We start from the raw sequence: 57671 nt of genomic DNA on the forward strand, positions 1-57671 counted from the left end.
CGACATGCTGGCCATGGCCGAGGTGCCGGACGTGCACATGGACCTCGGCCATGTCGGCATCTACCGTGGCCTGGCCCGCGCCGCCGGCCTGTCCGGCGAGGCCGAGCAGGCCCTGTTCGACGCCTTGCAGCGCAAGGCGGTGGATGAAGTCGCCGCGCTCACCGACGGCCTGCCGGCCGAGCTCGCCGGCATGCTTCGCGCCCTGGCCGAGCTGTGCGGCAGCCGCGAGGTGCTGGAGCAGGCCGCCGCAGTGCTGGCCGATGCGCCGGCGGTGGTGAAGGCCGCCCTGGCGGATCTGGTCGTCATCGCCGACTCCCTGGCGCAACGCTTCCCGCAGCTGCCGTTGTACTTCGACCTCGGCGAGCTGCGTGGCTACCACTATCACACGGGGGTGGTGTTCGCCGCCTTCGTGCCCGGCGTCGGCGAGTCCATCGCCCAGGGTGGTCGCTACGACCACATCGGCGCCGACTTCGGCCGTGCGCGGCCGGCCACCGGCTTCTCCACCGACCTGAAGACCCTGGTGACCCTGGGCCAGGTGCGGCTGGACGCGCCGGTGCAAGGCATCTGGGCGCCGGCCGAAGGGGCCGGCCTCTGGCAGGCGGTGCAGCAGCTGCGCCGCGACGGGCGGCGCGTGGTTCAGGCGCTGCCCGGGCAGGATGCGGCTTCGGCGCGCGAGGCGGGTTGCGATGCGCAACTGCAGCTGCGCGAAGGCAATTGGCAGGTGGTGCCCTTCTGACCCGTGATCGACGGGCACCGCGAGTTTCCGCCGGCCGAGGCCGGCACCGAATATCCACGATGGGGACAAGTGTTATGGGTAAGAATGTCGTAGTCCTGGGCACCCAATGGGGTGATGAGGGCAAAGGCAAGATCGTCGACTTGCTCACCGACCAGGCTGCTGCCGTGGTTCGTTACCAGGGCGGCCACAACGCCGGCCACACCCTGGTGATCGACGGCGAGAAGACCGTGCTGCACCTGATTCCGTCGGGCATCCTGCGCGAAGGCGTGCAGTGCCTGATCGGCAACGGCGTGGTGCTGGCGCCCGACGCGCTGATGCGCGAGATCGCCAAGCTGGAGGAGAAGGGCGTACCGGTGCGCGAGCGCCTGCGCATCAGCCCGTCCTGCCCGCTGATCCTGTCCTTCCACGTCGCCCTCGACCAGGCGCGCGAGAAGGCCCGCGGCGACGCCAAGATCGGCACCACCGGCCGTGGCATCGGCCCGGCCTACGAAGACAAGGTCGCCCGTCGCGGCCTGCGCGTGGCCGACCTGTTCCACCGCGAGCGCTTCGCCGCCAAGCTGGGCGAACTGCTGGACTACCACAACTTCGTCCTGCAGAACTACTACAAGGAGCCGGCGGTCGACTTCCAGAAGACCCTCGACGAGTGCATGGGCTACGCCGAGCAGCTCAAGCCGCTGCTGGCCGACGTCACCAGCACCCTGCACGACCTGCGTCGCGCCAGCCAGAACATTATGTTCGAAGGCGCCCAGGGCTCGCTGCTGGACATCGACCACGGCACCTACCCGTTCGTCACCAGCTCCAACACCACTGCCGGCGGCACCGCCACCGGCTCCGGTTTCGGCCCGCTGTTCCTGGACTACATCCTCGGCATCACCAAGGCCTACACCACCCGCGTCGGTTCCGGCCCGTTCCCGACCGAGCTGTTCGACGAAGTGGGCGCCTACCTGGCGAAGAAAGGCCACGAGTTCGGCGCCACCACCGGCCGTGCCCGCCGTTGCGGCTGGTTCGACGCCGTGATCCTGCGCCGCGCCATCGAGATCAACAGCCTGTCCGGCCTGTGCCTGACCAAGCTGGACGTCCTCGACGGCCTGCAGACCGTGCGCATCTGCACCGGCTACAAGAACGCCGCTGGCGAACTGCTGACCGACGCGCCGACCGACGCCGATAGCTACATCGGCCTGCAGCCGGTGTACGAAGACCTGCCGGGCTGGAGCGAATCCACCGTCGGCGCCAAGACCCTGGAAGCCCTGCCGGCCAACGCCCGCGCCTACATCAAGCGCATCGAGGAGCTGGTCGGTGCGCCCATCGACATCATCTCCACCGGCCCGGACCGCAACGAGACCATCGTCCTGCGCCATCCGTTCGGCTGATCCGTCGCGGCGCTAGCCGCTGCGAAGGGTGTGAAAAGCCGCTTCTCCTGATGGGGAAGCGGCTTTTTCGTTTGGGACGCTCTTCGTGGGGGCGAGCTTGCTCGCGAACTGTGCCAGCCGGTGGCGTAGGAGTCCTGGGTTGGCTCCGTACCCTCTCCCCAGCCCTCGGCTGCGCGCCCCGCCCTGAAGGGAGAGGGGGCTTGTCCGTGCCGAGAGGAGGAATGGTTTCAGTTGGTAATCACTGTGCTAGCCGGCTAACGCCGAAATACCCAAGCGCTCCGAACGGTCCCCTCTCCCTTCAGGGAGAGGGTTAGGGAGAGGGTGTTCTTGGAGACATCTCCGGCCAATGGCCACCCTCAACGGCACGCCCCTTGCTGGCAAATGGCATCGGCGCATCCCGCGCCAGTATTCCGTTACCCGAGGAGGCACTCCGTGTCCGCCGTCCTTTCGCTGTTGCGCAGCCGCCTGCTGCGCCCCGTGTTCATCGCCCTGGGCCTGGCGCTGCTGGCGCAGTTGCTGATCGCCCTGTGGCTCACCCGCAGTACCGTGGACCAACTGGTGGCCGACCTGGGCGAACGCCTGGGCGGCCAGTCGCAGCGCCTGGCCGGCGAGCTGGAGCGCGCCGGTGGCGAGCTCAGTTCAGGGCTCACCGAGCTGTCCGCGCGGACCCGCGAGCGCCTTGGCGCCGCTTTGTCGGCACGCCTGGAAGAGGAGCGCGGTGAAACCCGTCAAAGCCTCGAACAGAGCCTGCGGCAGTCCGCCGACCAGCTTGCCCAACTGCTTGCTGCGGTGGCGCCCAAGGCCATGTGGGACAACGACGTACCGACGCTCTCCGAGTACGCCCGGCGCGCCCAGGCCAACCCCAACGTGCTCTTCGTGGTCTACGACGATGCCCAGGGGCAGCACCTGACGCGCTACCTCAACCGCGAGGACCCGCGCATCCAGGCGCTGCTCGCCAAGGGCCAGGCTGAGCGCGCCCTGGACAAGGTGCTGGAAGCGGCCGCCCACGACGACTCGGTGATCCTCTCCAGCGTGCCCATCAGCCCCAATGGCGTGGTGATCGGTACCGTGCGCCTGGGTATTTCCACGGCCGAAGTGGAGAAGCAGGTGCAGGCCCTGGACAAGCGCTTCTCCGCCCTGATCGCCAGTGGCGACCAACTGGTGGCCGACAGCCTGGCCGGCGCCGCCACCGACAGCAACAAGGCGCTGAGCGCCCGTCTGCAGGCGGCGCAACAGGCGGCCGCCGAGATGAGCCAGGGCGCGCAGGGCGCGGTGGAGGCTTCCGCCGGTAGCCTGCGTTGGCATATCGGCCTGGGGCTGCTGCTGGTCGGCCTGGGCGTACTGCTGGTGCTGGCTTTGGTGCTTGGGCGGCGGGTAGTGAACCGCCTGCGTTTGTTGATCGATGCACTCGACGACCTGGCGGCCGGGGAGGGCGACCTGACCCGCCGCGTGCGCCTGGACAGCAATGATGAAGTGGGCGAGATGGCGACCGCGGTGAACCGCTTCGTCGACAAGCTGCAGCCCATCGTCCGCGAGGCGGGGCAGGTGGCGCAGCGCACCGGCAGCGAGATCGCCGCCCTGGCCTCGCGCAGCGCCAGCGCCGAGGCGGCCGCCGATCGCCAGCGCAACGAAGTGGCCGGCAGCCTGGAGGCGCTCGCCGGCATGGCCGCCGAAGCCCAGCTGGAAAGCCAGGCCATGCAGGAGGCGCTGGAGCGCGTGGCGTCCATCCGCAAGGCGGCTGACGACAACGCGGCCATCGCCCGGCGCGTCGGCGGCCTCATCGAAACCCTGGAGTCCCGTGTGCAGAGCGGCGCCGGGGTGATCGAGAAGCTGGCGCAGCAGAGCGAGCAGATCGAAGTGGTGCTCTCGGTGATCCACGGCATCGCGGAACAGACCAACCTGCTGGCGCTCAATGCCGCCATCGAGGCGGCCCGCGCTGGCGAGAGCGGCCGCGGTTTCGCCGTGGTGGCCGACGAGGTGCGGGCGCTGGCGAGCAAGACGCAGCAGTCCACTGGCGACATACAAACGCATATCGATGCCCTGCAGCGCGGTGCGCGCGAGGCGGTGGAAGCCATCGGCCAGGCCCGCGAGCAGGCGGTGCAGGGGTTGGCTGCGCTACACGACAGCGAGCGCCTGCAGCGTGAAGTGCAGCGGGCCGTGGAGGAAGTGCATGGCGCCATCGAGTCGGCGGCCCATGCCGCCGAGCAGCAGGCCGCCGGTGCGGTCGCGGTGCGCGGGCGCGTCGAGGTGATCCACGCCGAGGCGGGACGCGCCGCGGAAGCCGTCGCCGCCACCGCCAGCAGCGGGCGCGTGCTGGACGGCCTGGCGGCGCAGCTGCGCGCCAGCCTGGGGCAGTTCAAGGCATGAGGGGAGGGGCCGGGTGTTTCGTCCGGCCCGCTCCTGCGAACGACGGAAACGAAAAAGCCGAGCAGTGCTCGGCTTTTTCGCTTGAAGATGGTGCCCAGGAGAAGACTCGAACTTCCACGGTGTTGCCACCGCTAGGACCTGAACCTAGTGCGTCTACCAATTCCGCCACCTGGGCATGCTTTTCAGCATGGGGTGCGATGATCGCTCATCGTCTTGCGGTAATGCAACCTTTCGGTCGCTTCGGCGTCTCAATGTCCGGTTATCAGGGTTCCGAACCGCCGCGATACAGCCAGGGGCTCTATCGTGAAATAAGTGGTGCCCAGGAGAAGACTCGAACTTCCACGGTGTTGCCACCGCTAGGACCTGAACCTAGTGCGTCTACCAATTCCGCCACCTGGGCACTGGATGCGATGATTGCTCATCGTTTCCGTGTTACAACGTCGCAGTGACGCTGTGGGCGCGAACTATACGGAGCAGGCTTTGGCTTGTAAACCCCTGATGCGATAAAAAATTTATTCTTGGTCGAAGCTGACCGACGAGCGGATTTCGCGCTTCAATAAGCACATGACGCTTACATTTATATAGACGATAAGGTGATCTCACCCTGATGGCCGATTGGCAAAACCTCGATCCCGAGGCCGCCCGCGAAGCGGAAAAATACGAAAACCCCATCCCCAGTCGCGAACTGATCCTGGCGCACCTCGCCGAACGCGGCGCGCCGGCGACCCGCGCGCAACTACTGGAAGAGCTCGGCCTGTCCGGCGAGGAGCAGGAAGAAGCCCTGCGCCGTCGCCTGCGCGCCATGGAGCGTGACGGCCAGCTCATCTATACCCGCCGCGGCGCCTACGCCCCGGTGGACAAGCTGGACCTGATCCGCGGCCGCATCGCCGGCCACCGCGACGGCTTCGGCTTCCTGATTCCCGACGACGGCAGCGACGACCTGTTCCTCAGCCCGACGCAGATGCGCCTGGTGTTCGACGGCGACCGCGCCCTGGCGCGCGTCTCCGGCTTCGACCGCCGCGGCCGCCGCGAAGGCGCCATCGTCGAAGTCATCGAACGCGCCCATGAGACCCTGGTCGGCCGCTACTTCGAAGAGAGCGGCATCGGCACCGTGGTCGCCGACAACCCGAAGATCCAGCAGGAAGTGCTGATCCCGCCGGGCAAGCACGGCGCGGCCAGGCACAACCAGTTCGTCCAGGTGCGCATCGACCAGTGGCCCAGCGTGCACCGCCAGGCCCAGGGCGAAGTGGTGGAAGTGCTCGGCGACTACATGGCGCCGGGCATGGAGATCGAAGTCGCCCTGCGCAGCTACGACATCCCCCACGTCTGGCCCGAAGGCGTGGAGAAGGAAGCGGCCAAGCTCAAGCCCGAGGTGGCGGACAAGGACAAGGAGAAGCGCGTCGACCTGCGCGCCCTGCCGTTCGTGACCATCGACGGCGAGGACGCCCGCGACTTCGACGACGCCGTCTACGCCGAGAAGCGCAAGGGCGGCGGCTGGAAGCTGTACGTCGCCATCGCCGACGTCTCCCACTACGTGAAGGTGGGCTCGGCGCTGGACGAGGAGGCGGCCAAGCGCGGCAACTCGGTGTACTTCCCTGAGCGCGTCATCCCCATGCTGCCGGAAATCCTCTCCAACGGCCTGTGCTCGCTGAACCCGCTGGTCGACCGCCTGGCCATGGTCTGCGAGATGAACCTGTCCAGGGCCGGCAAGATGACCGGCTACCAGTTCTACGAGGCGGTCATCCACTCCCACGCGCGGCTCACCTACACCAAGGTCAGCCAGTACCTGGAGACCCCCGACAGCCCCGAAGCCAAGCGCCTGGCCGAGCAACTGCCGGGCGTGGTGCCGCACCTGAACACCCTGTATGACCTGTACAAGGTGCTGCTGGCGGCGCGCCACGTGCGTGGCGCCATCGACTTCGAGACCCAGGAGACGCGCATCGTCTTCGGCGCCGACCGCAAGATCTCGGAAATCCGCCCGACCCAGCGCAACGACGCGCACAAGCTGATCGAGGAATGCATGCTGGCGGCCAACGTGGCCACCGCCAGGTTCCTCGAGAAGCTGGAAATCCCCGCGCTGTACCGCGTCCACGACGGCCCGCCGCAGGAGAAGCTGAACAACCTGCGGCAGTTCCTCGGCGAACTGGGCCTGGCCCTCTACCGCGGCAAGGGCGAGCCGACCCCCGGCGACTACCAGGCGCTGCTCGAATCCATCCAGGGCCGCCCGGACTTCCAGCTGATCCAGACGGTGATGCTGCGCTCGCTGAGCCAGGCGGTGTACAGCCCGGAGAACCACGGCCACTTCGGCCTGAACTACGAGGCCTACACCCACTTCACCTCGCCGATCCGCCGCTACCCGGACCTGCTGGTGCACCGCGCCATCCGCAGCGTGATCCGCTCCAAGCGCGAAACCGACCTGGTGCAGCGCGCCGGCGCCACCGCGATGGCCAAGGCGCGCATCTACCCCTATGACGAGCCGCGCCTGGAGCAGCTCGGCGAGCAGTGCTCGATGACCGAGCGGCGCGCCGACGAGGCCACCCGCGACGTCACCAACTGGCTGAAGTGCGAATACATGCGCGACCGCGTCGGCGAGACCTTCGACGGCGTGATCACCGCGGTCACCGGCTTCGGCATCTTCGTCGAGCTGACCGACATCTATGTCGAGGGCCTGGTGCACGTCACCGCGCTGCCCGGCGACTACTACCACTTCGACGCCGTGCACCACCGCCTGGCCGGCGAGCGCACCGGGCGCAGCTTCCGCCTCGGCGACATCACCCAGGTGGTGGTGGCGCGGGTCGACCTGGACGAGCGCAAGATCGACTTCGAGCTGGCCGAAAACGCGCTCAGCGCGCCCATTGGCCGCAAGAAGCGCGGCGACAAGGCCGAGGCGGCCAAGCCTGGCAAGCCTGCCAAGGCGGCCGCCAAGCCGGCCAGGGCCAAGGGCCAGCCGCGCGAGCTGCAGCAGGTGCCGGAGCCGCCGCTGCCCGTGGCGCCGCCGCGCAAGCGCAAGGTCGGTTTGGTCCAGGCGTTGCCCTCGGTGGCGCCGGAGATGCTCGCCAAGGCCGACGAGATGCTCGGCAACACCGATGTGAACAGAAGCCGCGCGCTGAAGCAGGCGCTGCTCGACGAAGCCAAGGTGGGCGGCAAGCGGCCGCCGGCCAAGGCCCAGGGCAAGCCGGCGAAGAACGCCAAGGCCGCCGCGGAGAAACCGCGCAAGCCGTCGAAGCAGAAAGCCAAGGCCGCCAAGCCGAGCAAGCACCGCAAGGGCCCGTCCAAGCCCAAGGCGGAGGGCGCCGCGGCAGGCAAGCCTAAGGCCAAGCCATGAGCCAGTGGGAAAGGGTCTACGGCGTGCACGCCGTGGAGGCGTTGCTGCGCCATCACCCCAAGCGCGTCAAGCAGTTGTGGCTGGCCGAGGGGCGGCACGACCCGCGGGTCCAGGCGCTGGTGGAGCTGGCCGGGCAGACGCGGGTGCCGGTGGGCACCCGTGAGCGCAAGGAACTCGACGAGTGGGCCGAGGGCGTGCACCAGGGCGTGGTCGCCGAGGTCAGCCCGAGCCAAGTGTGGGGCGAGAACATGCTCGAGGAACTGCTCGAGCGCACCCCCGGGCCGGCCTTGCTGCTGGCCCTGGACGGCGTCACCGACCCGCACAACCTCGGCGCCTGCCTGCGCACCGCCGATGCCGCCGGCGCGCTGGCGGTGATAGTGCCGAAGGACAAGTCGGCGACCCTCAACGCCACCGTGCGCAAGGTCGCCTGCGGCGCCGCCGAGGTGATCCCGCTGGTGGCCGTGACCAACCTCGCGCGCACCCTGGAAAAGCTCCAGCAGCGCGGCCTGTGGGTGGTCGGCACGGCCGGCGAGGCGACCCAGACCCTCTACGAGCTGGACCTCACCGGCCCTACCGTGCTGGTCATGGGCGCCGAAGGCAAGGGTATGCGCCGCCTGACCCGCGAACACTGCGACTACCTGGCCAAGCTGCCCATGGGCGGCAGCGTCAGCAGCCTGAACGTGTCGGTGGCCACCGGCGTGTGCCTGTTCGAGATCGTCCGCCAGCGCCAGGCGAAAAAGGCCTAAGAACCCCGTAGGAGCGAGCTTGCTCGCGAACCAAACCCGGCACCGTGCCCGCCCGGTTCGCGAGCAGGCTCGCTCCTGCGAAGAGCCCCAGCGCGGTCTGCAGGACAGTTGGAGCCATAGGAGAAATGCCGTCGTAGGATGGGTTGAGCGAAGCGATACCCATCGCCATGGCCGCATGGGTTTCGCAAGCCCGACCCATCCTGCGAAGAGCCTCTGCCGCCCCTCGCCTGCAATTGCTCAAATATTCATCAATTGCCTTGCGCCGCCTTCCCCCCTTCTCTAGAATGTCGCCCCTTGCCGTCCGGGCAGGCGCTCACGCGCCCACCCGCCGGCAAGTCAAAAAGACATTCACTCCTTGCCTGACCGCATCGTCGGCAGGCTGCAACCCGTAAGGAGCATTTATGCGTCATTACGAAATCGTGTTCCTGGTTCACCCGGACCAGAGCGAACAAGTCGGTGGCATGGTCGAGCGTTACACCAAGGTCATCGAAGAAGACGGCGGCAAGGTTCACCGCCTGGAAGACTGGGGCCGTCGTCAGCTGGCTTACGCCATCAACAACGTGCACAAGGCTCACTACGTTCTGCTGAACGTCGAGTGCAGCGCCAAGGCCCTGGCCGAACTGGAAGACAACTTCCGCTACAACGACGCCGTCATCCGTAACCTGGTGATCCGTCGCGACGAAGCCGTTACCGGCCAGTCCGAAATGCTGAAGGCCGAAGAGAGCCGCAACGAGCGCCGCGAGCGCCGTGAGCGTCCTGACTCCAACGAAAACGAGTCCGCTGACGGCGAAGACAGCCGCGACAGCGCCGACGAGTAATCCCGGACAGTATTGAGGAGCCGATAACATGGCACGTTTCTTCCGTCGTCGTAAGTTCTGCCGTTTCACCGCTGAAGGCGTCAAGGAGATCGATTACAAAGATCTCAACACCCTGAAGGCCTACGTTTCCGAAACCGGCAAGATCGTTCCGAGCCGCATCACCGGCACCAAGGCCAAGTACCAGCGTCAGCTGTCGACCGCCATCAAGCGCGCTCGCTACCTGGCCCTGCTTCCCTACACCGACAGCCACGGCCGTTGATCGGGCAGTCGACGTAGCCTTGATGGATAGATCGCATGCGCGCATTGGCTGAATTCGTCATGCGAGGCCGCATGCAGGCGACCCTGGTGGTCGTCGCAGCCGCGGTACTGCAGCCGTTCTTCTGGCTCGGTGCCGCCGCCGGCAGCCTGGTGCTGCTGCGCCGGGGAACCGGAGATGCCATTGGCATCCTGGCCTGGGCGCTGCTCCCGGCCCTGGCCTGGTGGTACCTGGGCGACCCCACGGTCACCCTGGTGATGCTGGGTTCGGCGGTCCTGGCGCAGGTGTTGCGCACCAGCATGTCCTGGAATCGGGTCATGCTGGCCAGCGTGGTGTTGGGCGTGTTCTACGTGCTGCTGTTGAGCACGGTATCCGCCGGGCTGGTTCAAGGTCTGGCGGAGGCGTTTGGCAAGGTGCTGCCGCAGGTGCTGTCGGAAGCGAAGCTTTCGGCGGACCAGCAGGCCGAGCTGCAAGCGGGGCTGGTGCCGGCCGTTACCGGCCTGCTGGCCGCCTCGCTGCAGGTCATCAGCCTGTTGTGCCTGATGCTGGCGCGCTACTGGCAAGCGGCGTTGTACAACCCGCAAGGGTTCGGCCGCGAGTTCCGCGCGCTGCGCCTGGCGCCGGCGGTGGCCATCGCGCTGCTGCTGGGCGTGCTGGTGGTGCCGCTGCTGGGCCCGCAGTTCGCCGTGGTGGCGCCGTTGTGCGCCGTGCCGCTGCTGTTCGCCGGGCTCGCGCTCGGCCATGGGCTGGTCGCGCTGAAACGCCTGCCGGGGTTCTGGCTGGTGCTGTTGTACGGCCTGGCGCTGATGCTGGGGAATGTGATCTGTCTGGTTGCTGTCGTCGATAGTCTGTTTGATTTTCGTGGTCGCCTGGTACGTCGCCAGGGCTCCACGAACGGTGAAGGTTAAAAGTTAAGAGGTAAGACTCAAATGGAAGTCATCCTGCTGGAAAAGATCGCCAAACTGGGCAACCTGGGCGACAAACTGAACGTCAAGGGCGGCTACGCCCGTAACTACCTGCTGCCGCAGGGCAAGGCCACCGCTGCCACCCCGGCCAACGTCGCTGCTTTCGAAGAGCGCCGCGCCGAGCTGGAAAAGGCTGCCGCCGCGAAGAAGGCTGACGCCGAAGCTCGCGCCGCCCAGCTGGCCGAACTGATCGTCACCATCGGCGCCCACGCCGGCGACGAAGGCAAGCTGTTCGGTTCGATCGGCACCCGCGACATCGCCGAAGCGGTCTCCGCTGCCGGCTACCCGCTGGAAAAGGCCGAAGTGCGCCTGCCCAACGGTGCCCTGCGCACCGTCGGCGAATACGACATCGAAGTGCAACTGCACACCGACGTCGAAGCGACCCTGCACGTGGTCGTCGTCGCCGAGTAAGCGATCCGTCGCTGCGACGCCGTGGACACCTTGCGTGGACGCGGCAGTTCGCTAACATCGGGCACGGTACCGCCTAGCGGTCCGTGCCCTTTGTTTTTCTGCATCCATCCGAGTTTCCTGCGCCGAGCCCATGAACGACATCACCGTCCCCGAGCAATACGACCTGCAAACGGCCACCCTCAAGGTGCCGCCGCATTCGATCGAAGCCGAACAGGCGGTGCTGGGTGGTCTGATGCTCGACAACAACGCCTGGGAGCGCGTGTCGGACGCGGTGTCCGACGGCGACTTCTACCGCCATGACCACCGCCTGATCTTCCGCGCGGTGTACAAGCTCGCCGAAGGCAACCAGCCGATCGACGTGGTGACCCTCTCCGAGCTGCTGGAGCGCGAAGGCCAGCTGTCGCAGGTCGGCGGCCTGGCCTACCTTGCCGAGCTGGCGAAGAACACCCCCTCGGTGGCGAACATCAAGGCCTACGCGCAGATCATCCGCGAGCGCGCCACCCTGCGCCAGCTGATCGGCATCAGCAGCGACATCGCCGACAGCGCCTTCAACCCCGAGGGCCGCAGCGCCAACGAGGTGCTCGACGAGGCCGAGCGGCGCATCTTCGAGATCGCCGAGGCGCGGCCGAAGACCGGCGGCCCGGTGGGCATCGGCGACATCCTGGTGAAGACGATCGACCGGATCGACCACCTGTTCAACACCAACGACGCCTTCACCGGCATCTCCACCGGCTTCACCGACCTCGACGAGAAGACCAGCGGCCTGCAGCCGGCCGACCTGATCATCGTCGCCGGCCGTCCGTCCATGGGCAAGACCACCTTCGCCATGAACCTGGTGGAGAACGCCGTGCTGCGCACCGACAAGGTGGTGCTGGTGTACTCCCTGGAGATGCCCTCGGACTCGATCGTGATGCGTATGCTCTCGTCCCTGGGCCGCATCGACCAGACCAAGGTGCGTTCGGGCAAGCTGGAGGACGACGACTGGCCGCGCCTGACCTCGGCGGTCAACCTGCTCAACGAGCGCAAGCTGTTCATCGACGACACCGCCGGCATCTCGCCCTCGGAAATGCGCGCGCGCACCCGGCGCCTGGCTCGCGAGCACGGCGAGATCGCCCTGATCATGGTGGACTACCTGCAGCTGATGCAGATCCCCGGTTCCTCCGGCGACAACCGCACCAACGAGATCTCCGAGATCTCCCGCTCGCTCAAGGCCCTGGCCAAGGAATTCAACTGCCCGGTGGTGGCGCTGTCGCAGCTCAACCGCTCCCTGGAACAGCGCCCGAACAAGCGCCCGGTGAACTCCGACCTTCGTGAATCCGGGGCGATCGAGCAGGACGCCGACGTGATCATGTTCGTCTACCGCGACGAGGTGTACCACCCGGAAACCGAGTTCAAGGGCGTGGCCGAAATCATCATCGGCAAGCAGCGTAACGGCCCCATCGGCACCGTGCGCCTGGCCTTCCTCGGCCGCTTCACCCGCTTCGAGAACCTCGCCCCGGGCATGTACAACTTCGAAGACGAATAAAGACGAGCAAGGCTGGAGGCTGTACGTAAGAGCTTGATGCGGAGTGGCCGGGGGTTATGCTTTCAGCCTTCAGCCTTCAGCCTTCAGCCTTCAGCCTTCAGCCTTCAGCCTTCAGCCTTCAGCCTTCAGCCTTCAGCCTGGACCCCCATGCGCCCCCTTATCGCCCATATCGACCTCTCCGCCATCCAGCACAACTACGCCCTGGCCAAGCGCTGCGCGCCGGGCCGCGAGGCGTTCGCCGTGGTCAAGGCCAATGCCTACGGGCATGGCGTGCGCGAGGTGGTGACCGCGCTGCGTGACGAGGCCGACGGTTTCGCCGTGGCCTGCCTGGAAGAGGCCGCCGAGGTCCGCGCGCTGCACGGCACCGCGCGCATCCTGCTGCTGGAAGGCTGCTTCGAGCCGAGCGAGTTCCTGGTGGCCTCGCAACTACGCCTGGACATCGCCGTGCAAGGCCCGGAGCAACTGGCGACGCTGTTGGCCAGCAACCTGCCGCAGCCGCTCAATGTCTGGCTCAAGCTGGATTCGGGCATGCATCGCCTGGGCTTCTCCGCCGAGGCCCTGCGCGCGGTCTTCCCGAGTCTGCGCGGCGCCCCGCAGGTCGCCGAGCTGAACCTGATGAGCCACTTCGCCTGCGCCGACGAGCGCGGCCATACGCTCACCGAGGACCAGCTGGAATGCTTCCTCGGCCTGCTCGACCTGGACTTCGACCAGCGCTCGCTGGCCAACTCCGCCGCCGTACTGAGCATCCCGGCGGCGCACATGGACTGGATCCGCCCCGGCATCATGCTCTACGGCGCCTCGCCCTTCGCCGATCTGGGCGCGGCCGAGATGGGCCTGCGCCCGGCCATGAGCCTGCACGCGCAGGTGATGTCCATTCGCGAAGTGGCGGTGGGCGAGAGCGTCGGCTACGGCGCCACCTGGGTGGCCGAACGGCCGTCGCGCATCGGCACCGTCAGTTGTGGCTACGCCGACGGCTACCCACGCCACGCGCCCAGCGGCACGCCAGTGTTGGTCGCCGGCCAGCGCGCGCCGCTGGCCGGCCGGGTGTCCATGGACATGCTGGCGGTGGACCTCACCGACCTGCCCGAAGCCACCGTCGGCGCCCCGGTGGAACTCTGGGGCGCGCAGCTGGCGGTGGACGAAGTGGCCGCCCACGCCGGCACCATCGGCTACGAGCTGCTGACCAAGGTCACCGCGCGGGTGCCGCGGCGCTACCGTTAGTTTCAGCCGCCCATGCGCTCGCGCAACTTGCGCAGCGCCGGCGACTCGCCGCCGGTGGCCTCGATGCAGAATTCGGCGTAGGCCTGTTCCAGTTCGCGGTATTGCTGCAGGCCCTGCTCGGTGAACAGATAGCGCCCGGGAATGTCGCGCCACTGCACCGGCGCATCCAGGCTGCCGGCCTCGGCGCGGCCGAGCAGATCGTCGAGTTCACGCAGCAATTGCCCTGCGGCCGGGTCGCGCGCCAGGTGCTGCTGCAGGTTGGCCCGCAATGCCCGGGCCTTGGCTTTCAGGGTTTCGGTGTGCATCACTTCTCTGCTCATCGTGGGCTGCTGCCTTAGACCAACCGGTCCGAAGTCTTCAGCGTCTCCAGCCAGAAGTCGCCATTGCCAGCGTCCTCCCCGGCCAGCGCGTAGCTGGCCCGGCCGCTGCCCTTGACCTGGTACAGCGCCTGGTCGGCGGCCTTGTACAGCTTGGCGAACTGCAGTGCGTGGCGCGGGTAGATGGCCACGCCGATGCTCGGGGTGATGCTCAGTTCCAGGCGGTCGAAGTGCACCGGCCGCGACAGTTCGCTGAGCAGGCGCACCGCTATCTCCCGGGCGTGGCCTTCGGCGTCGGGGCCGGACACCAGCGCGGCGAACTCGTCGCCGCCCAGGCGCGCCACGCAGTCGCTGGAGCGCACGCACTGGCGCAGGCGGTGGCCGACGTGCTGGAGCATGAAGTCGCCGGCGTCGTGGCCGTGGGTGTCGTTGATCGGCTTGAAGTGGTCGAGGTCGATCAGCATCAGCGCCAGGCTTTCGCCGTTCTGCTGGGCCTGCTGCAGCGCCTGCTCGGCGTGCTCCACCAGGTAGCGGCGGTTGGGCAGCCCGGTGAGGGGATCGTTGTGCGCGGCATGGCGCAGCTGGGCCTCGCGTTCGAGCAGCAGGCGGTTGCTCTGCGTCAGCTCGGCGGTGCGCGCCGCCACGGCCTGTGCCAGGTCGTTCTGCGCGCTCTGCAACAGGGTCATGCGCGCGCTCTTCTCGCGGTTGGCCTGCTCCAGGGCCTGGGCCTTCTCGCGCTTGAGTTCCTGGATGCGCGAGGTCAGGGCGAAGGAGAACAGGATGGACTCCATGGCCACCGACACCGGGAACAGATAGGCGGTGGTCGGCGACGGCTGCACCACGCCCAGAGCGCGCATCACCGAGATGCTCACGCTGGACAGCACCAGGCCGAAGCCCACCAGGTACAGGCGCGCCGGCAGCGAGCCCTGCAGCGAGCGGGTGATGGCCGCGCCGAGCGCCGCCGGGATGCCGACGAAGGTGGTGGTGGCCAGCACCCAGCCGGCCTCGGAGCGGCCGACGAAGACGTTGAGCAGCACCGAGGCGACGTACAGCAGGCAGTTCAGCGTCAGCATGTGGTGCGCCCAGGGCACGTTGCGGCGGGTCTGCAGCAGCGTCTGGGTGAAGCGGGTGACGCACAGGCCCCACAGCGAGGGCAGGGTGATGCGGTTCAGCCACCAGGGCACTGCGTCGCCGGGCCAGAGCAGTTCGAAGGCATGGCCGGTCATGCCCATGCTGAACAGCAGGGCGAAGCCGGTGGTGAGCACGTACCAGAAGTAGGCGCGGTCGCGCAGGCTGACCAGGATGAACAGGTTGTACAGCAGCAGCGCGGCGATCAGCCCGTAGACGCCGCCGAGGAACAGGTTGGTCTCGGCGCGGTGGTCCTGCAGGTCGTCCTGCGACCAGATGCGCAGCGGGAAGGAGTTGCCGGCCGGGTCCAGGCTGCGCAGGTACAGGCGCAGCGGGCCCTCGCCGGCGGGCAGGTGGAACACCGGGCGGCGGTAGCTGCGGTCGCGGCCCTCGGCGAAGGGCACCGCCTCGCCCGAACGCAGCTCGCGGTAGCCGCCCTGGCCGTCGGGCAGGTACAGGCGCAGGTCGAGCAGGTTCACCGCGTCCACCTCCAGCCACCAGCCGCCGGTCGGGGTGGCCTGGCGCTCGAGGTCCAGGCGCAGCCACCAGGGGTTGGGGCTCTGGCCGACGCTGGTGCGGCCCTTGGCGGGCACGAAGGCGGCGTCCTGCTCGCGTGCCTGTTGCAGGTCCAGGCGCGCGCCCGGGTCTTCCAGCAGCATCAGGCCGTCGTTCAGCCAGCGCCCGCTGGCCCGTTCGTCGAGCACCAGGGGCTGGGCCGCGGCGCTGGCGCAACCGAGCAGGAGAAACAACAGACACCACAGATGACGCACGGTTGACACTCCCTGTTTCCGGCCGCTGCGGCCAAGCCTGTTGAGACGGTGGAGCGAGTATAGCCAGTTGCCACTGCGCCGGCTCCGCCAATCGTCCCCGTCCGGCGGTCGCCCGGCGCCGGGAAAAACCCCAGCGTCCCGGTCGGAATTGTTCACTTTTTGTGCTATATTCCGCGCCCGCGATTTCGCGACCCTATTCCTAGAGATGCCCCCGGTGCCCGTGATGCAAGCCGCCAAGCCGCTGTTCGACTATCCCAAGTTCTGGGCCGAGTGTTTCGGCCCGGCGCCGTTCCTGCCGATGAGCCGGGAAGAGATGGATCAACTGGGCTGGGACTCCTGCGACATCATCATCGTCACCGGCGATGCCTACGTCGACCATCCGTCCTTCGGCATGGCCATCATCGGCCGCCTGCTGGAAGCCCAGGGCTTCCGCGTGGGCATCATCGCCCAGCCGGACTGGCAGTCGAAAGACGACTTCATGAAGCTGGGCAAGCCGAACCTGTTCTTCGGCGTGGCCGCCGGCAACATGGATTCGATGATCAACCGCTACACCGCCGACCGGAAGATCCGCTCCGACGACGCCTACACCCCCGGCGGCAACGCCGGCAAGCGCCCGGACCGCGCCAGCATGGTCTACAGCCAGCGCTGCCGCGAGGCGTACAAGGGCGTGCCGATCGTGCTCGGCGGCATCGAGGCCTCGCTGCGCCGCATCGCCCACTACGACTACTGGCAGGACAAGGTCCGCCACTCGATCCTGATGGACGCCAAGGCCGACATCCTGCTGTTCGGCAACGCCGAGCGCGCCGTGGTGGAAGTGGCCCAGCGCCTGTCCGCCGGCGAGCCGATCGAGTCGATCACCGACGTGCGCGGCACCGCCTTCGTCCGCCGCGACACCCCCGAGGGCTGGTTCGAGCTGGACTCCACGCGCATCGACCGCCCGGGCAGGATCGACAAGATCATCAACCCCTACGTCAACACCCAGGACACCGCCGCCTGCGCCATCGAGCAGGACAAGGGCCCGCAGGAAGACCCCAACGAAGCCAAGGTGGTGCAACTGCTGCCCAACCCGAAGCTGACCCGCGAGCGCACCGTCATCCGCCTGCCGTCCTTCGAGAAGGTGAAGAACGACCCGGTGCTGTACGCCCACGCCAACCGCGTGTTGCACCTGGAGACCAACCCCGGCAACGCCCGGGCCATGGTCCAGCGCCACGGCGAGACCGACGTGTGGTTCAACCCGCCGCCCATCCCGCTGAGCACCGAGGAGATGGACTACGTCTTCGGCCTGCCCTACGCCCGCGTGCCGCACCCGGCCTACGGCGGCGAGAAGATCCCGGCCTACGAGATGATCCGTTTCTCGGTGAACATCATGCGTGGCTGCTTCGGCGGCTGCACCTTCTGCTCGATCACCGAGCACGAAGGGCGGATCATCCAGAACCGCTCGGAAGACTCGATCATCCGCGAGATCGAGGAGATCCGCGACAAGGTGCCGGGCTTCACCGGGGTGATCTCCGACCTCGGCGGGCCGACCGCCAACATGTACCGCATCGCCTGCAAGGACCCGCAGATCGAGAAGCACTGCCGCAAGCCGTCGTGCGTGTTCCCGGGCATCTGCGAGAACCTCAACACCGACCACTCCTCGCTGATCCAACTGTACCGCCGCGCCCGCGACCTGCCGGGGGTGAAGAAGATCCTCATCGCCTCGGGCCTGCGCTACGACCTGGCGGTGGAGTCGCCGGAGTACGTCCGCGAGCTGGTGACGCACCACGTCGGCGGCTATCTGAAGATCGCCCCGGAGCACACCGAGCAGGGCCCGCTGTCGAAGATGATGAAGCCGGGCATCGGCAGCTACGACCGCTTCAAGCAGATGTTCGAGAAGTTCTCCAAGGAGGCGGGCAAGGAGCAGTACCTGATCCCGTACTTCATCGCCGCGCACCCGGGCACCACCGACGAGGACATGATGAACCTCGCCCTGTGGCTCAAGCGCAACGGCTTCCGCGCCGACCAGGTGCAGGCCTTCTATCCTTCGCCGATGGCCACCGCCACGGCCATGTACCACTCGGGCAAGAACCCGCTGCGCAAGGTCACCTACAAGAGCGACGCGGTGACCATCGTCAAGGGCGAGCGCCATCGCCGCCTGCACAAGGCCTTCCTGCGCTGGCACGACCCGAACAACTGGCCGATGCTGCGCGAGGCGCTCAAGGACATGGGCCGCGCCGACCTGATCGGCAACGGCAAGCACCAGCTGATCCCCACCCACCAGCCCGACGCCGACGGCAGCTACCAGAGCGCCCGGCGCAAGAACTCCACCCCGGTGGGCAGCAAGAAGGCCGGCAAGCCGCTGCTGACCCAGCACACCGGCCTGCCGCCGCGCGCCAGCGACGGCTCGCGCCCGTGGAACAAGGGCGAGGAGGGCAAGGCCGCGGCCTACGCCAAGGGCAAGAAGCGCACCACCAAGCGCCAGCCGAACATACCGCGCTGAGTGCATGACCGACGACGGGGCCGCAAGGCCCCGTTTTCGTTTCCGGGCCTGCTTTCGTAGGAGCGAGCTTGCTCGCGAACCCGCCGGTGGTACCTGTGCACTGGTTCAACTCCACTCCCTCTCCCTAACCCTCTCCCTGAAGGGAGAGGGGACCGTTCGGAGTGCGCTGATGTTTTGGCGTTAGCCGGCGGTTCCGGCGGTTTCCAGCTGAAACCATTTCCTCTCTCGGCACGGACAAGCCCCCTCTCCCTTCAGGGCGGGGCGCGCAGCCGAGGGCTGGGGAGAGGGTGCGGAGGTCGGTCTGATGCCGGCGTATCCGGGAAACTCTGTTCGCGAGCAAGCTCGCTCCTACAGGAAGGGAACCGCATCTGGTCTATCCACCGAAACATTTTGGTACTATAGTTCCAAAATCATAAAAACAAGACCGGAGACCCCGCCATGCGTCGCGCCGCCCTGTCCCTTCTCAGCCTCGCCGTGCTCCTGGCCGCCTGCGGCGAGCAGGACAAACCCACCGCCGCGGTCAGCGCGGATTTCCAGAAAGACCTGCAGGCCCGGCTGATCAAGGCCAAGCCCGGTGAGGTCATCGCGATCCCCGCCGGCACCTACCACCTCGACCGCGGCCTCAGCCTCAAGGTCGATGGCGTGACCCTCCGCGGCGACGGCATGGACAAGACCATCCTCAGCTTCCGCAACCAGAAGGCCGGCGCCGAAGGCCTGCTGGTGGACGCCTCGGACTTCACCATCGAGAACCTGGCCATCGAGGACAGCAAGGGCGACGCGCTCAAGGTGCTGGGCGGCAAGAACATCGTGATCCGCAACGTGCGCACCGAATGGACCAACGGCCCGGCCACCGAGAACGGCGCCTACGGCCTGTACCCGGTACAGACCGAGAACGTGCTGCTGGAGGGCAACGTGGCCATCGGCGCCTCGGACGCGGGCATCTACGTCGGCCAGTCGCGCAACGTGGTGGTGCGCAACAACCGCGCCGAGCGCAACGTCGCCGGCATCGAGATCGAGAACACCATCGGCGCCGACGTGTACGACAACGTGGCCACCGGCAACACCGGCGGCATCCTCGTCTTCAACATGCCCAACCTGCAGCAGCCGGGGCGCGGCACCCGCGTCTACAACAACGAGGTGCAGGGCAACAACCACGACAACTTCGGCCACAAGGGCACGCCGGTGGCCAGCGTCCCGGCCGGTTCCGGGGTGGTGGTCAACTCCAACGACGACGTGGAAATCTTCGACAACAGGATCGGCGACCACAAGACCGCCAACGTCATCATCAGCAGCTACTACAGCACCAACTACTCGGACAAGGCGACGCAGCCGAACTTCGACCCCTACCCCGAGGGCATCTACATCCACGGCAACACCTTCGGCCCCGGCGGCGACAGCCCCGACCACCTGGAGCTGAAGGCGCTGAAGATCGCCAAGTTCGGCCTCAACGGGCGCCTGCCGGACATCCTCTGGGACGGCTACGTGAACCAGAAGAAACTGGTCGACGGCAAGCTGCCGGAGGAGCTGGCCATCTGCATCGACAACGGCGAGGCCGGCATCGTCAACGTCGACGGCCCCAACGGCTACAAGAACATCAGCACCGACATGAGCGGCCACCGCTGCAAGCTCAAGCCGCTGCCGAAAATCGAACAGGCCGGCCTGGGCGAGAAGGGAGGCAAGGCATGACGCGAGCCGCCCACGCCTGGTTGTCGCTCGCCCTGGCCGTGGCGCTGGCCGGGTGCGGGCAGCAGGCGAAGCCGCGCTACCAGCCCGAGGGCGACGACTACCCGCAGACCTTGAGCGGCTGGGGCATGCTGCACCTGGGCGGCGGCCACCTCGCGCCTGCGCCCGAGGTGCTGCCCTACGACCTCAACACGCCGCTGTTCACCGACTATGCGCACAAGCTGCGCACCGTGTGGATGCCCGAGGGGCAGGCGGCGAAATACGCCGAGGGCCACTTCGACTACCCGCTGGGCACGGTGCTGACCAAGACCTTCTACTACCCCACCGACGGCAAGGGCCAACTGCTGGAGAACTCGCAGGACGACCGCGACCCGCAGCAGGGCCTGGACCTGGCCAGGGTGCGCCTGGTCGAGACCCGCGTGCTGGTGAAGCAGAAGGACGGCTGGACGGCGCTGCCCTACGTGTGGGACGCCGAGCAGAAGGAAGCGCACCTGGAACTGGCCGGCGATAGCCAGGCCCTGGAGCTGCAGGACGCGGCCGGGCAGAAGGTGGCCTTCACCTACATGGTGCCGGACGCCAACCAGTGCTCCGAGTGCCACGCCGAGACCAAGGGCGCCGGCATCGCCCCGCTGGGCCCCAAGGCCCGGCACCTGAACAAGGACTTCGGCTACGCCGAGGGCAGCGACAACCAGCTGCGCCACTGGCAGGCGCGCGGCTTCCTGCAGGGCCTGCCGGAACTGGCGCAGGTGCCGCAGAACGCCCTCTGGGGCCACCCGCGCGCAGGCGAGAGCCTGGAGAAGCAGGCGCGCAGCTATCTGGACGCCAATTGCGGCCACTGCCATAACCCGAAGGGGGCGGCGCGCACCTCGGGGCTGTATATCGATGCCAGTGCCGAGTTGGGCGTGAACTACGGGTTCTGCAAGCAGCCGGTGGCGGCGGGCAATGGCACTGGCGGGCGTCGCGAGGATATCCATCCGGGGCATCCGGAGCTGTCGGTGCTGACCTACCGAGTGGGGAGCGACAAGCCCGGGGAGATGATGCCGGAGCTGGGGCGGGCGTTGGTGCACAAGGAGGGGTTGGAGGTGTTGGAGCGGTGGATTGCGGGGTTGGCGGGGGGGTGTAGTTGACGCTGGAGCTTCCATGCGATGTCGGTGCGTGGGGGGACTCCATTCCCTCTCCCTAACCCTCTCCCTGAAGGGAGAGGGGACCGTTCGGTGTGCTTGGATGTTCTGGAGTCAGCCGGCAATACCGGAAGCTTCCATTTGAAACCTTCTTTGTCTCGGCACGGACAAGCCCCCTCTCCCTTCAGGGCGGGGCGCGCAGCCGAGGGCTGGGGAGAGGGCGCTCTAAAGCCCAACACCAAACCCCCAGGCAATTCCCTCTTCGCGAGCAAGCTCGCTCCTACGAAAGACCACCCCACCGTCTAGGCTATCCCCCACCGGCGCCCTATTTCCGTGCACCCCATGCCCGGCATGCGCCCCCTGGCCCCGCGATGGTGCCCGGCGCCCGTGCGCAGCCTGTTCCACGGCCCCTGGCGGCTGGCACGGGACTTGCGCGGAAGCTGTGTCGCCCAGGCCCGCAGGAGGCCCGCCGTGTCGATCCATGTCGCCTTGCAGCACGTCACCCACTACCGCTACGACCGCGCCGTGAACCTCGGCCCGCAACTGGTGCGCCTGCGCCCGGCGCCGCACAGCCGCACGCGCATCCTCGGCTATTCGCTGAAGGTCGCCCCGGGCAAGCACTTCATCAACTGGCAGCAGGACCCGCAGGGCAACTACCTGGCGCGCCTGGTGTTCCCGGAGAAGACCGAGGAACTGCGGGTGGAGGTGGACCTGGTCGCCGAGATGGCGGTGTTCAACCCCTTCGACTTCTTCCTCGAGCCCTACGCCGAGCAGTTCCCCTTCGCCTACGGCGCCGACGAGCAGCGCGAGCTGGCGCCCTACCTCGCGCGCCAGCCGGCCAGCCCGCGGTTCGCCGAATACCTCGCCGCGGTGCCGCGCGACGCCAGCCCCACCGTGGACTTCCTGGTCGCGCTGAACCAGCGCCTGGCCGGCGACGTGCGCTACCTCATCCGCATGGAACCCGGCGTGCAGACGCCCGAGCAGACCCTGGAGCTGGCCTCCGGCTCCTGCCGCGACTCGGCCTGGCTGCTGGTCCAGCTGGCGCGCCACCTGGGCCTGGCGGCGCGCTTCGTCTCCGGCTACCTGATCCAGCTCAGCGCCGACCAGAAGGCCCTGGACGGCCCCAGCGGCACCGAAGTGGACTTCACCGACCTGCACGCCTGGGCCGAGGTCTACCTGCCCGGCGCCGGCTGGGTGGGGCTGGACCCGACCTCCGGGCTGTTCGCCGGCGAGGGCCACATCCCCCTGGCCTGCAGCCCCGAGCCGTCCTCGGCGGCGCCGATCACCGGCGCGCTGGAGGAATGCGAGGTTCGGTTCAGCCACCAGATGCGCGTGGAGCGCGTCTGGGAAGCGCCGCGGGTGACCAAGCCCTATAGCGAGGAACAGTGGCAGGCGATCCGCGAACTGGGCTCGCGCATCGACGCCGACCTCGCCGAACGGGACGTGCGCCTGACCATGGGCGGCGAGCCGACCTTCATCGCCATCGACTACCCCGACGACCCCGAGTGGAACACCGCCGCCCTGGGCCCGAACAAGCGCCGCCTGGCCGCCGAGCTGTTCCACCGCCTGCGCCGCCACTACGCGCCCAAGGGCCTGGTGCACTTCGGCCAGGGCAAGTGGTACCCCGGCGAGCAACTGCCGCGCTGGTCGCTCAACTGCTTCTGGCGGCGCGACGGCGAGCCGCTGTGGAACAACCCCATGCTCTACGCCGAGGAGGGCCGCAGCTACGGCGCCGACGCCGCCCTGGCCGCGCGCTTCCTGCGCCGCCTCGCCGGGCGCCTGGGCCTGGCCGGCGACACCCTGTTCGCCGCCTACGAAGACTGGTTCTACTACCTCTGGCGCGAGCGCCGGCTACCCAGCAACGTCACCCCGGAAGACCCGCGCCTGGCCGACCCGCTGGAGCGCGAACGCCTGTGCCGGGTGTTCGAGCGCGGCCTGGGCGAGGAGGTCGGCCATGTGCTGCCGCTGGCGCGCAGCGCCGCCGGCGACGCCTGGGAAAGCAGCCGCTGGTTCCTCCGTGGCGAGCACTGCCGGCTGGTCCCCGGCGACTCGGCGCTGGGCTACCGCCTGCCGCTGGACTCGCAGCCCTGGGCCAGCGAGGCCGACTACCCCTACGTCAACCCGGCCGACCCCAGCCAGCCGCGCCCACCGTTGCGCCGCGCCGCGCAACTGCAACAGGTACGCGAGCGCATGCCCGGCGGCCCGGACGCCACGCGCCAGCCGCTGCTGCACCAGTCCGCCGGCTGGATCACCCGCACTGCGCTGTGCGCCGAACCGCGCGAAGGCCGGCTGTACCTGTTCATGCCGCCGCTGGCGGAGCTGGAGGCCTACCTGGAGCTGGTCGCCGCCATCGAGGCCACCGCCGGCGAACTGGGCTGCCCGGTGCTGCTGGAAGGCTACGAGCCGCCGGCCGACCCGCGCCTGAGCAACTTCCGCGTCACCCCCGACCCGGGCGTGATCGAAGTGAACATCCACCCCTCGGCGAACTGGGACGAACTGGTCGAGCGCACCGAATTCCTCTACGAGGCGGCGCGCCAGTCGCGGCTGTCCAGCGAGAAGTTCATGGTCGACGGCCGCCACGTCGGCACCGGCGGCGGCAACCACTTCGTCCTCGGCGGCGCCACCCCGGCGGACTCGCCCTTCCTGCGCCGCCCGGACCTGCTGCGCAGCCTGGTCAGCTACTGGCACAACCACCCCTCGCTGTCCTACCTGTTCTCCGGCCTGTTCATCGGCCCGACCTCCCAGGCGCCGCGGGTGGACGAGGCGCGCAACGACGCGCTCTACGAACTGGAGATCGCCTTCGCGCAGATGCCCGAGCCGGGCGCCGACTGCCCGCCCTGGCTGGTCGACCGCCTGCTGCGCAACCTGCTGGTGGACGTCAGCGGCAACACCCACCGCGCCGAATTCTGCATCGACAAGCTGTACTCGCCGGACAGCGCCAGCGGCCGCCTCGGCCTGCTGGAACTGCGCGCCTTCGAAATGCCGCCCCACGCGCGCATGAGCCTGGCCCAGCAACTGCTGCTGCGGGCCCTGGTGGCGCGCTTCTGGGCCGAGCCCTACACGCCGTCGAAGCTGGTGCGCTGGGGCACCGAGCTGCACGACCGCTTCCTGCTGCCGCACTTCGTCGAGCAGGACTTCGCCGACGTGGTCCACGAACTCAACGTCTTCGGCTACCCGCTGCGCGGCGACTGGTTCGCCCCGCACTTCGAATTCCGCTTCCCGAAATACGGCGACTACGCGGTGAAGGGCATCGACCTGGAACTGCGCCAGGCCCTGGAGCCCTGGCACGTGCTGGGCGAGGAGGGCGCCCCCGGCGGCGCCGTGCGCTACGTGGACTCGTCCCTGGAGCGCGTGCAGCTGAAGCTGGGCGGCATGGCCCCGGACCGCTACGTGGTCACCTGCAACGGCCGCCCGGTGCCGCTGCGGCCCACCGGCCAGGTCGGCGAATACGTCGCCGCGGTGCGCTACCGCGCCTGGCAGCCGGCGTCCTGCCTGCAGCCGACCATCGGCGTACAGGCGCCGCTGGTCTTCGACATCGTCGACACCTGGATGCAGCGCTCCCTCGGCGGTTGCCAGTACCACGTCAGCCACCCTGGCGGGCGCAGCTACGACAGCTTCCCGGTGAACGCCTACGAAGCCGAGAGCCGGCGCCTGGCGCGCTTCTTCCGCCACGGCCACACACCCGGCAAGCTGAACGTGGAGGCGCCGCGCGCCGACGCCGAACTGCCGATGACCCTCGACCTGCGGCGGACATGAGCGCCGCCGCCCGCTAAAGTGAACAGGCCGCCTTGCACGCCGAGTCCCTGATGTCCGAGTTGCTCGCCCACTACCCGCTGTCCGCCACGGCGTACCACGAACTGCTGGACGCCGCGGGCGGCGTGCGCCCGCACTGGCAACGCCTGGTGCAGCGCCTGGAACGCGCCAGCGCCGCGCAGCTGGAGCAGCGCCAGGCCCTGCTGGCGCGGCAGATCCAGGAAAACGGCGTGACCTACAACGTCTACGCCGACCCCAAGGGCGCCGACCGCCCCTGGGAGCTGGACCTGCTGCCCAACCTGCTGTCCGCCGAGGAATGGGCCGGCATCGCCGCCGGCGTGGCGCAGCGCGGGCGGCTGCTCAACGCGGTGCTGGCCGACCTCTATGGCGAGCAGCGCCTGCTCGCCGAGGGCGTGCTGCCCACCGAACTGGTCTACGGCCACCCCAACTTCCTCTGGCCCTGCGGCGGTTTGCCGGTGCCCGGCGGCATCTACCTGCACAGCTATGCCGTGGACCTGGCGCGCGACGCCGATGGCCGCTGGCACGTGCTCGCCGACCGCACCCAGGCGCCCTCCGGCGCCGGCTACGCCCTGGAGAACCGGCAGATCATCTCCCGCGCCCTGCCGGAGCTATACCGCGAACTGCGCGTGCAGTACCTGGCCGGCTACTTCCGCACCCTGCAGGAAACCCTCGCCCACTGCGCCCCGGTCGACGGCGAGACGCCGCTGGTGGTGCTGCTGACCCCGGGGCGCTTCAACGAAACCTACTTCGAGCACCTGTACCTGGCGCGCCAACTGGGCTTCCCGCTGGTGGAAGGCCACGACCTGACGGTGCGCGACGCCACCCTCTACCTGAAGACCCTCGGCGGCCTGAAGCGCGTGCATGCAGTGCTGCGGCGCCTGGACGACGACTTCTGCGACCCGCTGGAACTGCGCACCGACTCCGCCCTCGGCGTGCCCGGCCTGCTCGACGCCGTGCGCCGCGGCCGCGTGCTGGTGGCTAACGCCCTGGGCAGCGGTGTGCTGGAATCGCCGGGGCTGCTGGGCTTCCTGCCGGCGGCCAGCCGCCGGCTGTTCGGCGAAGACCTGCTGCTGCCGGCGGTGCAGACCCACTGGTGCTGCGAACCGGGCGCCCTGGACATGGCGCTGGGCGAGCTGGAGCGCCTGGTCATCAAGCCGGCCTTCCCCTCGCAGAGCTTCGAGCCGCTGTTCGGCCATACGCTGGGCCCGGCGGCCCGCACCGAGCTGTGCCAGCGCCTGCGCGCGCAGCCCCACGCCTACGTGGCGCAGCGCCAGGCGCAGCTGTCCCAGGCGCCGGTGTGGCAGCAGGTCGGGGCGCACGGCGAGCTGCAATCGCGCGCCATCGGCATGCGCGTGTTCGCCGTGGCCGCCAGCGACGGCCGCTACTGGGTGATGCCCGGCGGCCTGACGCGGGTGGCCTCGGCGGCGGACGCCGAAGTGGTCTCCATGCAGCGCGGCGGGGCCAGCAAGGACACCTGGGTGCTGGCCGACCGCCCGGTCCACGGCGAGCCGCTGCGGCCGCGCAACATAGGCGCGCGCGATCTGATCCGGCAGGACCCGTACCTGCCCTCGCGGGTGGTGGAGAACCTCTACTGGTTCGGCCGCTACGCCGAGCGCTGCGACGACAACGCCCGGTTGCTGCGCGTGGTGCTGTCGCGCTACGTCGATGCCGACGGCGACGAGCAGGCCCTGCGCAGCGCGCTGGACCTGGCCGGCGCCATGGGCCTGATCCCCCGGGGCGAGGCGCCGCTGGAGCAACGCCTGCTGGCGGCCCTGCTGGACGAGCACTGGAGCAACAGCCTCTGCGCCAACCTGCGCCGCCTGCACTGGGCCGCCGCCCAGGTGCGCGGGCGGCTGTCGCGGGAGAACTGGCTGGCGCTGATGGAGCTGCAGCGCGACCTGCAGGCACTGGACGCGCGCGACACCGAACTGGGCGACGCCCTGGACTTCCTCAACCGCCTGCTGATGTCCCTGGCCGCGCTGTCCGGCTTCGCCCTCGACGACATGACCCGCGACGACGGCTGGCGCTTCCTGATGATCGGCCGGCGCATCGAGCGCATCCAGTTCTTCGCCGACGCCATCGCCGGCTTCCTAACCGGCGGCGCAGCCTGGGACCCGGGCGCCCTGGAATGGCTGCTGGAGCTGGGCAACAGCACCATCACCTACCGCTCGCGCTACCTCGCCGGGCCGCAGCTGATCCCGGTGCTCGACCTGCTGTTGCTGCACGAGCAGAACCCTCACGCCCTGTACTTCCAACTGCAGGCCCTGGAGCGCTCCCTGGAACGCCTGCACCAGGAATTCGGCATGCCCCGCGAGCAGGAACTGGCGCTGCTCACCACGCGCCTGCTGGCCTTCGACTTCGCCACCCTGGAGAACCCGCTGTTCGGCAGCGCCGGGCAGGACGAAGTGCTCGCCGGCCTGGCGCGCCTGCTGCGCGAACTGGCGCAGGGCGCCGGCCAGGCATCCGACCGCCTCGGCCTGCGCTACTTCGCCCACGTCGACGACGTCAGCCAGCGCACGGTGTCCACCTGATGGCCGAAGCCCAGCTTTCCCCAACGTCCGCGCCGGTGGCGCGCTACCAGGTGTTCCACGACACCCGCTACCGCTATGCCGCGCCGGTGTCGCTGTCGCAGCAACTGCTGCACCTGTGGCCGCGCGACTGCCCGCGGCAGCGCTGCCTGGGCCGCGAACTGCAGATCGAACCCGTGCCCACCCAGCGCAGCGACGGCTTCGACGTGTTCGGCAACCCGCTGACGCGCCTGGCCTTCGAACGGCCCCACGACGAACTGCAGGTGAACGCCCGCCTGCAGATCGAAGTGCTGCCGCGCCCGCCGCTGCACGCCTCGCCGGCCTGGGAACAAGTGGCCGCCGGCCTGGCCTTCAGCGGCCGCGCCCTGTCGGCGCAGGAACTGGAAGCCTGCCGCTTCCGCATGGAATCGCCCTACGTGCGCATCAAGCGCCAGTTCGCCGACTTCGCCGCCGACTGCTTCCCCCCCGGCCGGCCGCTGCTGGAAGGCGCCGCGGCGCTGATGCAGAAAATCTTCGACGAATTCGCCTTCGACGCCGAAGCCACCCAGGTGGCGACGCCCCTGACCGAAGTGCTGGAGCGCCGCCGCGGCGTGTGCCAGGACTTCGCCCACCTGATGCTCGCCTGCCTGCGCTCGCGCGGCCTGGCGGCCCGCTACGTCAGCGGCTACCTGCTGACCCGCCCGCCACCCGGCCAGCCCCGCCTGATCGGCGCCGACGCCTCCCACGCCTGGGTCTCGCTGTACTGCCCGGCCAACGGCTGGGTGGACTTCGATCCCACCAACAACATCCTCCCGGCCCTGGAACACATCACCCTGGCCTGGGGCCGCGACTTCGCCGACGTCTCGCCGCTGCGCGGGGTGATCCTCGGCGGCGGTAGCCACGACCCGGAAGTGCGGGTGACGGTGATGCCGCATTGGGAATTGGCGGTGTAGCAGAGCGGCCAAGGCCAGGCTCCGAGGTGCTCTCCGTAGGATCGAGGGGGACGCCTAGTTCTTGCTCGCGAACGGTGCTTGCGGGTGGCTGCTGTGTGTCCGGTTGACTCCGCTCCCTCACCCCAGCCCTCTCCCGGAGGGAGAGGGGGCCGTTCGGCGTGGGCTGGAGTTTCGACGTCAGCCTGTAGGAGCGGGCCCTGCCCGCGAAACGCGCGCAGGGGAATGGCGTGGGTGGGGCAGCGTAGCGGATCTCATCCGCGAATCGCGCCGGTGGTTCCGGCTATCGCGGACAAGGTCCGCTACGATCTTGCGCCCTACGGGCAAGCGCTGTTCGTAGCCAGATGTACCAGGACGACCCCGGATTCCCCACCCGCTCAGGACAGCCCCCTCTCCCGCTTGCGGGAGAGGGTTGGGGTGAGGGTGGTGCAGGAGAAACGCCGTCGTAGGATGGGTTGAGCGAAGCGATACCCATCACCAAGGCCGCATGGGTTTCGCAAGCTCAACCCATCCTACGAAAAGCGCCTCTGCGCAGCCGGCAAGTTAGTTGCTCCTGACAACCCCACCCGCCGGGCAAGCCGCGAACGGCGTGCTAGCTTTTCCCTGGTCATTTCCCAATCAACGGATGGGCCAGGCCATGGGCGACACGAACATCGTCAACGTGGGTACGGAGAAGTTCAACGAAATCTGGTCGCTGGTGCAGCAGTACGCCCTGGCCTTCGGCATCAAGATTCTCGCCGCCATCGCCTTCTGGGTGATCGGCCGCTGGCTGATCGGCCTGGCGGTGGGCATGGTCGAGCGGGCCCTGGCCCGGCAGAGCGTCGACCCGACGCTGCTGCGCTACGTCGGCTCCTTCATCACCGTGACCCTCAACATCGTCCTGGTGATCGGCATTCTCGGCTACTTCGGCGTGCAGACCACCAGCCTGGCGGCGCTGATCGCCGCGGCCGGCGTGGCCATCGGCATGGCCTGGTCGGGGCTGCTGGCAAACCTCGCCGCCGGCGGCTTCATCATCGTCCTGCGGCCGTTCAAGGTCGGCGACTTCATCACCGCCGCCGGCGTCACCGGCACGGTCAAGGAGATCGGCCTGTTCTCCACCGCCATCAACACCCCGGACAATGTGCTGACCCTGGTGGGCAACAACAAGGTCTTCGGCGACACCATCCAGAACTACAGCCACAACCCCTTCCGCCGCGTCGAACTCAAGGCCCAGTTGTCCGGCGCCGCCGACTACGCGGCCGCCACGGCCCTGCTCAAGGAGCGCATCGCGCAGATCCCCAACGTGCTCGACGAGCCACCGGTGGAGGTGGAGATCCTCGAGTTCAACCTGGTCGGCCCGGTGCTGGCGGTGCGCCCGTACTGCCACAACGACAACTACTGGCAGGTCTACTTCGACACCAACCGCACCATCAAGGAAGCCCTGGGCACCGGCTTCCCGGCGCCGATGCCGGCGCAGACCATCATCGTGCAGCAGCAATCCGCCAACTGATCGCCGCGCCACACGCAGGGGCACCGCAAGGGTGCCCCTGGTGCTTCCGAATGCGTTTTCCTACGCCGTTGGGGATGGGCGGTCGTCAATCCTCGACAGCCGGTGAGTGCGCAGGAGCTTTCCTGCCGCCATAGGAAATTTCACCTTCCCGCGAGTGGGGAGGCCCCGCCGAAGCTGGCGATTCATCCTGCATATTCCCCCCGTCGACAAGCGCACCCTGGGTGGACCTCGACCGACGCTTCCCGCGCCGGTTGCCGTCTTCATCGCCCGGGGGCCCGATGCCACGCCATTCCCGTTTCGCCGCTTTCAGCCTGATCGAGCTGCTCGTCACCCTGGCCGTGCTGGCCATCACCCTCGCCATCGCGGTGCCCGGCTTCACCCAACTGGTACGCAGCCAGCAGGTGCAGGGCGCCGCCCAGGAGCTGTATGCGCTGCTGCTCTATACCCGCAGCGAGGCGGCCAGCCGCGGGCGCTCCGTCACACTGAAGCCGGCCCAGGGCAGTACCTGGCGCGGGACTCTGACGGTGACGGCCGGCAGCACCAGCCTGCGGCAGGTGACGCTGCGTGACGCCGTCGTCCTGGCCAGCGCTGCTAACAGCATCGTCTTCCGCGCCGATGGGCGCCTGGGCGGCAACGCGACCTGCATCAGCATCTGCCCGGCCGTGGACGGCGCGACCTGCCAGCGCATCCGCATCCTCGCCAGCGGGCAGATAGCCTTGCCGGCCAGCGGAGGCTGCTCATGAGGGCCGCATGCGCGGGCGTCGGCCTGATCGAGGTGCTGGTGGCGCTGCTGGTGCTGACGGTGGGCGGCCTGGGCATGCTCGCCCTGCAGTCGCAGGCGGTGCAGAACACCCAGGCGGCCATCCTGCAGGGCAACGCGGTGATGCTCGCCCACGACCTGCTGGAGATGATGCGCAGCAACCGCGACGCGGTGCTCGACGCGACGGGGCAGTTGAACGGCGAGTCGAAGTATTTCAAGGCCGAGAAGTCCGCCTTTCCAGCCATACCAGACAACTGCGGGACACGGCAGCGCGGTAGCGGTGGCGACGGCGTCGCGACCGCCGACCTCGGCTGCTGGCGTGGCCGGATCGAGCGCTTGCTGCCGGTGACCGAGGACCTCCTGACGAAGGAATTCGCGGTCTGCCGCAGCGCTTCGGGCGAAGCCTGTTCCGACGCCGGTTCCCTGGTGATGATCCGCGTCGCCTGGGCCGACAAGCGTTCGAAAATGTGCGACGGGGGCGTGTGCAGCTACGTGCTGCGCGCGGAGCTGTGAAATGAGGGCCTCCCATCTGCAGCATGGCCAGCTGGGCCTGTCGCTGGTCGAACTGATGGTGGCGCTGCTGCTCGGCAGCGTGCTGATCATCGGTGTCACCCAGTTGTTCCTCGACCAGAAGCGCCACGCCCAGTTCCAGTTCGGCCAACTGGCCAACCAGGGCAATGCCCGTTTCGCCACCCACGCCATCGAGCGCCTGGCGGCCCGCGCCGGCTACCGGGCCAGGCCCCAGGCGCAAATAGCCGAGGAAGCCTTCCCGGCACGGGGAGCCGTCCATGGCTGTCCGGCTTTCGCCGCCGGGCAGACGCTGGCCCTGGCCCAGGGCAACAGGAGCGCGGCCTTGTGCGTGCGCTACCAGCGTGGCCTGGAGGCGCAAGAGGCGGACTGCAGCGGCGCGTCGCTGCCTTTCTCGACGAAACCGCTCAACGTGGTCGCCCACCTGGCGCTGGACAGCAACGCCGGAAAGCTGACTTGCACTTCCTTCGTCGAAGGGGGAAGCGGCCCCGGTTCCGCCAGCGTGCTGGTCGAGGACATGGTGGATTTCAGCTTCCAGCCGCTGGCCGACAGCACCGAGCAAGTACAGCAGGTCGGCCTGTACCTGCTGTTCGCCGGCAAGGGCGGCCAGGGCGACGGCATCGTCAGCGGGGTGCGCAACGACTGGCAGGCGCTGAGTGGCCGAGCCCCCGCCATCGCCGCCAGCGACACCCGTCCGTTGCAGATCGCCTTCGCCGCCATCGCCCAGAGGAACCTGAAGCCATGAATGTCCGTGCAAGCGCAACGGCCCAGGGCGGCGCCGTGCTCGTCGTGGCGCTGGTCATGCTGCTGCTGATGACCGTGCTGGCCCTGTCCGGCATCTCCGCCAGCCAGTTGGAGTTCCGCCTGGCCGGCAACCGCGCGGAACAGGTGCGCGCCTTCAACGCGGCCGAATCGGCCTTGCGCAACGTCGAGCGGCGCCTGGCGGATATCGCCGGCAGCGACGACCTGCGCGGCGCCAGTTGCGCCGGGCGCCAGGGCCTCTGCGTGCTGCAGGTGGACAGCGTGCGGCGCGTCGACGAGCAGGGCGCCTGGCAGTGGAGCTGGAGCAGCGATCCGGGTGCGTGGTGGGGAAAGGCGCAGAACGCCATCGACTACCGCGGCGCCGACGGCCAGAGCGGCTTCGACCGGACGCTGCGCCAGCACGCCGCCTACTTCGCCAGCGATGGCGACGGCCTGAACCTGGGCAACCTCGACGAGCCGCAGCTGCGCACCGACTACTACTACGCCGACGTCTATGCCGGGAGCGATGACGGGCGCACGCCGGTGCTCCTGCAATCGGTCTTCGCCCGGCGCTACGTGAACTGAGGAAAACCGATGAGCCTTCGCCGCCACTACCCCCGTCTCTTCCTCGGTCTGGCAGCGGCCTGGCTGGCTATGCCGGCGAGCGCCGATAAGCTGCACATCAGCCAGCAGCCGCTGTTCCTCAGCCAGACGGTGGCGCCGAACCTGATCCTGACGATGGACAGTTCCGGCAGCATGCACATGGCTTACGTTCCCGATGCCATCGGTAAGCATGCCGATAGTCGTCGGGCCAAGGCGGCCAGCTACAACCCGATGTACTACAACCCCCAACTGACCTACCGGGTGCCGAAGCAGGTCACCTTCAGCAACGGTCGACTGACGGTGCGCGAATACCCCGTCAGCCAGGGCGGTGGCTTCGATTTCACCCGGGTCAGGCGTAACGGCTTCGATGAAAGACGCGAGACGATCGACCTGGCCAATGAGTACCGGGTGACCTGGCGTTATTCTCCGGATTCGTCGAGCGATCTCGAGCAGACGAAGAATCCCGAAAGGGACTTCAAGCGCAGCGCTTCGCTGTCCACCGGGCAGACCTGGGATGGTGACCTCGCTCCCGGCCTTAGGCTGGAGATCAAGCGCACGGAGTGGTTCGCGTGCGATGGGCATCTCAACGGCAGGTGGGTTCCCTGTAGTTACAATGTGCTCGCAGGCACCTCCACGGTGGACCTTACCCAGCATGGTGTGCCGGCCTACTACTACAGGTTCGACGCGAGCCTGAGCGGCTGCTCGGCGTCCTCGACCGACGACAAGTGCTACAAACTGGTCAAGGTCGGCGCGAACTCCGGCCCGAACGGCGAGGACGAACGGGAGAACTTCGCCATCTGGTACGCCTTCTACCGCAACCGCGCCCTGGCCACCCAGAGCGCCGCCAACCTGGCCTTCAACAGCCTGCCCGAGTCCATCCGGCTGACCTGGCAGGATTTGAACGGCTGCAGCCAGCTCGACGGGCAGTGGGGGTGCAACGGCATCAGCTACAGCGGTGGCAACCCGTTTCGTCCATTCGCCAAGAAGCACCGCGCGGATTTCTTCCACTGGCTGTCGAGCGTCAGGTTCAGCGGCGGTACGCCTCTGCGCCAGGCGCTGGACCGGGCCGGCAAATTCATCGCCGACGAGGACGGCCCAGCCTACGACTTCGAGCCCGGCGGCAAGAAAGAGCCGAAATTCACCTGTCGCCCCAGCTATCACCTGATGATGACCGATGGGCTGTGGAACGGCAGGGCGGGCTCGGTGGGTGGCAACGTCGATGGTAGTGGCAGGACGTTGCCGGACGGCGCTCACTATGCGGCCCGCTCGCCCTTCAAGGACGGGGCGAAGAACACCCTGGCCGACCTGGCCTTCCACTACTGGGCCACCGATGCGCGCACGGACCTTGCCAACGAGCTGAAGCCCTACGTTCCCTTCGCCCAGGCGGATGCCACCCGGCAATACTGGGACCCGCGCAACAACCCGGCGACCTGGCAGCACCTGGTGACTTTCACCATGGGCCTGGGCCTGGGGCACTCGCTGCTCAGCCCGCAATGGTCCGGCGGCACCTTCGAGGGGGCCGGCTACCAGGGCCTGGCCAATGGCAGCATCGCCTGGCCGCCAGCGAGCTCCGATCATGAAAACAACGTCTACGACCTCTGGCACGCGGCGATCAACTCCCGCGGCGAGTTCTTCAGCGCCGAGGACCCGCAGCAGATGGTCGACGCCTTCGCCAGCATCCTCTCGCGCATCGTCAACCGTGCGGCCTCGGCGGCGCGGCCGGCGGTGGCGGCCGGCGAGGTGAAGGACCAGGCGCATGTCTACGTCGCCTCCTTCTCCAGCGAGGACTGGAGCGGCGACCTGGTCAAGTACCTGCAACCGGCGAACGCCGGCCGGCAGCAGCTGTGGAGCGCCAAGGCGCTGCTCGACGCGCGCAAGAACCCGCGGCGGGTACTCATGGGCAAGGGCAAGAGCCTGGTGGACTTCGCCTGGAGCAACCTCGACAGCGGGCAGCGGCGCGTCTTCAACCAGACGCTCTCCGGCGACCAGGACTCCCGCGGCGAAGCACGCGTGCAGTACCTGGCCGGCAAGCGCGACCTCGAAGGGAGCGAGTTCCGCGTGCGCGGCGGGCTGCTCGGCGACATCGTCAACTCGGCGCCGCTGCTGGTGACGGCGCCGTCCCGCCCGGCGCTGCCGCGCGACCGCCTGGAAAGCCCCGACAATGACGGCCTGAGCAGCAGGGACGACGCCTACAGCGAATTCAAGGCGGCGCAGGCCTCGCGGCGCAGCATGATCTACGTCGGCGCCAACGACGGCATGCTGCACGCCTTCGACGCCGAGACCGGCGAAGAGGTCTTCGCCTTCGTGCCCCGTCCCGCCCTGGCCGGCATGTACCGGTTGACCGATCCGCGCTACACCATTGCGGAGCATCGCTACCTGGTGGACGGCCCCCTGGTCGCCGAAGACGTGTTCTTCGACGGCGCCTGGCGCACCGTGCTGGTCGGCGGCCTCGGCGCCGGCGGCCGCGCGCTCTTCGCCCTGGACGTCACCGACCCGCAGCAGCCGAAGCTGCTCTGGGAGATCGAAGGCGGCGCCGGCCCGTTCGCACGCCTCGGCCATACCTTGGCGCGCCCGGTCATCACCCGCCTGCACAGCGGCCAGTGGGCGGTGCTGGCGGCCAACGGCTACGACGGCCTGCAGGACATGGCGGTGCTCTACCTGATCGACATCGCCACCGGCTCGCTGCTGCGCGAACTCAACGTGAGCCGGGGCGGCGATGCCGCCAACGGCCTGTCCAGCCCCCGCGCCGCGGACATGGACGGCGACGGCATCGTCGACCATGCCTACGCCGGCGACCTGCTCGGCAACCTCTGGCGCTTCGACCTCTACAAGGCCACCAGCCAGGGCGGATATGGCGGCCCCGACTCCGCCAGCGCCTCCGACTACCGGGTCGGGCTGGCCGGCCGGCCGCTGTTCCGCGCCCGCCTTGCCCCTCTTGCTCCGAGCAAAGAGGGCGAGGTACAGCCCATCACCGCGGCGCCCTGGCTGGTCCGCCATCCCTCGGGCCAGGGCGTGCTGGCGCTGCTGGGAACCGGCAAGTACTTCGAGGTCCACGACGCCGAGGCCGACACCAGCCGGGCGATGAGCCTCTACGGCATCTGGGACAGGCTGGCCGCGGGAGAGCAGGGCGGCAACGACTCGACGGTGACGCGCAACAGGCTGCAGGCCCAGAAGTTCACCAAGGCCACCGACAGCTACCGAAGCCTCAGCAGCAACCCGCTGGCCTGGGCGCCCGCTGCGCAGAAGCCCGGCTCGGCCGGCAACGGCGTGCATGGCTGGCTGCTGGACCTGCCGAAGACCGGCGAGCAGGTCGTCGCCGACCCGGCCAGCAGCGGCCGGCTGGCCTTGTTCGCCACCCTGACGCCGAACGCCGACCCCTGCCAGGATGGCGTCAGCACCTGGCTGCTGGCGCTCAACCCCCTGACTGGCGGGGCGCCGCTGACGGACGCGCTGGACTACAACAACGACGGCGTGGTCGATGCGCGGGACCGTGTCGAAGGCAACAAGGTCGCCGGTGTGCTGTTGCCCGGCGGCCTGGGCGGGGCGTCCCTCGGCTTCGACCTGTCCAGCGGCCTGGGTGTCGCCCACGGCAGCGAAGGGGCGGTGCGTTTCTACGACGGCATCCGCCCGGGCCGGCAGAGCTGGCGCCAGATGGAGGCATCGGAATGAGCGGGCAGAACGGCTTCAGCCTGCTGGAGCTGATGATCGTCGTGGTCATCGTCGGCATCCTCGCCAGCGTCGCCTATCCCAGCTACGTGGAATACGCGCGGCGCTCCGACCGCGCCGAAGGCCAGGCCCTGCTGATGGAGGCGGCGGCGCGCCAGGAACGATTCTTCGCGCAGAACCGCCGCTATGTGGTGGCCGATGCCGATATCGCCTCTCTCGGCCTGCAGGCGACCTCGCGCAATGGGCGCTACGTCCTGACGCTGTCGGCCGGCGAAGATGGCGATGGCGGCTACCTGCTGGAGGTCGAGCCGCAACGCAACGATCCCCGCTGCGGCACCCTGACGCTCAACGCCCTGGGCCAGCGCAGCCCGGCCACCAGCGAGTGCTGGCGCTAGGTCGGCGCGCGGTCGACCCACTTGGGCGCGGCCAGGGGCTTCCAGGCCTGCAGGGCATCGATCAGTTCGGCCGGGGTGGCGCCGCGCTGCAGCATCTGGCGGTGTTCCGTACGGACGAAGCGTTCCTGCACCAGGTGGTCGAGGAAGCTCAGCAGCGGGTCGTAGAAGCCGTTCACTTCCAGCAGGCCCAGGGGCTTGGCGTGGTAGCCCAGTTGGCCCCAGGTCCAGACCTCGAAGAGTTCCTCCAGGGTGCCCAGGCCGCCGGGCAGGGCGATGAAGGCGTCGCTCAGCTCGGCCATGCGCGCCTTGCGCGCGTGCATGCCGTCGACCACCTCCAGGCGGCTCAGGCCCTTGTGGCCGATTTCCGCCTCCTTCAGGCTCTGCGGGATGATCCCCACCACCTCGCCGCCGGCGGCCAGGGCGGCATCGGCCACCATGCCCATCAGGCCCACGGCGCCGCCGCCATAGACCAGGCGCAGGCCGCGCTCGGCGATGTGCCGGCCGAGGCTCTCGGCTGCTTCGCGGTAAATGGGGCTGGCACCGGGGCTGGCGCCGCAGAATACGCAGATGGAACGCAAGGTCATTGTCTGGAACTCCGTGACCGTCAAAACGGTCGTCAGAGTAACTGCTGCGTGTCCGCGCTCCAAGCCGCCATGGCCGACCTAGCCGCCGCAGGCGCCCTGGGCATAGCACGCGAGGACTTGCTGAAAAATTGTATACATGTTTGTATCCGATTTGTCGTGCATGGCGACGCTCTCCGTCAGGCATCCGTGACGGTCTATGCTGGACGGGGCGCGCTAATTTGCCTCGTTGAAAGTTCGTATCAGCCTGATAGAACTGCATGCTGGCAAGACTATGGCGCCGCCCGCACCGAATTGACCTGGATCAGCAGGCGCCGCCCGACTATCGGGCAGTCTGCCGTTCCGGATTCTCCGCCCAACCTGCCCAGGAGGCTCGTATGTTCCACAAACTCGCTGCTGTCACCCTGCTCGGTCTGTTCAGCGCCCCGCTGCTGGCTGCCGAATGCTCGGTGGACATTCAAGGCAACGACCAGATGCAGTTCAACACCAACGCCATCAGCGTGGACAAGAGCTGCAAGACCTTCACCGTGAACCTGTCCCACCCCGGCGCCCTGCCGAAGAACGTCATGGGCCACAACTGGGTGCTGACCACCGCCGCCGACATGCAGGGCGTGGTCGCCGACGGCATGGCCGCCGGCCTGGACAAGAACTACCTGAAGGACGGCGACACCCGCGTGATCGCCCACACCAAGATCATCGGCTCCGGCGAGAAAGACTCGGTGAGCTTCGACGTCTCCAAGCTGAAGGAAGGCGAGCAGTACATGTTCTTCTGCAGCTTCCCGGGCCACTCGGCAATGATGAAGGGCACCCTCGCTCTGAAGTGAGTTCGTCGCTTCGTACGAAAGCCCGGCTTGCAGCCGGGCTTTTTCGTTTTAACTTATCCTGGTAGGCGACCCGCCGTGCCTGGGTCGCGTCAGGGGGGAAGAACGTGTACCACGGTGAACGATTCAATGCCTGGACCCACCTGCTCGGCGCCGTGGCGGCGCTGGTGGGCGGCACCTGGCTGGTGATCGCCAGCAGCCTGCTCGGCGATGCGCTGAAGATAGTCGGCGTCTCGGTCTACAGCGGCAGCCTGCTGCTGCTCTACAGCGTCTCCACCACCTACCACAGCGTGCGCGGGCGGGCCAAGACGATCCTGCGCAAGCTCGACCACCTGTCGATCTACCTGCTGATCGCCGGCAGCTACACGCCCTTCTGCCTGGTGAGCCTCAAGGGCGCCTGGGGCTGGACGCTGTTCGGCATCGTCTGGAGCCTGGCGGTGCTGGGCATGCTGCAGGAACTCAAGCCGCGCTCCGAGGCGCGGGTGCTGTCCATCGTCATCTACGCGGTGATGGGCTGGATCGTGCTGATTGCCCTGGGCCCGCTGTACCGCGCCCTTGGCCCGGGCGGCCTGGCCTGGCTGGTGGCCGGCGGGGCCAGCTACACCATCGGCATCCTGTTCTTCGCCTACGACGAGCGCTTCCGCCACTGGCACGGCATCTGGCACCTGTTCGTGATCGCCGGCAGCCTGCTGCACTTCATCGCGGTGTGGCAGTACGTGCTGCCAGCGCGGGTGGCATAGAAGCGGAATACCGTGTCCCCCGGCAACCTGTAGGAGCGGGCCCTGCCCGCGAAATCGCGCGCAGGGCGCGCTCCTACATGGAATGGCGCGGGTGGGGCGGCGTAGGAGCGGATCTCATCCGCGAATCGCGCCGGAGGTTCCGGCTATCGCGGACAAGGTCCGCTCCTACGGGAGGAGGAATACCGTGCCTCCCGGCGACCTGTAGCGGGCCCTGCCCGCGAAATCGCGCGCAGGGCGCGCTCCTACATGGAATGGCGCGGGTGGGGCAGCGTAGCGGATCTCATCCGCGAATCGCGCCGGAGGTTCCGGCTAATCGCGGACAAGGTCCGCTCCTACGGGGGGAGGAATATCGTGCCTCCCGGCAACCTGTAGGAGCGGGCCCTGCCCGCGAAATCGCGCGCAGGGCGCGCTCCTACATGGAATGGCGCGGGTGGGCAGCGTAGCGGATCTCATCCGCGAATCGCGCCGGAGGTTCCGGCTAATCGCGGACAAGGTCCGCTCCTACGGGGGGAGGAATACTGTGCCTCCCGGCAACCTGTAGGAGCGGGCCCTGCCCGCGAAATCGCGCGCAGGGCGCGCTCCTACAGGGAATGGCGCAAGGCGCCCTCACGGCGCCTTCGGCAGCTGCCGCTTGTGGTGGGTCTTCTCGTAGGTGCGCTTGATGATCTCGAAGGCCTCCGGGCTGACCGGCTGGCCGTGCAGGAAGGCGTCGATCTCCTGGTAGGTCACGCCGTGGGCGTGTTCGTCCGGCTTGCCCGGGGCCAGGTCTTCGAGGTCGGCGGTGGGCACTTTTTCCACGAGGAATTCCGGGGCGCCCAGGGTGCGGGCGATGGTGCGCACCTGGTGCTTCACCAGGCCGGTCAGCGGGGCGATGTCGCAGGCGCCGTCGCCGAACTTGGTGAAGAAGCCCATCACCGCCTCGGCGGCGTGGTCGGTGCCCACCACCAGGCCCTGGCGGGCGTTGGCGATGGTGTACTGGGCGACCATGCGCATGCGCGCCTTGGTGTTGCCCAGGGCGAAGTCCACGGTGGCGGCGGGCAGGCCGTCGAGGGCGCGGGTCTGCTCGGCCAGGGCCTGGACCGCCGGGCCGATGTTCACCGTGTGGCGCTCGTCCGGGGCGATGCAGTCCACCGCCGCCTGGGCGTCGGACTCGTCGCCCTGCACGTTGTACGGCAGGCGCACGGCGATGAAGCGGTAGTCCGAGTTGCCGGTTTCCTCGCGCAGGCCTTCCACGGCGCGCTGGCAGAGCATGCCGGCGGTGAGGGAGTCGACACCGCCGCTGATGCCCAGCACCAGGGTCCTGGTGCCCGACTCGCGCAGGCAGTCCTGGATGAAGCGGATGCGGCGCTGGATTTCCGCCTGCACGTCGGCCTCGGTGGCGAAGGGCCGCTGCACGTTGAGGTCCTTGGCGATGTCGTCTTGGATGGTTTTCATGGGCTTCTCTGTCCGGTTGTGGACGGGCGCGGCCCGTCGGATGCGGAAAAAATACCAGCACGCGGCGTGCCGGGCGATGCCCGGATGGTCGCGGGCGCTTCAGGGCTGTTGCAGGTGCTCGCCGATCCACTCGACGAAGGCGCGCACCTTGGGCACCGCCGCGGCCTGCTCGGGGTAGGCCAGGTAGTAGGCGCTGCGGCTCTGCAGGCTGTGCGGCCAGGCGACCACCAGCTTGCCTTCGGCCAGTTCCTCCTCCACCAGGAAGCGCGGCAGCAGGGCCACGCCGCAGCCGGCCTGGGCGGCGCGGATGCACATGTAGAAGGTGTCGAAGCGCGGCCCGTGGAAGCTGTGCTCGCTGCGCCGGTCGAGGCTGGCGAACCACTCGTGCCAGGCCTCCGGGCGGGTGGCGTTCTGCAGCAGCACCAGTTCGTCCAGTTGCAGCGGGTCGTCCAGCGGCTGCGCCGGGAGGAGCGCCGGCGAGCACACCGGCAGCATTTCCTCGCCGAACAGGTGCAGGCACTCGGCGCCGGGCAGGGTGCCGGGGCCGAAGAAGAAAGCCACGTCGCAGCGCGAGTGCAGCAGGTCGTCGGGCTCCAGTTCCTGGCGCAGGTCCAGGTGGATGTTCGGGTGGCGATGGCGCCAGCCGTTGAGCAGCGGGATCAGCCAGCGCGCACCGAAAGTGGGCGGGGTGGACACGCGCAGCACCTCGGTCTCGCCGCCGTAGGACAGCAGGTAGCGGGTGGACAGCTCCACCTGGCTGAGGATCTTGCGCACCTCCTGCAGGTACAGCTCGCCCGCCGGGGTCAGCTGCAGGCGCCGGCGCACGCGGCGGAACAGCAGGTGCTGGAGCATCTCCTCCAGCTGCGCCACCTGCTTGCTCACCGCGCTCTGGGTCAGCGCCAGCTCCTCCGAGGCGCGGGTGAAGCTCAGGTGCCGGGCCACGGCCTCGAAGCACTGCAGGGCGGTCATGGAGGGCAGGTGGCGTTTGTTGAGCATCGTCGTGATCGGCTCTGTGAATGCCGGTAGGGCGGCTCCGCCGACGCGCAGCCGCCCCTGGCATGAATTTACGGAATGATGTGCATAGGAAACGTCGTTTGTTGGCCGCCTGCAAGCCGGTTATTACTGCTTGCATTCCAATGGCTTAACCGACTGGCTCAGGAGACGCGATGATTTCCGCACTGCTCGAGAAACTGGGAGTCGATTCCTCCCTCTACTCCAACGGCGACCATGTCATCCACAGCCCCATCGACGGCAGCCGCCTGGGCGCCGTGCGCCTGGAAAGCGCAGCCGAGGTGGAGCAGAAGATCGGCCGCGCGGCCCAGGCCTTCGCCGCCTGGCGCGCGGTGCCGGCGCCGCGCCGCGGCGAGTTGGTGCGGCTGTTCGGCGAGCAGCTGCGCGCGCACAAGGCCGAGCTGGGCGAGCTGGTGTCCTGGGAAGCCGGCAAGATCACCCAGGAAGGCCAGGGCGAAGTGCAGGAGATGATCGACATCTGCGACTTCGCCGTCGGCCTGTCGCGCCAGCTCTACGGCCTGACCATCGCCTCCGAGCGCCCCGGCCACCACATGCGCGAGACCTGGCAGCCGCTGGGCGTGGTCGGCGTCATCAGCGCCTTCAACTTCCCGGTCGCCGTGTGGTCGTGGAACACCGCGCTGGCCCTGGTGTGCGGCAACCCGGTGGTGTGGAAGCCATCGGAGAAGACGCCGCTCACCGCGCTGGCCTGCCAGGCCCTGTTCGACAAGGCCCTGGCGCAGTTCGGCGACGCCCCGGCCTGCCTCAGCCAGGTGCTGATCGGCGACCGCGCCGCCGGCGAGGCCCTGGTGGACGATCCGCGCGTGGCCCTGGTCAGCGCCACCGGCAGCACCCGCATGGGCCGCGAAGTGGGCCCGCGCGTCGCCGCCCGCTTCGGCCGCAGCATCCTCGAACTGGGCGGCAACAACGCCATGATCCTGGCCCCCAGCGCCGACCTGGACATGGCCGTGCGCGCCATCCTGTTCAGCGCCGTGGGCACCGCCGGGCAGCGCTGCACCACGTTGCGTCGGCTGATCGCCCACGAGTCGGTGAAGGACGAGATAGTCGCGCGCCTGAAGGCCGCGTATTCGAAAGTGCGCATCGGCCACCCGCTGCAGGGCAACCTGGTCGGCCCGCTGATCGACGAGCGCAGCTTCCTGGCCATGCAGGGCGCGCTGGAGCAGGCGCGCGGCGAGGGCGGCACGGTGTTCGGCGGCGAGCGCCAGCTGCAAGACCAGTTCCCCGAGGCCTTCTACGTCTCCCCGGCCATCGTCGAGATGCCCGAGCAGAGCGACGTGGTGCGCAGCGAGACCTTCGCCCCGATCCTCTACGTGATCCCCTACAAGGACTTCGACGAGGCGGTGGCGCTGAACAACGCCGTGCCCCAGGGCCTGTCGTCCTGCGTGTTCACCACCGACGTGCGCGAGGCGGAAGCCTTCATGTCGGCGATCGGCAGCGACTGCGGCATCGCCAACGTCAACATCGGCCCCAGCGGCGCGGAAATCGGCGGCGCCTTCGGTGGCGAGAAGGAAACCGGCGGCGGCCGCGAATCCGGCTCCGACGCCTGGAAGGCCTACATGCGCCGGCAGACCAACACCGTGAACTGGTCGCGGGAGTTGCCGTTGGCCCAGGGCATAGTGTTCGATTAGCTGAAAGCTGAAAGCTGAAAGCTGAAAGCTGAAAGCGCAAGACCAGGGTGTGACTTCTAGCTGTGGGTGGGGCGGCAGGCTCTTTCTTGGAGCTTGCCGCTTGCCGCTTGCAGCTCCTTGTACAAGGATCAGCGGATGTCGCTTCGCCAAGAGTGTCTGTGGGAACACCTGACCCCCGAGCGGCCGCAGGCGCCGTCGCTGCTGGGGGAACACGAGGCCGACGTGTGCGTCGTCGGCGCCGGCTTCACCGGGCTCTCCGCGGCCCTGCACCTGCTGGAGGCGGGGCGCAGCGTCTGTGTGCTGGAGGCTCATCGCACCGGCCATGGCGGTGCCGGGCGCAACGTCGGGCTGGTCAATGCCGGCCTGTGGATTCCGCCGGACGAGATCGAGGCGGGCATGGGCCAGGAGGTCGGCTCGCGCCTCAACCGCATGCTCGGCGCGGCGCCCGCGCTGGTCTTCTCGCTGATCGACAAGTACGCCATCGACTGCCAGGCGCGCCGCGAGGGCACCCTGCACATGGCCCACAACCAGCGCGGCCTGGACGACCTGCGCAGCCGCTGCGAGCAATGGCAGCGCCGAGGCGCCCCGGTCGAGCTGCTCACCGGCGCGGCCTGTGCCGAGGCCTGCGGCACTGAAAGAATCGCCGGCGCGCTGCTCGACCGCCGCGCCGGCACCCTCAACCCCATGGCCTACGTCAGCGGCCTGGCCCGCGCCGTGGTCGAGCTGGGCGGCGGGCTGTACCACAACTCGGCGGTGACCGCGCTGGAGCGCGAGGGCGCCGCCTGGCGCGTCATCACCGGCGAGGGCAGCGTGCTGGCGCAGAAGGTGGTGATCGCCTCCAGCGCCTACACCGAGGGCGAGTGGACGCAACTGCGCCGCACCTTCTTCCCCGGTTACTACTACCAGGTCGCCTCGCGCCCGCTGGAGGGCGCCGAGGCCGCGCGCATCCTGCCCGGCGGCCAGGGCTCCTGGGACACCCGCCAGGTGCTCAGCAGCATCCGCCGCGACGCCGACGGCCGCCTGCTGCTCGGCAGCCTGGGCAAGGGCACCGGCAAGCCGGAGTGGTTCATCCGCAGCTGGGCCGACCGCATCCAGCAGCACTACTTCCCGCGGCTGGGCAAGGTGGACTGGGAATTCACCTGGACCGGCTGCATCGACTTCACCCCCGACCACCTGATGCGCCTGTTCGAGCCGGCGCCGGGGCTGCTCGCCATGAGCGGCTACAACGGCCGCGGGGTGACCACCGGCACCGTGGTGGGCAAGGCCTTCGCCGACTTCCTGCTGCGCGGCGAGGCCAGCGCCCTGCCCATGCCCCTGCGGCCGCTGGAGGAGGTTTCCGCGGCGGGCCTGCGCAGCTGCCTGTACGAGGCGGGCTTCTCGCTCTACCACGCCGGGCAGTGCCTGCGCGTGGTGATCTAGCGGCGCGCCCGGGACGGGGGCGCCCGGCCCCGTCCGCCTCGTCTGGCCCCTTCTGCACTTTGGTCTAGCCTTTTTGGTGCGTTACCTCGATGGGCGCGCACCGAGAATGTGCAGTTAGGTGACAGCGATGGTTACCGCTCGGGTTGCGCCCGTTGGCTGCTGGTTGTGCCAGCTCGCGGGATGGACGGTTGCGCCCATCGGATGTTTGGGTTGCACCTTTTGTTTTTGGGGGTTGCACACGCCAAAAGCTGTTTTCTGCCGGCCCTGGCCGGTTCTGCTGTCCGACTTTTCGAATAACAAAAACGGATGGCACGCGGCTTGCTGTTGGCTAATCGCCAACATCTGTTGTTTCGCGCGTCACCACAAAAACCTCAGGAGCAAAACTCCATGTCGCAGAAGATTTTCAGAAAAGGCTTTCTGGCCCTGGCGGTAACCGCCGCGATGGGCATGACTTCTCTCGCCCAGGCTGACGTCGTGATCGGCGTCGCTGGCCCGCACACCGGGGCCAACGCCTCCTTCGGCGAGCAATACTGGCGCGGAGCGACCCAGGCCGCCGAGGACATCAACGCCGCCGGCGGCGTCAACGGCGAGAAGATCAAGCTGGTGAAGGCGGACGACGCCTGCGAACCGAAACAGGCCGTGGCCGTGGCCAACCGCCTGGTCGACGAAGACAAGGCGGTGGCGGTGGTCGGCCACTTCTGCTCCTCCTCCACCATCCCCGCCTCCGAGGTCTACGACGAGGCCGGCATCATCGCCATCACCCCCGGCTCGACCAACCCGCAGGTCACCGAGCGCGGCCTCTCCGGCATGTTCCGCATGTGCGGCCGCGACGACCAGCAGGGCATCGTCGCCGGCGACTATATCGTCGACGTGCTCAAGGCCAAGAAGGTCGCGGTCATCCACGACAAGGACACCTACGGCCAGGGCCTGGCCGACGCCACCCGCGCGCAGCTGAACAAGCGCGGCGTGAAGGAGGTGCTGTACGAAGGCCTGACCCGCGGCGAGAAGGACTTCAACGCCCTGGTCACCAAGATCCGCGCTTCCGGCGCCGAGGTCGTCTACTTCGGCGGCCTGCACCCCGAGGCCGGCCCGCTGGTGCGGCAGATGCGCGAACAGGGCCTGACCGCCAAGTTCATGTCCGACGACGGCATCGTCACCGACGAGCTGGTCACCACCGCCGGCGGCCCGCAGTACGTCAAGGGCGTGCTGATGACCTTCGGCGCCGACCCACGGCTGATCCCCGACGGCAAGGCGGTGGTCGAGAAGTTCCGCGCCGGCGGCTTCGAGCCCGAGGGCTACACCCTCTACGCCTACGCCTCGGTGCAGGCCCTGGCGGCCGGCTTCAACGGCGCCGGCAAGACCGACCCGGCGGCCGCTGCCAAGTGGCTGAAGTCGCACCCGGTACAGACCGTGATGGGCAAGAAGGAGTGGGACCAGAAGGGCGACCTGAAAGTCTCCGACTACGTGGTCTACGAGTGGGACGACAAGGGCAAGTACCACCAGCTGGACGCTTTCAAGAAGTGATCCCGGCCTGACGCGCCGCCTGCCGGCGCCGCCACGAGCGGCGCCGGCATCCCCGCAGGTCGACGTCGCCCGCGGGCGGTCACGAGCCGCATCAGGCGCGCTGCGTCAGCCTTTTCCTGCCCCGCTTGCGTGAGTATCCAATCGTGGACGGCATCTTTCTCCAGCAAATGATCAACGGGCTGACCCTCGGGTCGGTCTACGGCCTGATCGCCATCGGTTACACGATGGTCTACGGCATCATCGGCATGATCAACTTCGCCCACGGCGAGGTTTACATGGTCTCGGCCTACCTTTCCGCCATCGGCCTGGCGCTGCTGGCCTTCTTCGGCCTGCATTCCTTCCCGCTGCTGATCCTCGGCACGCTGATCTTCACCATCCTGGTCACCGGCGTGTACGGCTGGGTGATCGAGCGCATCGCCTACAAGCCGCTGCGCAACTCCACGCGCCTGGCGCCGCTGATCAGCGCCATCGGCATGTCGCTGATCCTGCAGAACTACGTGCAGCTGGCCCAGGGCCCGCGCCAGCAGGGCGTGCCGACGCTGCTCGAAGGCGCCTTCAAGCTGCACATCGGCGACGGCTGGGTGCAGCTGACCTACACCAAGCTGTTCATCCTGCTGGCCTCCTTCGCCGGCATGGCCGTGCTCACCTACGTGATCCAGTACACCAAGCTCGGGCGCATGTGCCGCGCCACCCAGCAGGATCGCAAGATGGCCTCGATCCTGGGCATCAACACCGACCGGGTGATCTCCTACGTGTTCGTCATCGGCGCCGCCATGGCCGCGCTGGCCGGCGTGCTGATCACCATGAACTACGGCACCTTCGACTTCTACGCCGGCTTCATCATCGGCATCAAGGCGTTCACCGCCGCGGTGCTCGGCGGCATCGGCTCGCTGCCCGGGGCCATGCTCGGCGGCCTGATCCTGGGCGTGGCCGAGGCGCAGTTCTCCGGCATGGTCAACACCGACTACAAGGACGTGTTCGCCTTCGGGCTGCTGGTGACCATCCTCATCTTCCGACCGCAAGGACTCCTGGGCCGGCCCCAGGTATCGAAGGTGTGAGCATGGCTACCGCAACCGCTTCCGCCCCGCGCATCGACCTCAAGCAGAGCCTGGTGGACACCGTCCTGGCCGGCCTGGTCGCCCTCATCGTATTCGGCCCTATCGTCGGCATCGTGCTCGACGGCTACAGCTTCAACCTGCAACCGGTGCGCCTGGCCTGGATGGTCGGCGCGGTCATGGCCGGGCGCCTGGTGCTCAGCCTGTTCCTGCAGACCGCCGTCGGCAGCCGCGTGCTCGACCGCTTCGAGGGCTCCGACTCCGGCATCCAGGTGCTGCCGCCGGGCTACAAGACGCGCCTGCGCTGGATCATCCCGCTGCTGGTGGTGGTCGCCGTGGCCTTCCCGTTCTTCGCCACCAAGTACCTGTATGGCGTGATCATCCTCGGGCTGATCTACGTGCTGCTGGGCCTGGGCCTGAACATAGTGGTGGGCCTCGCCGGGCTGCTCGACCTGGGCTACGTGGCCTTCTACGCCATCGGCGCCTACGGCCTGGCGCTGGGCTACCAGTACCTCGGTCTAGGCTTCTGGACCCTGCTGGTGCTGGCGCCGTTGATCGCGGCGATGGCCGGGGCGCTGCTGGGCTTCCCGGTGCTGCGCATGCACGGCGACTACCTGGCCATCGTGACCCTGGGCTTCGGCGAGATCATTCGCCTGGTGCTCAACAACTGGCTGTCCTTCACCGGCGGCCCGAACGGCATGCAGGTGCCGGCGCCGACCTTTTTCGGCCTGGAGTTCGGCAAGCGGGCCAAGGAGGGGGGGATACCCATCAACGAATTCCTTGGCATCCAGTACAGCGCTAACTTCAAGTCCCTGTTCCTCTACATCGTGCTCTGCCTGGTTGTCATCCTGGTGCTATACATCAAGCACCGGCTGACGCGCATGCCGGTCGGACGCGCCTGGGAAGCGCTACGCGAGGACGAGATCGCCTGCCGCTCTCTGGGCCTGAACCACGTGTTGGTGAAGCTCTCGGCGTTCATGCTCGGCGCCTCTACCGCCGGCCTGGCCGGGGTGTTCTTCGCCAGCCAGCAGGGCTTCGTCAATCCCACCTCGTTCAACTTCTTCGAGTCGGCGCTGATCCTCGCCATCGTCGTGCTCGGCGGCATGGGCTCGACCCTCGGGGTGGTGATCGCCGCCTTCGTGCTGACGGTGACGCCGGAACTGCTGCGCAGCTTCGCCGACTACCGCGTGCTGCTGTTCGGCATGCTCATGGTGCTGATGATGATCTGGCGCCCGCGCGGGCTGATCCGCATCAACCGCCGGGGCTTCGCCAAGCGCAAGGGGGTGGCGCCATGAGCGACAAGATTCTCAGCGTCGAGCACCTGATGATGCACTTCGGCGGCATCAAGGCGCTCAACGACGTCAACCTGGACGTGGAGCGCGGCTCCATCACCGCGCTGATCGGCCCCAACGGCGCCGGCAAGACCACCGTGTTCAACTGCCTGACCGGCTTCTACAAGGCCACCGGCGGGAAGATCCTGCTCAACACCCAGGGCACTACCACCGACGTCATCAAGATCCTCGGCCAGCCGTTCCAGGCCGGCGACTTCGTCAACCCGGCGCAGTTCGGCAGCCGCGTGTACTACAAGATGTTCGGCGGTACCCACCTGGTGAACCGCGCGGGGCTGGCGCGCACCTTCCAGAACATCCGCCTGTTCCGCGAAATGTCGGTGGTGGAGAACCTGCTGGTGGCGCAGCACATGTACGTCAACCGCAACCTGGTTTCCGGCATCCTCAACACCCCCGGCTACCGCCGCGCGGAAAGCGACGCGCTGGACCACGCCTTCTACTGGCTGGAAGTGGTCGATCTGGTGGACTGCGCCAACCGCCTGGCCGGCGAGATGTCCTACGGCCAGCAGCGCCGCCTGGAGATCGCCCGGGCCATGTGCACGCGCCCGGAAATCATCTGCCTGGACGAACCGGCCGCCGGCCTCAACCCGGCCGAGACCCAGGCGCTGAGCCGGATCATCCGCTTCCTGCGCGACCACCACGGCATCACCGTGCTGCTCATCGAGCACGACATGGGCATGGTGATGAACATCTCCGACCACATCATCGTGCTCGACCACGGCGACGTGATCGCCCGCGGCCTGCCGGCGGAGATCCGCAGCAACGACAAGGTGATCGCCGCCTACCTGGGCGCAGACGAAGAGGAGGTCGCATGACGGCGCCGATTCTGGAATTCCGTGATGTGGATGTGTTCTACGGGCCGATCCAGGCGCTGAAGAAGGTTTCCCTGACCGTGGGCGAAGGCGAGACGGTGGCGCTGATCGGCGCCAACGGCGCCGGCAAGTCCACCCTGCTGATGTCCATCTTCGGCCAGCCGCGCGCGGCCGCCGGGCAGATTCTCTACCGCGGCCAGGACATCGCCCGGCGCTCGGCGCACTACGTGGCCTCCAACGGCATCGCGCAGTCGCCGGAAGGGCGCCGGGTGTTCCCCGACATGAGCGTGGAGGAGAACCTGCTGATGGGCACCATCCCCATCGGCATGGACCACGCCCAGGAAGACATGCAGCGCATGTTCGAGCTGTTCCCGCGGCTGAAGGAGCGGCGCAACCAGCGCGCCATGACCATGTCCGGCGGCGAGCAGCAGATGCTCGCCATCGCCCGCGCGCTGATGAGCCGGCCCAAGCTGCTGCTGCTCGACGAACCCTCCCTGGGCCTGGCGCCCATCGTGGTCAAGCAGATCTTCCAGACCCTGCGCGAACTGGCGCAGACCGGCATGACGCTGTTCCTCGTCGAGCAGAACGCCAACCACGCCCTCAGGCTCTCCGACCGCGGCTATGTGATGGTCAACGGCGAGATTCGCATGAGCGGCACGGGCGCGGAACTGCTGGGCAACCAGGAGGTGCGCGACGCCTATCTGGGCGGGCACTGACCGCACATCTGCTCTTCGTAGGAGCGAGGGGGACGCCTCGCTCCTACAAGGGCTCGCCTGACTTTATGGGGAGTCTCCATGCACGATGTCCGTTTCCTCACCAACGCCGACGTCGCCGAGCGCCTGGCTTATCCACAACTGATCGAAGCCCTGCGCCAGGGCCTGGCCGACACCTGCGAGGCGCCGGTGCGCGGCTGCCATGCGCTGCCCGATAACGCCACGCTGCTGACCATGCCGGTGTGGCGCCCGGGGCAGGACATCGGCGTCAAGCTGGTCACCGTGTTCCCCGGCAACGGCGCGCGCGGCCTGCCGGCGGTGGCCGCGCTGTTCTGCCTGTTCGACGGCGTCGACGGCCGCCCGCTGGCGCTGCTCGAAGCCTCCGAACTCACCGCCCGGCGCACCGCCTGCACCTCGGCCCTGGCGGCGGACCACCTGGCCCGGCGCGACGCCGAGCGCCTGCTCATCGTCGGCAGCGGCACCCTGGCGCCGCACATGGTGCGCGCCCACGCGGCGGTGCGCGACTACACCGACGTCGCCATCTGGGGCCGGCACCCGTCCAAGGTCGCCGCGCTGGTCGAGCGCCTGGCCGGCGAAGGCTACCCGGTGCGCGCCTGCGAAGACCTCGCCGCAGGCGTGGCCGCGGCCGACACCATCAGCTGCGTGACCACCTCCCGCGAGCCGCTGGTGCGCGGCGAGTGGCTGAGCCCTGGCAGCCACCTCGACCTGGTCGGCGCCTTCCTGCCGAGCATGCGCGAGACCGACAGCGAAGCCGTGCGCCGCGCGCGCATCGTCGTCGACACCCGCGAAGGCGCGCTGGAGGAAGCCGGCGACCTGCTGATCCCCCTGGCCGAGGGCGCCATCGCCGAATCGGCCATCCACACCCAGCTCGGCGACCTGCTGCAGGGCCGCGGGCTGCGCCGTGACGACCAGGAAATCACCCTGTTCAAATCGGTCGGCTACGCCCTGGAAGACCTGATCGCCGCGCGCCTGCTGGTGGAGCAGGGCGGCTAGCGGGTTGTCCACGGAATCTGTTGGGCAAGCTGTGGATAAGCTTGGGAAAGCTGCTCCCGGCCCAGACGCGCCGTGGCTTGCGCAGCGCTGCCTGAATACTGACCAGGGGCATGGCGCAAGCCGCGAAACGCCTGGGCTGCTGCGCCCGTGGCAGGCGCTCGCCAGGCATTGCCGAAAACCGCTGCCGACTGTGGAGCAGCCTGTGGAAAACCTGGGGGAAAACCTCTCCGTCCCGCGTCCCTGGGCGTCTGCCGAACTGTTCGGCCATTGTGGACGGCCGCTGTAGCGCTGGCTGGCGGGGCAGGGCTGCTATCCTGCGAAGTCCGACAGAAAAACCGCCAGCAGAGGAATTGGCCCATGACTCCCACCCTGTTCATTACCGGCGCCACCTCCGGCTTCGGCGAAGCCTGCGCCCGCCGTTTCGCTCGCGACGGCTGGTCGCTGGTGATCACCGGCCGCCGCGAAGACCGCCTGCAGGCCCTGGCCAAGGAGCTGTCCGCCCAGGCCGAAGTGCTGCCTATCACCCTCGACGTGCGCGACCGCGCCGCCGTGGCCCGCGCCGTGGACAACCTGCCGGCCGGCTTCGACAAGCTACGCGCGCTGATCAACAACGCCGGCCTGGCCCTGGGCGCCGACCCGGCGCAGGAGTGCGACCTGGACGACTGGGACACCATGGTCGACACCAACATCAAGGGCCTGATGTACTGCACCCGCCTGCTGCTGCCCCGGCTGATCGCCCACGGCCGCGGCGCCAGCATCCTCAACCTCGGCTCGGTGGCCGGCCAGTGGCCGTACCCCGGCAGCCACGTCTACGGCGCCACCAAGGCCTTCGTCGAACAGTTCTCCCTGAGCCTGCGCTGCGACCTGCAGGGCACCGGCGTACGCGTCAGCAACCTGGAGCCGGGCCTGTGCGAAAGCGAGTTCTCCCTGGTGCGCTTCGGCGGCGACCAGGCGCGCTACGACAAGACCTACGCCGGCACCGAGGCACTGCAGCCCGAAGACATTGCCGAGACCATCCACTGGATCGTCAACCAGCCGCCGCACATCAACATCAACAGCCTGGAGATCATGCCGGTGAGCCAGGCCTGGGCGGGGTTCTCGGTGCATCGCAAGGGGTGAGGAGCGCGGGCTCTTGTAGGAGCGAGGGGGACGCCTGGTTCTTGCTCGCGAACGGAGTATCTCGGCGATTCCTCTGCGTTGGTTTGACTCCGCTCCCTCTCCCTAACCCTCTCCCTGAAGGGAGAGGGGACCGTTCGGAGTGCGCTGATGTTTCGGCGTCGGCCGGCTCGTACCGATTACCCGGCTAACACCAAATTCCTTCTCGGCACGGACAGGCCCCCTCTCCCTTCAGGGAGAGGGCTGGGGAGAGGGGACTGAGTCTGGGGCAAACTGCGAGGCTGCCGGGTAACGCCATTCGCGAGCAAGCTCGCTCCTACGAAAAGCGCCACGCCGCGCTATCATCCCCCGACTCTCCCCGCCACAAGAGCCTCCTCGATGAGCAAACCAGGCCAACGCGTGCTGGCTGAACTGCGCAAGATGATCGCCTCCGGCGAACTGGCCGCCGGCGAGCGCATCGTCGAGATTCCCACCGCGGAGCGCCTGCAGGTTTCGCGCATGCCGGTGCGCATGGCGTTGCGTGTGCTGGAGCAGGAAGGGCTGCTGGTCAAGGCCGGCAACCGTGGCTATACGGTGCGCGAAGTCACCGAGGACGACATCGCCGGCGCCGTGGAGGTACGCGGCGTGCTGGAAGGGCTGGCAGCGCGCCAGGCGGCTGAGCGGGGAATTTCCGAAGAGACGCGGGCGCAGCTCCAGCAGTGCCTGGACGAAGGCGACCGCATTTTCGCAAAGGGCCATGTACTGCCCGAGGACCTGGAGGCCTACCACAGCCTCAACATGCGCTTCCACCAGGCGATCATCGAGGCCAGCGGCAACCGCGCCATCACCGAGGCCCTGGCGCGCAACGACCACCTGCCGTTCGCCTCGGTCAGCTCGCTGGCGGTGGACCGCGACAACCTGCCCCGCGAATACCAGCGCTTCAACTTCGCCCACATGCAGCACCACGCCGCCTACGACGCCCTGGTCAACGGCCAGGGCGCGCGCGCCGAGGCGATCATGCGTGAGCATGCCAACGCTACTTTGCGCTACGCCGAATACTTCCACCCGCCGCGGGAGGGGGTGGCGGTGCTGAAGAAGTCCGTGGCGGGGGAAAAAGACCGGTCGTAGGACCAACCAGCGGTGCCGAGATGCTTTTCGTAGGAGCGAGCTTGCTCGCGAACGGGCTTCACCGTTGTGCCTGGCCGAAGAGCGCCCTCTCCCTAACCCTCTCCCTGAAGGGAGAGGGGACCGTTCGGAGCGCTTGGATGCTCTGGAGTTCGCCGGATGCTGTGGTACCCGGCTGAAACCTTGCCTTTAGCCGGCACGGACAAGCCCCCTCTCCCTTCAGGGAGAGGGCTGGGGAGAGGGGACGGAGTCAAACCGAAACACCCAAGCCGCCTGGAAACTCCCTTCGCGAGCAAGCTCGCTCCTACAGATCCAACACCAACCGCGCACTCCGCGACCGCGAACAGCAAGGCGTGAACTGATCATTGGCAGCCTGCTCGTCCTCGGTCAGGTACTGGTCACGATGCTCCGGCACCCCTTCCAACACCCGCGTCAGGCAGGTGCCGCAGATACCCTGCTCACACGCCACCTGCACCTCCACACCGACACCGCGCAGCGCCTCCACCACGCTCTGCCCATCCTCCACGCGCACCACCTGCCCGCTGCTCGCCAACTGCACCTCGAAGGCTTCGCCGCCCACGTCCGGCTCAGCGCCGAAGTACTCACGGTGCAGGCGCGACTCGTCCCAGCCCAGGGCACGCGCACTGTCCAGCACATGCGCCATGAAGCCCGCCGGGCCGCAGGTGTACAGCTGCGCATCGCCCGCCTGCGCTGCCAGCAGCGCGGCCACGTCCAGGCGCCGCGCCGGCTCGCCGTTGTCGAAGTGGCAATGCACGCGGGTGGCGAAGGCGGACTGCGCCAGGTACTCGACGAAGGCCGCCTGCTGCGCCGAGCGCGCGCAGTAGTGCAGCTCGAAGTCGGCGCCGCTGCGCGAAAGCTGCTCGGCCATGCTCAGCAGCGGGGTGATGCCGATGCCGCCGGCCAGCAGCAGGCGCCTTCCCGGGCCTTCGGCGAGGGGGAAGAGGTTGCGTGGTTCGCCGATGCGCAGCGGCTGCCCGGCCTGCAGTTCGTGCACCGCGCGGGAGCCGCCGCGCGAGTCGGCGCAGCGCAGCACGGCGATGCGGTAGCGGTGGGTTTCCTCCGGCGCGTTGCACAGCGAGTACTGGCGCACCAGCCCGCCCGGCAGGTGCAGGTCGATGTGCGCGCCGGCGCTGAAGGCGGGCAGGGGGCCGGCGTCGGGGCGGGCCAGTTCGAGGCTGAGGATGTCCGGGGTTTCCCGCTGCACGCGGGTGATGACGACGTCTAGCACGGTGGCGGTCTCACGCTTGGCCGGCCTCGCGGGCCGGCGCTGGAAAGGGGGCTCAGGCGCTGGCGATGAGCGCGGCGGCGGGTTGCTGTTGCTCGGCCGCGCAGAGGCGTTCGAGGATGCGCCGCGACTGCACGCCGCCGGCGTCGATGTTCAGCTTCAGCAATTGCCGTTGCGGGTGGCGCAGCAGGTTCTGCTGCTGCTGTTCGAGCATCTCCAGGTCCTCGCCGAAAATCTTCCCCTGGCCCTCGCGGATGGTCGCGGTAAGCGCCGCGTCCTGCGGCTGGAAGTTGCGCGCCATGCCCCAGAAGTACCAGATGGAGGTCTCGCTCTCCGGGGTGATGAAGTCGACCACGATGCTCGCCGCCTTGTGCTGCGCTGGGGCGTGGTAGCCGCCGTGGCCGGCGTGGGCCACGCCCACTTCGATCAGCACGTGGCTGGGCGGGGTGAAGCGGCAGATCTGCCAGCGGTCCACCGGCACGTCGTCGGCCAGGCCGTTGCCGCGCAGGGCCAGGCGCCAGAAGGGCGGGGCCATGACGTTCTGCATATGCCGCTCGGTGATCACTTCCTCGCCTTCCACGCGGGTTTTCGGCGCGGCTTCGTCGATCTCCTTCTGGCCGATGCTGTTGGCGTGCACGTAGGTCTCGTGGGTGAGGTCCATGAGGTTGTCGATCATCAGCCGGTAGTCGCACTGGATGTGGTACAGGCCGCCGCCGTAGGCCCAGTCCGGGTTGTCGGCCCATTCCAGGTGGTGGATCAGCGCCGGGTCGGCCTGCGCGGCGTCGCCCGGCCACACCCAGATGAAGCCGTAGCGCTCTTCCACGGCGAACTTGCGGATCGCCGGGAAGCCGCGCACGCGCTGGCCGGGCATGGACTCGGTGTGGCCTTCGCAGCCCATGGCCAGGCCGTGGTAGCCGCAGATCAGCTTGCCGTCCTCGACGAAGCCCAGCGACAGCGGCGCGCCGCGGTGCGGGCAGAAGTCCTCCAGCGCCGCCACGCGGCCTTCGGGGCCGCGATAGAAGACCATCTTCTCGCCGCAGACCTGCCGGCCCAGGGGCTTCCCGGCGATCTCGTCGGGGGGGCAGGCGACGTACCAGGCGTTCTTCGGGAACATGGGGCGATCCTCATCTTGTGGTTTTTATTGGATCCAATGGTTGGCTTCGAGCGGAAAGCCTGTCAACCGTGGTGGTCGAAAAATAATCAGTTCGATAACCGAACGAATTCCGAATCCAAGCTGAAGGCTCCGTAAAATCTGGATCTTGGCGTCGTAAAGGCTGTGGGATCTGTGGTTTCCGTCAGCCCATTCCGTGATTTTGGGATCCAATGGGGGCTTGTGCTCGGGATCCACCGCTGCCAGGGTGTGCGCCAACCAAGCCTCCACAACAAGAACAAGAGGAACCCGCCATGCCGTGCGCCCATTCCCGAACCTCCGTCTGCCGGAGGTGCGCCCATGAATCGTGACCTGCGCCATGCCCTCGACCAGGGCCCGATGAACCGCTTCCAGTGGACGGCCATCGGCATCTGCATCCTGCTCAACATGATCGACGGCTTCGACGTGCTGGTGATGGCCTTCACCGCCGCCTCGGTCTCCGCCGAGTGGAGCCTGAACGGCGCCCAGGTCGGCCTGCTGCTCAGCGCCGGGCTGTTCGGCATGGCCGCCGGCTCGCTGTTCATCGCCCCGCGCGCCGACCGCTTCGGGCGCCGCCCGCTGATCCTCTTCTGCCTGCTGCTGTGCGGCCTCGGCATGCTGTGCTCGGCCCTGGCCCAGAGCCCGACGCAACTGGCCCTGCTGCGTGGCTTCACCGGCCTTGGCATCGGCGGCATCCTCGCCAGCAGCAACGTGATCGCCGCCGAATATGCCAACCGCCGCTGGCGCCCCCTGGCGGTCAGCCTGCAGTCCACCGGCTATGCCCTGGGCGCCACCTTCGGCGGGCTGCTGGCGGTGTGGCTGATCGGCCACTGGGGTTGGCGCTCGGTGTTCCTGGCCGGCGGCCTGATCTCCCTGGCGGCCATCCCGCTGGTGCTGGCGGGCCTGCCCGAGTCGCTGGACTTCCTCCTCGCCCGCCGTCCGGCCAACGCCCTGGCGCGGGTCAACGGCCTGGCCCGGCGACTGGGCCTGCAGAGCCTGGATGCGCTGCCCGAAGCCCGCTCGCGCGAGGCCTCCGGCGTGGCGATGCTGCAGCTGCTGGCGCCCGCGCTGCGCCGCTCGACGCTGCTGATCTGGCTGCTGTTCTTCCTCGCCATGTTCGGCTTCTACTTCATCATGAGCTGGACGCCCAAGCTGCTCACCGCCGCCGGCCTCACCGCGCAGCAGGGCATCACCGGCGGTGTGCTGCTGAGCATCGGCGGCATCTTCGGCGCCGCCCTGGTCGGCGCGCTCTCGGCGCGCGTGCCGCTGGCGCGGGTGCTGCAGGGCTTCATGCTGGTCACCGCGGCGCTGCTGGTGCTGTTCCTCGGCTCGGCCTCGTCACTGGCCGCCGCGCTTGGCCTGGGGCTGCTCATCGGGCTGTTCGCCAACGGCTGCATCGCCGGGCTCTACGCGCTGTCGCCGCTGATCTACCCGGCCGGCGTGCGCGCCACCGGGGTGGGCTGGGCGATCGGCGTGGGGCGCCTGGGCGCCATTCTCTCGCCCACCGTGGCCGGGCTGCTGCTGGACGACGGCTGGCAACCGCTGCACCTGTACGGCGTGTTCGCCGTGGTCTTCGTCGCCGCCGCCATGGTGCTGCTGGGCCTGCGCCCGGCGGCGCCGGCCGGCGAGCCGCTGGCCGCGCACTGAGGGCGCCTCAATGCTGCCCTTCGAGGATCGCGTCGGCGATGGCGTTGCGGAACCACTCCAGCGCCGCCGACTGCTCGCTGCTCGCGCGCCAGTGCAGGGACACCTCGAACGCCGGCACGGCGAAGGGCAGTTCGAGCATCTTCAGCCCGCCCTCGACGACGAACATGCGGGCGATCTGCGCCGGCAGGATGGTCAGCAGGTCGGTGCCGGGGATGATCTTCGGCAGCACCGAGAAGTGCGGCACGCGCAGGGCGATGCGGCGCTCCAGCTTCATCGCCTGGAGCACGTCCTCGGCGATGCCGTGGCCGGAGGTGCGCGTCACCACCACATGGCGTTCGGCGAGGTAGCCGGGCAACTCCAGGCGTTCGCCGATGCGCGGGTGGTCGGCGCTGAGCAGGCACACGTAGCGCTCCTGGATCAGCACCCGGCTGCGGCTGCCGGGCACCGCCTGGCGGCAGATGGCGGTGTCCACCTTGCCGCTGGCCAGCCAGTCGCCCACCTCGTCCACCTGCAGCGGCAGCACTTCCACCTCGGCCAGCGGCGCCTCGCGGTTCAGCCGCGCCAGGATCAGCGGCAGGAAGCCCAGCTCGCCCAGGTCCGACAGGGCGATGCGGAAGCGCCGCTCGGTGGTGGCCGGGTCGAACTGGCGGGTGCTCTGC

Annotated in this window: 45 protein-coding genes and 2 tRNA genes (2 of these 47 running past the window's edge); 37 read left to right on the top strand and 10 right to left on the bottom strand. The window is 68.4% G+C overall.

Translation table 11 applies throughout. The features are described 5' to 3' along the window. From IG194_RS16125 to IG194_RS16135, 3 genes are all read left to right on the top strand, one after another. Positions 1-736, top strand: the 3' portion of a protein-coding gene (locus IG194_RS16125) for an ATP phosphoribosyltransferase regulatory subunit (RefSeq protein WP_058488203.1). 443 nt of this gene lie to the left of the window's left edge; 736 of the gene's 1179 nt are visible here — the last part of the coding sequence; the start codon falls outside the window, past its left edge; its stop codon occupies positions 734-736. Positions 737-810: 74 nt separating this feature from the next. Beyond that, a complete protein-coding gene (locus IG194_RS16130) occupies positions 811-2106 on the top strand; it encodes an adenylosuccinate synthase (RefSeq protein WP_009613464.1) in 1296 nt (431 codons plus the stop codon). 432 nt (positions 2107-2538) lie between these two features. After that, positions 2539-4473: a methyl-accepting chemotaxis protein gene (locus IG194_RS16135; RefSeq protein WP_058488204.1), complete on the top strand. Its 1935-nt coding sequence runs from the start codon at positions 2539-2541 to the stop codon at positions 4471-4473. Positions 4474-4561: 88 nt separating this feature from the next. Here IG194_RS16135 and IG194_RS16140 read toward each other — a convergent pair. Further along, positions 4562-4648 (bottom strand) — tRNA-Leu (locus IG194_RS16140). A gap of 138 nt (positions 4649-4786) precedes the next feature. Beyond that, positions 4787-4873, bottom strand: a tRNA-Leu gene (locus IG194_RS16145). Positions 4874-5080: 207 nt separating this feature from the next. Between IG194_RS16145 and rnr the strand changes: the two genes are divergently transcribed. From rnr to alr, 8 genes are all read left to right on the top strand, one after another. Further along, positions 5081-7798: a ribonuclease R gene (gene rnr / locus IG194_RS16150; RefSeq protein WP_058488205.1), complete on the top strand. Its 2718-nt coding sequence runs from the start codon at positions 5081-5083 to the stop codon at positions 7796-7798. Next, on the top strand, positions 7795-8544 hold the full coding sequence (rlmB, locus tag IG194_RS16155) for a 23S rRNA (guanosine(2251)-2'-O)-methyltransferase RlmB (protein WP_058488206.1): 750 nt from the start codon (positions 7795-7797) through the stop codon (positions 8542-8544). Before rnr ends, rlmB begins: the two co-directional genes overlap by 4 nt. Before the next feature lie 401 nt (positions 8545-8945). After that, positions 8946-9362 carry a 30S ribosomal protein S6 gene (gene rpsF / locus IG194_RS16160; protein ID WP_009613460.1) on the top strand — a complete coding sequence of 139 codons (417 nt, stop codon included), beginning with the start codon at positions 8946-8948 and terminating at the stop codon, positions 9360-9362. 28 nt (positions 9363-9390) lie between these two features. After that, a complete protein-coding gene (gene rpsR, locus IG194_RS16165) occupies positions 9391-9621 on the top strand; it encodes a 30S ribosomal protein S18 (protein ID WP_009613459.1) in 231 nt (76 codons plus the stop codon). 35 nt (positions 9622-9656) lie between these two features. Beyond that, on the top strand, positions 9657-10526 hold the full coding sequence (locus IG194_RS16170) for a hypothetical protein (RefSeq protein ID WP_043268604.1): 870 nt from the start codon (positions 9657-9659) through the stop codon (positions 10524-10526). Between the two features lie 21 nt (positions 10527-10547). Then, entirely contained in the window at positions 10548-10994 is a 447-nt protein-coding gene (rplI, locus tag IG194_RS16175) for a 50S ribosomal protein L9 (RefSeq protein WP_009613455.1), read from the top strand. 130 nt (positions 10995-11124) lie between these two features. Further along, positions 11125-12519 carry a replicative DNA helicase gene (gene dnaB / locus IG194_RS16180; RefSeq protein ID WP_009613453.1) on the top strand — a complete coding sequence of 465 codons (1395 nt, stop codon included), beginning with the start codon at positions 11125-11127 and terminating at the stop codon, positions 12517-12519. Between the two features lie 147 nt (positions 12520-12666). After that, positions 12667-13740, top strand: coding sequence for an alanine racemase (gene alr / locus IG194_RS16185; RefSeq protein WP_058488207.1), 1074 nt, complete (start codon positions 12667-12669; stop codon positions 13738-13740). A 2-nt stretch (positions 13741-13742) separates the two neighbouring features. On the opposite strand, the gene IG194_RS16190 is transcribed toward alr, so the two are convergent. Both IG194_RS16190 and IG194_RS16195 read right to left on the bottom strand, forming a co-directional pair. Continuing rightward, entirely contained in the window at positions 13743-14045 is a 303-nt protein-coding gene (locus tag IG194_RS16190) for a hypothetical protein (RefSeq protein WP_043316864.1), read from the bottom strand. A gap of 29 nt (positions 14046-14074) precedes the next feature. Next, positions 14075-15955 carry a diguanylate cyclase gene (locus tag IG194_RS16195; RefSeq protein WP_058488208.1) on the bottom strand — a complete coding sequence of 627 codons (1881 nt, stop codon included), beginning with the start codon at positions 15953-15955 and terminating at the stop codon, positions 14075-14077. A gap of 223 nt (positions 15956-16178) precedes the next feature. Here IG194_RS16195 and IG194_RS16200 point away from each other — a divergent pair, with 223 nt between their 5' ends. From IG194_RS16200 to IG194_RS16260, 13 genes are all read left to right on the top strand, one after another. Next, the gene (locus IG194_RS16200) at positions 16179-18434 is read left to right on the top strand and encodes a YgiQ family radical SAM protein (protein ID WP_058489698.1); all 2256 of its coding nucleotides are present in this window, start codon (positions 16179-16181) and stop codon (positions 18432-18434) included. 438 nt (positions 18435-18872) lie between these two features. Further along, the gene (locus tag IG194_RS16205) at positions 18873-20120 is read left to right on the top strand and encodes a parallel beta-helix domain-containing protein (RefSeq protein WP_058488209.1); all 1248 of its coding nucleotides are present in this window, start codon (positions 18873-18875) and stop codon (positions 20118-20120) included. Beyond that, positions 20117-21244 carry an SO2930 family diheme c-type cytochrome gene (locus IG194_RS16210; RefSeq protein WP_058488210.1) on the top strand — a complete coding sequence of 376 codons (1128 nt, stop codon included), beginning with the start codon at positions 20117-20119 and terminating at the stop codon, positions 21242-21244. The genes IG194_RS16205 and IG194_RS16210 overlap by 4 nt, the downstream gene beginning before the upstream one ends. A 465-nt stretch (positions 21245-21709) precedes the next feature. Next, on the top strand, positions 21710-24994 hold the full coding sequence (locus tag IG194_RS16215) for a DUF2126 domain-containing protein (RefSeq protein WP_058488211.1): 3285 nt from the start codon (positions 21710-21712) through the stop codon (positions 24992-24994). Positions 24995-25044: 50 nt separating this feature from the next. Next, positions 25045-27543 carry a circularly permuted type 2 ATP-grasp protein gene (locus IG194_RS16220; protein ID WP_058488212.1) on the top strand — a complete coding sequence of 833 codons (2499 nt, stop codon included), beginning with the start codon at positions 25045-25047 and terminating at the stop codon, positions 27541-27543. Next, positions 27543-28472, top strand: coding sequence for a transglutaminase family protein (locus tag IG194_RS16225; RefSeq protein WP_141679742.1), 930 nt, complete (start codon positions 27543-27545; stop codon positions 28470-28472). The genes IG194_RS16220 and IG194_RS16225 overlap by 1 nt, the downstream gene beginning before the upstream one ends. Positions 28473-29106: 634 nt before the next feature. After that, on the top strand, positions 29107-29958 hold the full coding sequence (locus tag IG194_RS16230) for a mechanosensitive ion channel family protein (RefSeq protein WP_043269128.1): 852 nt from the start codon (positions 29107-29109) through the stop codon (positions 29956-29958). Positions 29959-30236: 278 nt separating this feature from the next. Continuing rightward, positions 30237-30701, top strand: coding sequence for a GspH/FimT family pseudopilin (locus tag IG194_RS16235; protein ID WP_009613428.1), 465 nt, complete (start codon positions 30237-30239; stop codon positions 30699-30701). Further along, entirely contained in the window at positions 30698-31231 is a 534-nt protein-coding gene (gene pilV / locus IG194_RS16240) for a type IV pilus modification protein PilV (RefSeq protein ID WP_058488213.1), read from the top strand. Before IG194_RS16235 ends, pilV begins: the two co-directional genes overlap by 4 nt. A gap of 1 nt (position 31232) precedes the next feature. Beyond that, positions 31233-31991, top strand: coding sequence for a PilW family protein (locus IG194_RS16245; RefSeq protein ID WP_058488214.1), 759 nt, complete (start codon positions 31233-31235; stop codon positions 31989-31991). Next, a complete protein-coding gene (locus IG194_RS16250; protein ID WP_058488215.1) occupies positions 31988-32572 on the top strand; it encodes a PilX N-terminal domain-containing pilus assembly protein in 585 nt (194 codons plus the stop codon). Before IG194_RS16245 ends, IG194_RS16250 begins: the two co-directional genes overlap by 4 nt. Positions 32573-32581: 9 nt before the next feature. Further along, positions 32582-36259, top strand: coding sequence for a pilus assembly protein (locus tag IG194_RS16255; protein WP_058488216.1), 3678 nt, complete (start codon positions 32582-32584; stop codon positions 36257-36259). Continuing rightward, on the top strand, positions 36256-36651 hold the full coding sequence (locus tag IG194_RS16260) for a type IV pilin protein (RefSeq protein ID WP_058488217.1): 396 nt from the start codon (positions 36256-36258) through the stop codon (positions 36649-36651). Before IG194_RS16255 ends, IG194_RS16260 begins: the two co-directional genes overlap by 4 nt. Here IG194_RS16260 and IG194_RS16265 read toward each other — a convergent pair. Continuing rightward, on the bottom strand, positions 36648-37235 hold the full coding sequence (locus IG194_RS16265) for a TIGR00730 family Rossman fold protein (RefSeq protein ID WP_058488218.1): 588 nt from the start codon (positions 37233-37235) through the stop codon (positions 36648-36650). The genes IG194_RS16260 and IG194_RS16265 overlap by 4 nt on opposite strands. A 374-nt stretch (positions 37236-37609) precedes the next feature. On the opposite strand from IG194_RS16265, the gene azu reads away from it, so the two are divergent. Then, complete coding sequence (azu, locus tag IG194_RS16270; RefSeq protein WP_009613416.1) at positions 37610-38056, top strand: azurin; 447 nt, start codon at positions 37610-37612, stop codon at positions 38054-38056. Positions 38057-38160: 104 nt separating this feature from the next. Next, positions 38161-38793 carry a PAQR family membrane homeostasis protein TrhA gene (gene trhA / locus IG194_RS16275; protein ID WP_058488219.1) on the top strand — a complete coding sequence of 211 codons (633 nt, stop codon included), beginning with the start codon at positions 38161-38163 and terminating at the stop codon, positions 38791-38793. Between the two features lie 606 nt (positions 38794-39399). Here trhA and nadE read toward each other — a convergent pair. Together nadE and IG194_RS16285 are read right to left on the bottom strand one after the other, a co-directional pair. Next, positions 39400-40227: an ammonia-dependent NAD(+) synthetase gene (gene nadE / locus IG194_RS16280; protein ID WP_058488220.1), complete on the bottom strand. Its 828-nt coding sequence runs from the start codon at positions 40225-40227 to the stop codon at positions 39400-39402. A gap of 99 nt (positions 40228-40326) precedes the next feature. Then, positions 40327-41223 carry a LysR family transcriptional regulator gene (locus IG194_RS16285; protein WP_009613413.1) on the bottom strand — a complete coding sequence of 299 codons (897 nt, stop codon included), beginning with the start codon at positions 41221-41223 and terminating at the stop codon, positions 40327-40329. A 170-nt stretch (positions 41224-41393) separates the two neighbouring features. Between IG194_RS16285 and IG194_RS16290 the strand changes: the two genes are divergently transcribed. From IG194_RS16290 to IG194_RS16335, 10 genes are all read left to right on the top strand, one after another. Next, entirely contained in the window at positions 41394-42884 is a 1491-nt protein-coding gene (locus IG194_RS16290) for an aldehyde dehydrogenase family protein (protein ID WP_043316531.1), read from the top strand. A 135-nt stretch (positions 42885-43019) separates the two neighbouring features. Then, complete coding sequence (locus tag IG194_RS16295; protein WP_058488221.1) at positions 43020-44303, top strand: NAD(P)/FAD-dependent oxidoreductase; 1284 nt, start codon at positions 43020-43022, stop codon at positions 44301-44303. A gap of 387 nt (positions 44304-44690) precedes the next feature. Continuing rightward, a complete protein-coding gene (locus IG194_RS16300; RefSeq protein WP_009613410.1) occupies positions 44691-45827 on the top strand; it encodes a branched-chain amino acid ABC transporter substrate-binding protein in 1137 nt (378 codons plus the stop codon). A 143-nt stretch (positions 45828-45970) separates the two neighbouring features. Continuing rightward, positions 45971-46885: an ABC transporter permease subunit gene (locus IG194_RS16305; RefSeq protein ID WP_009613409.1), complete on the top strand. Its 915-nt coding sequence runs from the start codon at positions 45971-45973 to the stop codon at positions 46883-46885. A 2-nt stretch (positions 46886-46887) separates the two neighbouring features. Beyond that, positions 46888-48177, top strand: coding sequence for a high-affinity branched-chain amino acid ABC transporter permease LivM (livM, locus tag IG194_RS16310; protein WP_058488222.1), 1290 nt, complete (start codon positions 46888-46890; stop codon positions 48175-48177). Continuing rightward, complete coding sequence (locus tag IG194_RS16315) at positions 48174-49046, top strand: ATP-binding cassette domain-containing protein (RefSeq protein WP_009613407.1); 873 nt, start codon at positions 48174-48176, stop codon at positions 49044-49046. The genes livM and IG194_RS16315 overlap by 4 nt, the downstream gene beginning before the upstream one ends. Continuing rightward, a complete protein-coding gene (locus IG194_RS16320) occupies positions 49043-49759 on the top strand; it encodes an ABC transporter ATP-binding protein (RefSeq protein ID WP_009613406.1) in 717 nt (238 codons plus the stop codon). Before IG194_RS16315 ends, IG194_RS16320 begins: the two co-directional genes overlap by 4 nt. Before the next feature lie 78 nt (positions 49760-49837). After that, entirely contained in the window at positions 49838-50770 is a 933-nt protein-coding gene (locus IG194_RS16325; RefSeq protein WP_058488223.1) for an ornithine cyclodeaminase family protein, read from the top strand. Positions 50771-51127: 357 nt separating this feature from the next. Further along, on the top strand, positions 51128-51889 hold the full coding sequence (locus IG194_RS16330; RefSeq protein ID WP_043268632.1) for an SDR family oxidoreductase: 762 nt from the start codon (positions 51128-51130) through the stop codon (positions 51887-51889). A 375-nt stretch (positions 51890-52264) separates the two neighbouring features. Further along, positions 52265-52993 (top strand): GntR family transcriptional regulator, encoded by a 729-nt coding sequence (locus IG194_RS16335; protein ID WP_058488224.1) that lies wholly within the window; start codon positions 52265-52267, stop codon positions 52991-52993. Positions 52994-53294: 301 nt separating this feature from the next. Here IG194_RS16335 and IG194_RS16340 read toward each other — a convergent pair whose 3' ends face one another. Further along, on the bottom strand, positions 53295-54239 hold the full coding sequence (locus tag IG194_RS16340; protein ID WP_058488225.1) for a PDR/VanB family oxidoreductase: 945 nt from the start codon (positions 54237-54239) through the stop codon (positions 53295-53297). A 52-nt stretch (positions 54240-54291) separates the two neighbouring features. Next, positions 54292-55350 carry an aromatic ring-hydroxylating oxygenase subunit alpha gene (locus IG194_RS16345; RefSeq protein ID WP_058488226.1) on the bottom strand — a complete coding sequence of 353 codons (1059 nt, stop codon included), beginning with the start codon at positions 55348-55350 and terminating at the stop codon, positions 54292-54294. A 336-nt stretch (positions 55351-55686) separates the two neighbouring features. On the opposite strand from IG194_RS16345, the gene IG194_RS16350 reads away from it, so the two are divergent. Next, a complete protein-coding gene (locus IG194_RS16350; protein ID WP_058488227.1) occupies positions 55687-57012 on the top strand; it encodes an MFS transporter in 1326 nt (441 codons plus the stop codon). 7 nt (positions 57013-57019) lie between these two features. Here the strand turns inward: IG194_RS16350 and IG194_RS16355 are convergent, their stop codons facing one another. Continuing rightward, a protein-coding gene (locus IG194_RS16355) for a LysR family transcriptional regulator (protein WP_058488228.1) crosses the window boundary here: on the bottom strand, positions 57020-57671 show its 3' portion. 245 nt of this gene lie beyond the right edge of the window; 652 of the gene's 897 nt are visible here — the last part of the coding sequence; the start codon falls outside the window, past its right edge — the gene reads right to left on this strand; its stop codon occupies positions 57020-57022.

This window comes from Pseudomonas sp. ADPe (genome assembly GCF_014843515.1).
Lineage (GTDB): Bacteria > Pseudomonadota > Gammaproteobacteria > Pseudomonadales > Pseudomonadaceae > Pseudomonas > Pseudomonas citronellolis.

Excerpts from the sequence above, each read along its gene's own strand:
- IG194_RS16350 (WP_058488227.1), top strand. The coding sequence starts at position 55,687 with ATGAATCGTGACCTGCGCCATGCCCTCGACCAGGGCCCGATGAACCGC.
- IG194_RS16230 (WP_043269128.1), top strand. The coding sequence starts at position 29,107 with ATGGGCGACACGAACATCGTCAACGTGGGTACGGAGAAGTTCAACGAA.
- IG194_RS16290 (WP_043316531.1), top strand. The coding sequence starts at position 41,394 with ATGATTTCCGCACTGCTCGAGAAACTGGGAGTCGATTCCTCCCTCTAC.
- alr (WP_058488207.1), top strand. The coding sequence starts at position 12,667 with ATGCGCCCCCTTATCGCCCATATCGACCTCTCCGCCATCCAGCACAAC.
- IG194_RS16220 (WP_058488212.1), top strand. The coding sequence starts at position 25,045 with ATGTCCGAGTTGCTCGCCCACTACCCGCTGTCCGCCACGGCGTACCAC.
- IG194_RS16205 (WP_058488209.1), top strand. The coding sequence starts at position 18,873 with ATGCGTCGCGCCGCCCTGTCCCTTCTCAGCCTCGCCGTGCTCCTGGCC.
- IG194_RS16345 (WP_058488226.1), bottom strand. The coding sequence starts at position 55,350 with ATGTTCCCGAAGAACGCCTGGTACGTCGCCTGCCCCCCCGACGAGATC.
- IG194_RS16245 (WP_058488214.1), top strand. The coding sequence starts at position 31,233 with ATGAGGGCCTCCCATCTGCAGCATGGCCAGCTGGGCCTGTCGCTGGTC.
- rlmB (WP_058488206.1), top strand. The coding sequence starts at position 7,795 with ATGAGCCAGTGGGAAAGGGTCTACGGCGTGCACGCCGTGGAGGCGTTG.
- IG194_RS16330 (WP_043268632.1), top strand. The coding sequence starts at position 51,128 with ATGACTCCCACCCTGTTCATTACCGGCGCCACCTCCGGCTTCGGCGAA.
- azu (WP_009613416.1), top strand. The coding sequence starts at position 37,610 with ATGTTCCACAAACTCGCTGCTGTCACCCTGCTCGGTCTGTTCAGCGCC.
- IG194_RS16335 (WP_058488224.1), top strand. The coding sequence starts at position 52,265 with ATGAGCAAACCAGGCCAACGCGTGCTGGCTGAACTGCGCAAGATGATC.
- IG194_RS16200 (WP_058489698.1), top strand. The coding sequence starts at position 16,179 with ATGCAAGCCGCCAAGCCGCTGTTCGACTATCCCAAGTTCTGGGCCGAG.
- IG194_RS16255 (WP_058488216.1), top strand. The coding sequence starts at position 32,582 with ATGAGCCTTCGCCGCCACTACCCCCGTCTCTTCCTCGGTCTGGCAGCG.
- IG194_RS16210 (WP_058488210.1), top strand. The coding sequence starts at position 20,117 with ATGACGCGAGCCGCCCACGCCTGGTTGTCGCTCGCCCTGGCCGTGGCG.
- IG194_RS16315 (WP_009613407.1), top strand. The coding sequence starts at position 48,174 with ATGAGCGACAAGATTCTCAGCGTCGAGCACCTGATGATGCACTTCGGC.
- IG194_RS16250 (WP_058488215.1), top strand. The coding sequence starts at position 31,988 with ATGAATGTCCGTGCAAGCGCAACGGCCCAGGGCGGCGCCGTGCTCGTC.
- IG194_RS16295 (WP_058488221.1), top strand. The coding sequence starts at position 43,020 with ATGTCGCTTCGCCAAGAGTGTCTGTGGGAACACCTGACCCCCGAGCGG.
- rpsR (WP_009613459.1), top strand. The coding sequence starts at position 9,391 with ATGGCACGTTTCTTCCGTCGTCGTAAGTTCTGCCGTTTCACCGCTGAA.
- IG194_RS16300 (WP_009613410.1), top strand. The coding sequence starts at position 44,691 with ATGTCGCAGAAGATTTTCAGAAAAGGCTTTCTGGCCCTGGCGGTAACC.
- livM (WP_058488222.1), top strand. The coding sequence starts at position 46,888 with ATGGCTACCGCAACCGCTTCCGCCCCGCGCATCGACCTCAAGCAGAGC.
- IG194_RS16265 (WP_058488218.1), bottom strand. The coding sequence starts at position 37,235 with ATGACCTTGCGTTCCATCTGCGTATTCTGCGGCGCCAGCCCCGGTGCC.
- IG194_RS16325 (WP_058488223.1), top strand. The coding sequence starts at position 49,838 with ATGCACGATGTCCGTTTCCTCACCAACGCCGACGTCGCCGAGCGCCTG.
- nadE (WP_058488220.1), bottom strand. The coding sequence starts at position 40,227 with ATGAAAACCATCCAAGACGACATCGCCAAGGACCTCAACGTGCAGCGG.
- rplI (WP_009613455.1), top strand. The coding sequence starts at position 10,548 with ATGGAAGTCATCCTGCTGGAAAAGATCGCCAAACTGGGCAACCTGGGC.
- IG194_RS16130 (WP_009613464.1), top strand. The coding sequence starts at position 811 with ATGGGTAAGAATGTCGTAGTCCTGGGCACCCAATGGGGTGATGAGGGC.
- pilV (WP_058488213.1), top strand. The coding sequence starts at position 30,698 with ATGAGGGCCGCATGCGCGGGCGTCGGCCTGATCGAGGTGCTGGTGGCG.
- IG194_RS16190 (WP_043316864.1), bottom strand. The coding sequence starts at position 14,045 with ATGCACACCGAAACCCTGAAAGCCAAGGCCCGGGCATTGCGGGCCAAC.
- rpsF (WP_009613460.1), top strand. The coding sequence starts at position 8,946 with ATGCGTCATTACGAAATCGTGTTCCTGGTTCACCCGGACCAGAGCGAA.
- IG194_RS16235 (WP_009613428.1), top strand. The coding sequence starts at position 30,237 with ATGCCACGCCATTCCCGTTTCGCCGCTTTCAGCCTGATCGAGCTGCTC.
- IG194_RS16320 (WP_009613406.1), top strand. The coding sequence starts at position 49,043 with ATGACGGCGCCGATTCTGGAATTCCGTGATGTGGATGTGTTCTACGGG.
- rnr (WP_058488205.1), top strand. The coding sequence starts at position 5,081 with ATGGCCGATTGGCAAAACCTCGATCCCGAGGCCGCCCGCGAAGCGGAA.
- IG194_RS16260 (WP_058488217.1), top strand. The coding sequence starts at position 36,256 with ATGAGCGGGCAGAACGGCTTCAGCCTGCTGGAGCTGATGATCGTCGTG.
- IG194_RS16225 (WP_141679742.1), top strand. The coding sequence starts at position 27,543 with ATGGCCGAAGCCCAGCTTTCCCCAACGTCCGCGCCGGTGGCGCGCTAC.
- dnaB (WP_009613453.1), top strand. The coding sequence starts at position 11,125 with ATGAACGACATCACCGTCCCCGAGCAATACGACCTGCAAACGGCCACC.
- IG194_RS16285 (WP_009613413.1), bottom strand. The coding sequence starts at position 41,223 with ATGCTCAACAAACGCCACCTGCCCTCCATGACCGCCCTGCAGTGCTTC.
- IG194_RS16170 (WP_043268604.1), top strand. The coding sequence starts at position 9,657 with ATGCGCGCATTGGCTGAATTCGTCATGCGAGGCCGCATGCAGGCGACC.